We start from the raw sequence: 57,671 nt of genomic DNA, 5'->3' as shown, positions 1-57,671 counted from the left end.
GCGCCATTAAGTTTGTCAGCCAGTTGTTCAACCAGATGAAACTGTTCAGCACTTTGTAGACCCCGACCACCCGACACAACGACTTTCGCAGCACTGAGCTCTGGTCGTTCACTTTCAGTGATCTGTTCACTTACAAACGACGACAAGTCATTCACGGCCAATGCTGCAATATCCTCTCTCACTCGCACCACAGTGACGGGATTACTGCCATCAGTTAGCGGCAAAGCAAATGCAGCACTACGGATAGTAATGACCTTAATAGCATCATGGCTACGCACTTTGGCGATGGCATTTCCCGCATACATTGGGCGAATAAATGTATCCTCGGATTCAATCGCGATCACATCAGACGTCATACCAACATCGAGCATAGCCGCTACCCGCGGTAATAGGTCTTTAGCAAACGTACTGCTGCCAGCCACTACAGCTTGATAATCCACAGCCAGTGCCGCGATCACCGGCGCCAAAGATTCTGCTAAACCATGTTCGACCGCGGCACTCTCCAATAGGTGGATCTGTCCGAGCGGATAGCCCTGTAACTGGTCGACGATATGGGCGCTAGACGCTCCCCACAACAACAGCTCAACGTTCTCGGAGAGCTGCTGCGCTGCAGTCACCGCACGGCAGGTTTGCTCACTGAGTCGCTGACCAGCAGCTCCATCACTTTGTATCTCTGCTATCACTAACACGGCCATCAGATCACCCCCGCTTCATTGCGTAACTTATCGACCAGCTCATCGACACTGCTGACTTTGACCCCGGCTTTTCGGGGCGCGGGCGGCTTCAGTTCTAGGATCTCTATATGTTGAGACAGGGCCGATAGATGCTCATCAACCGACTCCGATTCCAGCGGTTTCTGACGCGCTTTCATGATGTTGGGCAGAGATGCAAAACGTGGAGTATTCAAGCGCAGATCGGTAGTGATTACAGCAGGTAACGTCAGGCATAATGTTTGTAATCCTGAATCCAGCTCTCGCGTCACATTGACCTTATTCCCGTCAATCTCGACTTTTGATGCAAACGTACCCTGTGACCAGTTCAATAGCCCGGCAAGCATCTGGCCAGTTTGATTATTGTCGCCATCAATCGACTGCTTACCCAGCAGCACCAATCCAGGTGACTCACGGTCAATCACCCCTTTAAGCAGTTTGGCGACATTTAGCGGTTCCAGTTCACTATCTGTTTGCAAGTGAACCGCACGATCGGCGCCCAATGCTAAGCTAGTGCGCAACTGCTCCTGACTTGCCCCGTCACCAATTGATACGGTAACCACTTCACTTGCGAGACCAGCCTCTTTCAGCTGCACGGCTTGCTCTACTGCTATCTCACAAAATGGATTAACGGCCATTTTAACCCCTGCGGTCTCAATCCCAGTGCCATCAGCCTTTACCCGCACCTTAACGCTGGGATCGATCACTCGCTTAATCGCTACTAAAACCTTCATTTCTACCCCATTGATTCAACCAGACTAGGCTAAATGCCAGTGCCATTAGCACGCCAGAGCGCTGCTGTAAGAATGGCTTTCCAATCTGTCATGTTTTGATTATCTTAGTTTTCGTTGACGTTAACGTAAACCTGTATCAAGGTGACAACTATCAGGTTTTGTGTAAAGGGAACTGAACAAGATGCAACGGGAACAGATGAGTTTCGATCTGCTGATCGTGGGCGCAGGGCCAGCGGGGCTTTCAGCAGCGATCCGAGCGAAGCAACTGCAGCCAGAAATGAATATCTGTGTGTTGGAAAAAGGCCCGGAGGTCGGTGCACATATCCTTTCTGGTGCCGTATTCGACCCGATAGCACTGCAAGAGTTGTTTCCCGGCGAACTCTGGCGGCAAGCTCCATTAGGCCTTAGCGTCAATCAAGATCAGTTACTTCGCCTCTCCCAAACAGCCAGCAAGTTGATGCCTGAATGGACTGTACCCAAAGCCTTACACAATGACGGTTGCAAGATCCTGAGCCTTGGCAAACTCTGCCGCTGGCTAGCGGAACAAGCACAAGCATTAGGCGTCGATATCTTTCCCGGCTTCAGTGCGCATCAACTTAAATATGAAGGTGAACAAGTCGTTGGCGTGATCACAGGTGACATGGGGCGTGATAAGCAGGGAGAGCTTAAGCCCGGTGGCATGTTAGGGATGGAGATCCTTGCCCCTTATACCCTGCTGGCAGAAGGCTGCCGAGGTCACTTAGGCAAACAGGTCGTAAATAGGTTTGCGCTGGATGCAGGCAAAGATCCGCAGCATTACGCCCTTGGCTTTAAAGAAGTATGGCGCGTCAGTAAAGACAAGCATCAACCAGGGCTAACCCAACACACCTTCGGCTGGCCACTGACTGAGGGCAGTGGCCACAAAGCGAACGGCGGCGGCTTTATCTATCACGGCGAGAACCAGCAGGTATATCTCGGGTTAATCGTCGACCTTAACTATCAGAATCCGCACCTGGATCCATTTGAAGAGTTTCAACAGTTTAAGCGCCACCCGATGTTCAATCATCTGCTCGCAGAGGGCGAACGTCTGAGCTACGGCGCCCGCACCATTGCAAAAGGCGGTTGGCATTCATTGCCGAAAATGAGCTTCCCTGGCGGTATGTTGATCGGCTGCGATGCGGGCACATTAGATGCTGCACGTATTAAAGGCTCCCATACTGCGATGAAGTCCGGCATGTTAGCCGCCGAAGCTATCGCAGCTGCCGCAACTAAAGGGGCTGCAGAGGCAACAGCGAACACAGCGACAGACCATCCAATCACAGATTTCGACAGTCGGGTCGAAAACTCGTGGTTAGGCAGATCACTTTATTGCCATCGCAACAGTGTCGCTAACCTACATCGTTTTGGGCTACTGGCAGGCGGGGCGCTAAATTGGTTAGAACAAAATCTGCTGAACGGACACCTTTTTTGGCATAGCCGCGACCAAAGCCATGATCATGAACATATGCTAACCGCGGCTGATGCGCCGCCTATCAATTATCCAAAGCCCGATAAAACCATCACCTTCAGTCGTACGGCATCACTGTTTTTGTCCAATCTAAATCACGACCATGACCAGCCAAATCATCTGCAACTCACAGACGACAGTATCCCGATCAACGTAAACCTAAGCCGTTACAACGAACCAGCACAACGCTACTGCCCCGCTGGCGTATATGAAGTACAACAGATCGACGGCAAAACCAACTTTGTTATCAATAGCCAAAACTGCCTGCACTGTAAGTGCTGTGATATTAAAGACCCTTCCCAGAATATTCAGTGGGTCACCCCGGAGGGTGGATCAGGACCGCAATATACGGATATGTGACCAAAACAAGCGTATTAATCAGTTGAGTAATTTGTTGTTCTGCAACGTGCAAAATCAACTATTGTTAGAGATTAAGTAAGATCCCAACAGGATTAATGACGAGCCGATGCAGTTAGTTAATTTTAGCCCGTACAAACTAGCGCTGCTGTTGACATTCCTCGCCAGTGGGATCGCTGAATCAGCCGCCGGATCAAAGCTTAAATCTCCCGTTCAGCAAGGGATTATCCAGTTAGGCGTGCAAGACTTCCCATTCTACGCGCCATACTCGCTCTGGGAGAAAGATAGTTATCAGGGGTTTAATCGCGAGTTATTTGATCTTTTTGCGAGCTATTTAAATAAACAGATCCGCTACCAACCTTACTCAGTAAAGCGACGAACGTTGACACTGATAAGCGGCGAATCTGCGCTTATCTATCCTGATAACCCCCAATGGGCTCCAGAAGCAAAAAAGAGCAACAAAATATACTACAGTCAGCCAGTTACCAGCTATATCGACGGTGTTATGGTTACGCCATCTCAGCAGGCTATGACGCTGCCTTCACTAAAAAGATTGGGCATTCTCCTCGGATTTACTCCGGTACCGTATCAGGCGATGATCGACCGCGGTGATATTGAAATACATACCGATGCAAACATCGGTGTGTTAATAAACATGGTGATCAGTGGCGCGTTGGACGGGGTGTATTTAAATACCGCAGTGACTAAGCAATACCTGCAACAAATCATAGCTAAACCTAACGCTTTGGTGGTCGCCGAGCAGTTGCCGTTGATTCGCAGTTCACGCCATTTAAGCACAGCACACTACCCTGGGCTTATCGCAAGCTTTGACAAGTTCCTGAAAACTCATCAGCAAAGTGTGAACGCACTGAAACAGAAATATGGCTTGCCGCACAACAACTGAGTATGGTCGATTACAGCACAATTCTTGGTTATCAATAGACATAGGCGTCAAGCCGAATAAAATACCCTGCATTAGACTCATCTTACGTGTACCCCCATGCTTCGTTACTTTGTCCCGCTTATCATCCTCTTCTGCTACGCAAAATTGGTGTGGGCTGATGAGCAATCACAACCCCTTCCAGAAGAGTTAGTCGCTGATAACACTCTAAGCGCAGAACAGATCAGCAGCAGAGTGACGCTGATCGAAAGCTATTTAACGGCTGGACACTATGACCAACAGCCCCACGTTAGATTGGAAGCGATAGACAAGTTGGTACAGTTGCTTCGTACCACTGGGCGACTGAAACAAGCGGAACAATATAACTTGCAACTGCTTGGTGACTCCGTTGAGCAGAGGCAGCCCTTGTACCAGATCCGCGCCGAAAATAACCTAGGTAATATTGCGTATACCCGAAGCAACTATTTAAAAGCGATCGCGCACTTCAAGACGGCACTGTCACTGGCTGAGCAAACAGACAGCCGTCGCGCCGTCGCCCGTGCCAACCTGAATGTGGCGCGCGGGTTACGAGCGATATCCCGCTTGTCGGAAGTGCAGCCTTATGCCCAAAAAGGGCTCACATTGAGCCAGCAAGTGGGTTACCTCGATGGCGTTCTCTCTGCGAACACCCTGCTATCTCAACTGTTCGAAAAACGTGGTCAGTATGATCTTGCGTTGAGCTATATGCAGAAAAATTTAGCATTAGAAACCGAACTAAACGATGAGAGAGGGATAGCAAGTACGCTATACAATATTGGCTCACTGTACATTGACACTGGGGATTTCAAGCGAGCAGAAAGCTACTTTAACCAAGCACTTAACATTGACAAGAAATACGACAATGCCAGTGACATTGGCCACGACTACATGAAATTAGGAATACTCGCAGGCGAACGTAAACAGTGGGAACAAAGCACGCGGCTCCTTCTTCAAGCCCTTGAAAAATTCAAAAGTATCGACGCCAACAGAAACCAAGGTTGGGCACTCATCAATCTTGGCCGCAGTTACACCAGGCAAGGCCAGTATCTGCTCGCTGAAGGGGTTTTAAAACAGGGAATAGATAAAGCGACGACTGCCGAAGATAAACACTTAGTGGCACTTGGACAAAGATTTGAGGCCGAACTTGCCGGTAAATTAAAACAGTTCGACCGCGCCCATGCCTTGGTGGATCGCGCACTGGTAAAAGCCATCGAAGAAGAAAACCTCGATGGCTTAGCCAAGCTGTATTTGTTACGCAGCGAGCTGTTCGAATTAGAAAATATGCCGTTTGAAGCATTAAAGGCCTATAAAGAGAGCGCCCTGGTAGAAAAGAAGCTTTTTGGCCAAGGAAAAAACCTGACCATAGGTCACTTGCAGGCGAGCGTAGAATCACTTAACAAAGAGCATAAAATCAGCCTGTTAGAAAAGGATCGAGCCTTACAGCAAGCCGTTGCCAAACAGCACAAGCTGGAACGAAACAGACTAATTACAGTTCAAGTATTTAGCATCCTAATTTTGATCGGGTTGATCCTCTACCTCTACAGCAAACGGCGGGTCGCGCAGTTAAAGAACCAGGTCATGGAAGAAGCTATCGCCCGAAAGAATAATCTGCTGGCAGAAGTTTCTCATGAACTCCGTACGCCGCTTGCTGTGCTTAAGCTACAACTTGAAGGGCTGGAATATGATCTAGTCGACGACCGCCAAGGAGCTTATCGCAAACTGCACGGAAAGATTGCTGAGCTTAACCAACTGATCCACGATATCTATCAGTTGGCTCGCGCGGATAGCGGACTACTGGAGTTGAACTTTCAAACACTTCCCGCCCTTGAGCTGTTAGAAGAAGCGGGAGACGAATTTCAGGAGCTCGGCGAAGATGCAGGATTTGATATTGAAGTTCGCTTAAACATCGATGCGCAACTGCATATTGATGTTGATGCTGTGCGCTTTAAACAAGTGCTGGTTAACCTATTGCGAAACAGTATACGTTACACCGACACACCGGGTTGTATTCGCCTCTTAGCAAGACAGCAAGCCCATGAACTGCATATCCGCGTGGAAGATTCTGCACCAGGCGTGATGAACGAGGACTTGCCAAGGCTATTTGAACGACTATTTAGAGCCGAAGGATCGCGCAGCAGGGATACCGGCGGCTCGGGTCTCGGCTTGTCCATCTGTAAAAGCTTAGTGGAGGCGCATTCTGGCACTATTGCTGCGGCAAGAAGCAAACGCGGCGGCTTACGAATAGACATACGCCTTCCAATCAGTACAGCAATGGGCTGATTGGATGCCGCCATCAAACCTTGAGATTTAAGATAGAAACCAGCATTGAGTATACGCCTCACCAGCGATACCTTGTTTATTCAATACACGACTTAACACTATTAACAACTTGAATAGGCGCGCTTTTTGCTGAACCAACCCAGTTGCCGAATCGGCCAGAGTAGATCTCTCTTGCAAGGTAGTTAATTACCGCTTTATCTTGCAACCTGTCACTTGAGGTGAATGTGTCATGAACACTTGCGACATCAGTGGGATAAAGAGTCACCAAGCCTAACTCTTCCGCTGATGGAACCAAAAGTCCTCCATCCACCGTCGATTCACTATTGCTCAAGGTGATCTCTGGCACTTCGTAAAATATCCCCAGTACGTCACTGGTTTTGGTAATAACAGTGAGGTTGCTTTTACCTACATTCTGCAGGTGAAGATAGATCTGATATTGGTAACGCCCCCTGTCATCTAGCCCTGTGCAGACCACCTGCCCCTGTTTCACGATCAAATCATTCGCCCATAACGATGACGATAATGCGCATAAAACCGTTACCAAAACTAACCCGGCACATCTGCAAAAGGTCATAAACTCACCAGTAAAGTAATTGTATTCAGCAGGTTATAGCACTTAGACTAATGAATTCTCAACGCCATATAGAGATATATTTAGGCTGCCATGATCTACAGCGGCAAATGCAGGAGTTAAGCAACATAAAGCGCTCGCTAAAAAAAGCTGACATAGCGTCTAATGCCCTATAGAGAGTCCTATCACCTGCAAGCTTGCGGGCTGTGCACCGGCGATGAAATCGGTGGGAATGACAGGCGTTTGGGATGGCTCATCGAGTGACAGCCTATTTATCATGCTTCGTCCTAACTTACAGGCGCCAAGCACTTCCCGCGCAAGTTTTATCTCTCGCCAGTGATCACTATGACGTAGCGTATTGATGGCCAGCCGATCCGAATCAGGCAAATGATCTGACGGGTGCAGGTCATGGCTCATCTTGGCGGCTTCCAAGCGCCATAAAAGTTCCAGATTAGCATCACGCATATAGTTAACTAGAAACTGACGACTGCTATCAGCGTCCTCAACAGCCATTAGCTGGTCTCGTCGTTGGCTAACGCCATATAGGCGGCTCAACTTTTGGCGAAGACCTTGTGCGGCTGCTGATATTTGATCCGACCTTTTCAATGGCAGATGTTGCGGCAGCAACTTGATCTCCCCTCCTTCGCCGAAAACAACATCAAAACCACTGCCAGCTCCCTTTAACATCTCCGCTAACTGATTGGCCACGGCTTCGCTGGCTTCTCCTCTGCCTAAATCCAGCCATGGCTCGCTATCTTGCGGCAAAGACAAAGGCGTAAAAACAATGAGGTCAGCGTTGTTAGACCCGATTTCGTCACTTGACGGAAGCAGGTTTACCTTAACAAACAGCGCCAGCAACCATATTGAAATTAAGCTAAACAAGATCGGAATAGCGCACTTATTGATCCATAAGTGCGCTTTTATAACTGTGCAATGCAGCTTGCCAACGATTTGCTGCTGATAGCTTGTAGCCATATTTGCTTACCGTCCCTGGTTTGCTCGTTTACTCGATTAGTGCCAATGTCTCTTCTGCTTGGCGCCGTATTCCCGAATGCAATGTGTCATCGGACGCCATCATGTTCAGTAACATTATCAGCTCTTTAGCGTGGTCTATGGTGACCCCGGGGGCTTGCTCTACGGCAAGCTTCAAGAATGGTGATTGTTCGATAAATCTTGATGTCTCAGAACATTTACTAAAATGCTGGCTGACGTTGTGGTTTGCAACACACATGAAAAACTCCACTGAATCGATTGAAAGCGCATAACTGGTAAGCGCTTTGCTTTAGCTCAGGAGAAGTATCAAACAGAAATGTGCAGCGATTGTGGAGATTGTGCAGGTCAGAGGTGTAACCAGGGATAATTCAGTAAATACCCAGCTCATGGCCACGCACCCTGCTTTTTTGCATTGTACGCTTCGACTAGCTTACCGCCGGTTCGTACTTATAGCCCACTGAATAAACGGAGCAGACTGGCTCAGCTGGCATATTAAGACATTTAAGCTTCTTGCGCAGGTTTCGGATATGGCTGTCTACCGTGCGATCAGATATCACGCGATAGTCTTTGTATACCAGATCCATGATCTGTTGCCGTGAATAGATACGGCCGGGCTGACTGTGTAATAAGGCCAACAGGTTAAACTCTACCGCAGTAAGCTGCTCACTGACGTCACCATAACTGACCGTAAATCGCTCATGATCTAAAAGAAGCTGCTTTGCTGGCGCAGACTTTGGTTGAATACGTCGAAAAATCGCCTTTATTCTCATCACCAGTTCAGGTGCGCTAAACGGCTTACATACGTAGTCATCCGCACCGATCTCAAGCCCAATCAAACGGTCAACCTCTTCCGTTTTGGCCGTTACCATGATGATAGGCACTTCTGAAAAAGCTCTGATCTCTTTACAGCAGGTTAAACCATCTTTGCCTGGCAACATCAGATCCAGTAACACCAAATCGGGACGATGCTGTTGCACAAACTCCGCAACCCCAACCCCTGTAGAAAAGTGGGTAACATTAAAGCCTGCCGCCTGAATAAATTTCACCACCATTTCAGCAATGTCGGCTTCATCTTCAACAAGTAAAATTGAGGGTTCCAAAGAGATATCCGTCTACCTAGCTTAGCCATATTTGTAAGGGCTGAACGAAACCATCAGCCCCACGCGAATGCTTTATCATCACAGCGCCGTATGCTATTGCCCGCGAACCAAGGTTGCAATCTCAACTTCATCGCCATTGAGTAAACTCAGCTGATGTTTTGTCACGGTGAAATACTTGCTTTGAGACAGCATAGTCAACATCGCAGATTCCACCTCCATGATGCGCTGACACATCTTTCGTGTACCAGCAATGGGCCCAAAAGAGAGTGTGGGTCTACCCTCTCCTTCCGTACTGATCACGTAGTCGCCACGAAAATGATTACACCCTGAGAAACCTGATGCCGAACCACTGGTCATCAAGGTCAATTTCAGATTTGATTCTTCAGCTGTTTTAGCCAACACATCACCGTTAAGAGATAACAACGTCCAATCCCCGATGACGGCACTGATATCGACAGCTGACGCTGCAGGAGACTCGGCGGGTTCATCCACAGCAACCTCTGGCGCATCTACCGCTGCGCGTTTGCCACCCACCTTTTCAAGCAACATGTCAATCCGTGGCACGCCAAATGGCTGATACGCTTGTGTGGTTGTAAACAGCAGCTGGTCAGCCATGTATATCTGCCCACGCAAGCTATATCGTGCTTTCGGCTTTAACTTGGCCTGCTCATAACTTAATTCGAATTCGTAAGGCGGCGCCGTCGTCAAAGTTTGCCTTAAGCTCGCAACAGTTTCGCTCGCGGCATCCGCTTTCGACACATCTTCAAGCGATATAACCAACTCAGCACCAGGCGGCAAAGCTATCCTTTCACGGTAGCTAGCGCTCCCCACTAACTTAGCTGCCATTGTCTCTTCCTGTTGTGCTTGCTCAGTTGGAACCGTCTGGTTCTGGCTGTCACAGCCAGTGACAATACCTGCACTCATGCCAGCAAGCATCAAGGTAGCGCCTAATCGGCAAAGGTGAAGTGTACGCATCTCATAACTCCTATCGTTCCCATATCATCAGTATGGGAGCATAAACTTTGTTAACCATTACATTGGCATTCACGATAAACGCTAGCCTAAAAACCAAGTAAACGACCATTAACAACCAGTGAGGCACGAATTAAGCGAGCCAACCTAAATGCCTCCCCAAATAGCACCAACCAGCGCCACTGTGCCTGCGACGCCACAAAGCCACATTAAGATAGGGCGAAACCGGCCACCGTCAATATAGCCACGGCTGCGCGTTCCCAGCATCAGCCCCAATACTGATATTGGTACAAAGCTAAGGCTTTGCCATAACAGCTCACTATTTAAGATCCCACCGACACTATAGCCAGCCAAACTCAACAGACAGGAACACATAAAGTACAACGACAAATTGGCGCGGATCCGGTATGGCTCACCATGTTGCATCACCAAGGCTAACGGTGGGCCACCGACCGCAGTGGTCGAACCCATCACCCCCGAAACAAGCCCCGCCCAAGCTAATCGTCCTCGGGTGACTTCAAATTTACGCCCCCAAAACGAAATAACCACAGCCATCAGCACCGCTGTCGCCACGGATATCTGTAGCCATTGCACGTTGAGTGTCATCAATAGCCAAACGCCGATAACCGTACCCGGCACCCTGGCGACAATAGGCACGGCCATCATCCTCAGTTGAATATGGTGCCGTAACTGCCAAACATTCATGGCGCTCAGGGGCAGCGCCACCACAGTGAGCATCACGGGCACCCATTCCGGCTTGATCAACACGATAATCGGCGCCGCGACAATCGCCAGACCAAAACCCAGCGCCGATTGCAACCAGCAACCCGCCAACACCATTAAGGCCGAAATCGACCAAATTAACAGTTCACTCACAACAATCTCTAATATCCAGTTTCATGCCCGTTTGGCCTGTCTGATAAAAGCGATAAAACACACTGAACGATATCGCCCTGGAAGGTACCCGAAATGCTACGCCCATCGGCCGCGTGTGACTACGTCAACGTATTAAAAGTCATTGAATGCGAATGCTTTCTTGATCACACCCAGCAAACAAGCGTTGGCTATACTGAACGATAGCCAAGGAGGTCATGATCAAGAAACTCATTCTCCCATTAATCTTAGTGCTATTAAGCTACGGCTTTTGGGCCATGCCACAGCTAAAGGAGATCTTAGCCGGCGTCGCTATTTTCCTGTTTGGTATGTTAGCGCTAGAGGACGGCTTTAAATCTTTCACTGGCGGCGTTCTAGAGCGCCTACTCAAGCGCACCACCAATAAACTCTGGAAAAGCCTGTCATTTGGTGTACTCACAACGACCCTGATGCAGTCCAGCTCACTGGTCACCATTATTACCATCTCCTTTCTCAGTGCCGGATTACTCCCCCTCATGCAAGGCGTCGGTATTATTTTTGGCGCAAACCTGGGAACAACCACGGGCGCCTGGCTGGTCGCCGCTTTTGGCCTAAAAGTAAAAATTTCCGCTTACGCCATGCCGTTGTTAGTGTTTGGCGTGATCCTGGTGTTCCAAAAACTAAAAACCTTAAAAGGAGTGGGTTACCTGCTCGCCGGTATCGGTTTCCTGTTCCTTGGCATTCACTATATGAAAGAGGGATTCGAAACCTTTCAATCCAGTATTGTACTCTCAGATTATATGGCGGATGGCATCGCTGGCCTGCTTATTTTTACCTTATTAGGAATGGCCGCGACCGTGGTCATGCAGTCTAGCCATGCCACCCTGGTATTGATCATTACCGCACTAGCCGCCGGACAAATCACCTATTACAACGCCTTAGCGCTGGCGATCGGAGCCAACGTTGGCACCACCATCACTGCCATCATTGGCGCGTTGGGGGCGAACATCGAAGGTAAACGCCTTGCTGCGGCGCATCTGGTGTTTAACTTGGTCACGGGTATCACCGCATTGGTACTGATTGTACCGCTAGCTAACTTGGTGGATGGCATTGCCGAAACCGTCGGCATCGGCGAACAGAACTACACCCTAAAACTCGCGCTTTTCCATACGCTATTTAACGCCTTAGGTATCGCGCTGATGTTGCCATTTATCAAAGCGCTGTGTCGCGGATTGGAGCACTACCTGCGCACCGATGAACGTCGAGAAAGCGTGTCTTTGCCTCTGTCCAGCCCCGATAGAAGGCGTGAACAGGTGAAGCCGCTCTATCTTAAAAAAGCCGTACTAAATAACCCTGATACGGCACTGAAATCGATGATCATGGAAACCCATCATCTATTCGATAACGTCTACGGCGTTATTGCCCGCGGCCTCATGTTGGATCGTTCCGTGGTTGAATCAGATAAAGACCTTAATTCACAGCTTGAATCTCCGGTTTCTAAAGATGCATTCTGTGATATCGATGAGCTGTACCAGCGTTACATTCAACCAGTCTATAGCGAGTTGTTTACGTTCGCAGCCACGGCACAGCCGGAAATGAACAGCGCACAAAGCAAAGAACTATTTGCGATAAAAGCCACCGCGCGCGATCTAGTCAACGCAGTCAAAGATATTAAACACCTGCAAAAAAACCTGCGCCAATATCTGGTGTCAGATAATGTGCATATTCGTCAGCAATATGGCGAAATCCGCAGCCAAATTGCGTTCTTACTGCGACGACTCTACTTTATCCGCCACGATTCCCTCGCGCAGGAAGACAACGACGCCGAACTGGTGATCAGCCAATTACGCATGACACTAGAAAAAAATGACGTCATCTCCAATGACGCACTCGACGAACTTATCCGTCACCGTGAGCTAACCCCCAGAATGACAAGCTCATTAATGAACGACAGCCATTACTGTCGGTCTATATCTAAGAACCTGATAGATACCGTTGAAGTATTGATGACAGCAGGATCTGGCGGCGAAGGCGTACTCAGCAGAGAGCTCGCCCTGGCCCCCGATGAAGTTGAAGCCCTACTGGCATCAGAGCAGTCTGAAACAGAAGCAGGAGATAATGGGTGAACAGGTCGATCGAACGTCTTGCCAGCTGGTTTAATCGGTTCCTCACCGAGGACGCCGAGCACAACAAAGAGCAGCTGGAACGAGTAAAAAAGAAGTTGAATAAGCTGAAGCGTAAATCCCATATGCTGCAACAACTGATCGACGAAACTAACAATGAACAGGAAAAAGAGACACTACAAAGCGAACTAAAGATCGCCAAAGCGATCCGCATTAAAGCCCAACAAAAGTACAAAGCCTTAAAAACTGAAATGCAGAATAAAAAGAGCAGCAAAGAGTAAAGGCATATTCAGCGGGAGTGAGCTATCGGCCTTCCTATTTTGAAGTCAATGACGCAGCTGATTAATGGTTTTTTCCTTTGATCTATGTCTAAAACCAAGAGCGGCATTGAAACAGAAAAGCGGGGGTTGGAAGACCTTGGTTCCGCTAAACACACAACTAACACCGCTCAATTTAACTGCCACTGTCGCTACCCAAGTTGGCGACAAAACCCTCTACCGGAAGCTGCAGAAATATCGGTTCTAATGCTTCAATAAGATCTTCGCCGAATCCCCCTGCCAACAATTCTATTTCGAATCTATTCGCCTCTTGGTGCCAGTTTTCAGCATACAACTGCTCGCTATCAAACTCTTCAAAAAACTCATCCAGTAAATCACCCGCATCCGCTTTCAGGTCGTCGAATAAGTCTTGTAATTTTGCGCCGCTGCCACCTTCGGCAAGCAGTGTACAGATAGATGACCACAAGCTGACTTGATTGGGTTTTACTACAAACTGAAGTTTTACAATATCACTCATCACTTACTCTATTTTTATCAAGTTCAGCTGTTAACGGAAATACTGCCAACTGGATAAATCAGAGACAGGTAACTGACTAACAATATCAATGAGACTGACTTCCAGCGCGTCAAGATCTTCTACTTGTTTGGGGAAGATATATAAGAGCATGATAGAACCATTACTATTATTTCGACGATCGAACTGCACCCTCGCTTGATGGTTTGCAAAGGCATTGTCCCAAGCTGCTTCAAGTAACGGGTTGCATTGCTTAAGGACTCTTCGCAACTTCGTGTCTAGCGCTTTTGCAGAGCACCAACATTCATGCTCGTCATTTTCACCAACCAACGTGGGACGTTTGTCATTTAGAATCAGGCTGCGCCACCCTGTTAACTGGTCATCACTCAGAGTAAAGGTGATTTTAATCTCCCTTTCAAAATCCACACCATGCTTATCTATGTGCTGCCATAGTGTATCAAATGCAGGTTTGTGGTCAGCTATCTCACGGAAGCGAGCGAGCAGCTTATCACGTATCTGATTCATCTCTTTTATATGGGTAGGTAGCTTATTTGCAGCACTTTTTATCGGGCCAGCCAGCAGTCGCCATAGCCCCTCCTGAAATAGCTCTTCGTCACCATCATATCCCTCATATTGCGCAGTTGAAAAAGACGTATCATGAATCAGATAAAGTGCTGATAAAGCAAAATCAGAGCGCTCCAACCAAAGTGGTGTAGCTTGATGTTTCTCTGCACAGAGCATCCACGAAGAAACGCTTGATAAAAAGTGCCGCAAGACAGCCACTGCAGTTATTTGCATCGGCAGAGAAGAACCTCCGACTAAACAGGGAACCCGTCTATTCAGGTCAAACTTGTCACCCCAAAACCAGTCAAAAATCGCTAACCGCTGCGCTTTTGACTGATCTGCAAACCTGCCGTAGCGTATATCAGGTTCCGTTTTCAACAATGCATAGAAAAATGTTGCCGCTTTAACGCTCTGATCGAACTTTTTAACTTCGTCATCCTCAAGCTGCCCCAGAATAAACTCGAACGCTTCTCGACTTTGTATCGGAAAGTGATCGAAGTAGAGCCGGATTCGTTGCCCTGCTGAAAACTTAGCCAGCCCTTTGCGATTGATTTCTCCGCGCATAAAGAGCTGTTTAACCGCTTTTACGGTCGTACGAGGCCAGCATTCAGCATAAGCGTCCTGATGCTCTTCATCCCAATTTGCCTGACGCTGTTGTTGCCACGTAGGGTCATCAATAATTTTCATCTGCAACGCCAATGCGCTGGTTTCATTCAACGTTTCGCTCATTCGTCCTCCTAGGTTTATTGGGCATCCATTCCTCATCAAGTAAAAAAACTCCTAAAGCGATCCGTATTAAAGCCCAACAAAAGTACAAAGCCTTAAAAACTGAAATGCAGGATAAAAAGAGCAGCAAAGAGTAAAGGCATATTCAGCGGGAGTGAGCTATCGGCCTTCCTATTTTGAAGTCAATGACGCAGCTGATTAATGGTTTTTTCCTTTGATCTATGTCTAAACCAAGAGCAGCATTGAAACAGAAAAGCGGGGATTGGAAGACCTTGGTTCCGCTAAACACACAACTAACACCGCTCAATTTAACTGCCACTGTCGCTACCCAAGCTGGCGACAAAACCCTCGACCGGAAGCTGCAGAAATATCGGTTCTAATGCTTCAATAAGATCTTCGCCGAATCCCCCTGCCGGCTTTGCTGGACACCCATCTCGCACCGATTTAACAAACGTATCTGAAATTCTGATCGAGCTCACTTTTAACATCAGAAAATCATCAACATTTAGCTACCGCGTCGGGGGTGTCCTGCTAACCGTCGTTTTTAACTACCAGTTTTGTCCGGGCATCCTTTGAGATACGCCGCATAAAATGCATCACCTGCTTTCTTAGCCTTATCCTTCATCACTACCGTTTTATCCCATATCTCAAGTTTTTCCACACACTTGGCTTTGTGCTCAATCAACGCACTAAAGATAGAGATCTGGGCGGATTGGTCGTTTCCATCAGCAAAGAATACAGACCATACGAGTGGTGAACGGCCTAGCTCATCAGTAAATGCCTCCGGATCGGCACCATTAGACAGAAGCAGTGATACAACTTCCGCATGACCTTTCTTAACCGACCGGTTGAGCGCTGTCATCTCACCAGCGTCTCCTAAATTGGGATTGGCTTTGTGCTTAAGAAGCAAGCGCACAACCTCAACATGGCCGTTACGACTAGCGGCGATAAGTGCCGTTCTATCCCATCCTGAATACTGATCGACGAAATTAATGTTTGCGCCAGCATCTAATAACGCTTTGACTTCATTCAGATCGCCATCACTTGCTGCAGTAACCAGCTCATCGCTTGCATTCACTGTGAGCGGCAAACTAATAACCGCAAATATGACTAACTTACGTATGTGGCAGATAAAGCGAGAACAGTTCATTGGTGTGTCCATTATTAACTCGAATTAGCGTCAATTCTAAATCAACATCCAGTGAGCGCAAAGCACGCTGAATAAACGTAACTAAAAGCTCAGCGAATGAAGGATCTTCTGGCACCATCCCTCATCAAGTAGCCAATGCACCTAAAAACCTAATAGTGCATACCTTGCACAAAAGAAATAATCACGACTTAACGATCTCATGGGGGCTGGGTGATGTAAGCTCCTTGAGCGAATTCATCACTCACAGCGATGGCGAATAAAACATCTCAGAAAAATTACGTTACGAGGGGTCGTCCCGCATCCCAAAATAACTGCACCAACGGTACTTACTCGCTCTGAACCACTAGATTTTCAGCTACTGCCTTTATGTAAAGGCCAAATAGCGAGAGCGCTGTGAACACAGCGATTCCAAGGCCGACGATATCAAAGTGATAGTAAGTGACACCTGTTTGCAAGCTCATGACTGGAATGAGCATAGCGGCCAGATTCAGCTTCCATGCCACCGCACTTATCGGCGTGGTTTTGGTGACAAAATACAGCCAAATCGTCGTAATAACGATAACCGGTGTTGTAATGATCAGGTGAATGAGCAATTGCATGCCACCCGGGTCGTGAGCCACTAGCCAGCCGTGCAGTGACAGATAGATAACAGCAGCATAAACAAGATTACAGATTGAGACGGCAATGGCTGCGGTTAGATTTAGCATATGTCCCTTTTCTATTGTAGAAGGGAAATCTCCTCCTTGGCCGGAGTGAATTTTCCCTGCCATCACTCATGAATCAAACCACTCTACCAGCTATTTAACTGCTAAAACAACCAGTTACAACACACTTTAGTCTGTTCTCATCGCTAAAAATGGATAACTTTGTAGCTATGTTGATATCCATTCGCAATCACCCTAGTAGCGACGGAAAAATACGGGTTTGGTTCATGGGTTCAAATCAACATACGAATAGCAACCATTCTAACCTAGATTATCAAACAGGTTATTTTTCAATTGTTTAATGGCAGTTCTCTGCAGCCCTAGCTACTTTTATAACTGGCTATCAATTCCTACTAATTTCCGGAGGCTCAATGCGCGGCGACACAGATATCATCAGCTGTTTAAATCAGGTTTTAACCACTGAACTGACCTCAATTAATCAGTACTTTCTCCATGCTCGGATGTTTAAGAACTGGGGGCTGTCAGCGCTGAATGAGAAGGCTTATAAGAAGTCGATTAAGGATATGAAGCAAGCCGATGCGCTGATTGAACGCGTACTGTTTTTGGAGGGGTTACCTAACTTGCAGAAGCTGGCACATCTAAGGATCGGTGAGCACACCGAAGAGATGATCAGCTGCGACATGGAGCTGGAGCATGACCAACTGATCCAGCTACGCTCTGCTATCTCTTTGTGTGAAACAAAGAAGGATTATGTCAGCCGTCAGTTGCTTGAAGAGATCCTTGAGGATGAAGAGGAGTATCTTGATTGGCTAGAAACCCAGCAGCACTTGATAAAAGAGATCGGTCTCGAAAACTACCAACAAGCCCAGCTTTAGCAGCGGATAAGGAGAACAAAGATGAAAGGTAATGCAAAAGTCATCGGCGCACTAAATACCCTACTCGCGGCTGAACTAACCGCAATGGATCAGTATTTTATTCACTCTCGCATGTATCAGGACTGGGGCTTGGAAAAACTGTACGAACGCATCGCCCATGAGTTTGAAGATGAGAAAGGCCATGCTTCGTTGCTGATTGAACGCATTTTGTTTTTGGAAGGTGTGCCCTGCATGACCAAGCGTGACGGCCTGCGCATTGGCAGCAACGTAGAAGAGATGCTGCAAAACGACCTGCAACTTGAGTACGATGTCGCCACCAGTCTAAAAGCAGCGATCGCGCTGTCTGAAGCAGAGCAGGATTATCAAAGTCGTGAGATCCTGGAAAAGCTGTTAGAAGACACCGAAGAAGATCACGCTTACTGGCTGGAGCAACAGCTGGGATTGATCAAGCGAATTGGCTTACAGAACTATCAGCAATCGCAAATGGCGTAATTTTAGTCGCAAAATAGCGGCTGCAAAGAAAAAAACAGGCTTAACCGCCTGTTTTTTTGGGTAAAAACCGGCGGACTCATCGCTCTTATAAAACACAATATGCTTATCTAACGTAAAAAAGCCCCGACCAAGGTCGAGGCTAATATTTGATAAGACAAACCTCAGAGCTAAGCGGAATGTCTCTTTCTTGCAAAAGCAAACCCTGCGACGGCTAAACCTAGCAAAGCGATACTAGCAGGCGCAGGAACTGTGGCAGAGTTCCACTGAATATTATCTACACCGTATGGGTTAAATCCGCTACCGAAGCCCATCCAGCGCACTTCATCCACCGCTGTCGAAAGCGCTAGCGTTGACCATGAATTTACCGCACCAAAAGTAATATCCAAGGTTTGTACTAATGCACCGTCCAACCAACCTTCGACGGTAAACGTGTCGCCATCGTTGGAACCGCTGGAACGTGATGCATCAAGAGAAAAACCTGTGACGTCTGATGAGAACAACATGGTAAGCCCATCACTCGCACCGTTAAAGCCTGAAAAAATACTGCCGTTAGTCCCTTCTAAGTCCCAATTACCAGGGTCTCCATTGGCTAGTCCGCCCCAGGTACTGCCGTCATCTGTGGCGACAAAAGTCACGCCAAGATAGTCATACCTTGCTGATGCAAGCGGCCCATTAGCATTATCTGCAGCAAACTCGTCAAACGTGATAACCCCAGCATTCGCAGTCCCAGCGAGTAACAGCGAGAGTATAAAAACAGCCTTGTTCATGTTTAGCCCTCCAAGTTTAATTAGGTCAAAAAACACGCAAAACCTGAACCAATCTCACAACCTATTGTTTAGTGGCGCTTTTACAATATGGCTACACGATCATCTGATGAGAATGTAAAAAGGTTCGACACTATTTTTAACCGATTGGCACGACAAGAGAGGGACAGATTCTCTACCCCCAACCTGAGGCCCTGCAATCCGTAAGAACTAAAGTGCTGTGATAGACAATCGCTCGCCACTTAGTTCTACCTAGCGCTATAACCGGCTAGCCAGTTAGTCAATGAAAGATAATGCGTCAAAAATATACCCACCATTACCCTTTGCTTTATAAGACAAAAACATTTTTAGTCAATTTTTTGACGCAAACACAACCTTTCGGCATACTCAGTAATCTGACCACTTCAGCATTGTAGTTTCTGTGGGTTGTATTCCGGATTTGCTGTCGTGATCGACTGACGAAAAGTCGTCCACCTTGGTCCTTTACGAAGGGCTCAGCCAATAATAGGAACATAATAATGAATAACGGGATACTAAAGGCACTGTGCCTTTTAAGCCTGCTGATTGGTCAATTTGCGTACGCCGCTCAAAATAACGGGATCGACCTATCCGCAGGCCCTGCTCCTTACGAAAACTTATTCGCCCGCAGCCATTCAATGGTGGTTGCTGCAGTAGATCCTGATGAATGTGACACTACAGCAGAGTGTCGCGCCCAGTATGGCGATGAAGCCTATGACTGCGTTAACTCCTACTCAAACGAAAGCTATTGTCAATGCAATGACGGTGTATGCAGTGAGTTGAGTGAGCCAGACGCGCCAGCGCAAGAGCAACCACAGTTAGGTGATGAGTGCGACACCACGGCACAGTGCAAAAATATATATGGCGACACCGCTTACGATTGTGTCAACTCACAATCAGACCAAAGCTATTGCCAATGTGATGATGGCGTATGTAGTGAACTAAATGAGCCGGATGAACCACCAGTAGAAGAAGAACCCGATTATGGGGATGAGTGCGACACCACAGCACAGTGTAAAAACATTTACGGCCAGAGCGCCAATGACTGTGTTAATTCGCGCTCCGATCAAAGCTACTGCCAATGCGGCAATGAAGTGTGTCGTGATATGGATGGCGACACGGATCCTGAACCAGATCCTGATCCAACCCCTGACGGTGAGGAAGAGGTAACCGGTGAGATGCGCCAGTGGCACAAAGTGACAATCACCTTTGACGGCCCGAATAGCAGCGAGACAGCGTCTACCAACCCATTTACCGACTACCGTATGGATGTCACTTTCAGCAACGGCGACAACTATTTTGTCGTGCCCGGTTACTACGCCGCCGATGGTAAAGCAGCTAACAGCGGCGCTTCTTCTGGTAACAAGTGGCGCGTCCATTTTTCCCCGAATGTAACGGGTACCTGGGATTACTCAGTCTCTTTCCGCAAAGGTAAAAATGTTGTCTTTGAAAATGATCGATATGCTGGTCAGTCTGGCGGTGATATCGACGGTGTAGAAGGCAGCTTTGATATTGCTAAGAGCAATAAAACAGGCCGAGACTTCCGCGGTAAAGGCCTTTTGGCATATGTAGATGGCCGCTACCTCCGCTTCGCTGGCACCGGCGAATACTTCCTCAAGCAAGGGGCTGACTCACCAGAGAACCTGCTGGCTTACGCAGACTTTGATGGCGGTTTTAAATCTGACGGTAAAAAAGACCACCTGATTAAACAGTGGACACCGCACGTTGCTGATTGGAAGAACGGTGATCCCACCTGGAAGAATGGTAAAGGTAAAGGCCTGATTGGTGCGGTGAACTATATCGCCAGCGAAGGCCTGAATGCGATGTCGTTCCTAACCATGAATATCAATGGTGATGACCAAAACGTATTCCCTTACACCAGCTACGGTGAGCGTTACCGTATGGACGTTTCTCGCCTGGATCAGTGGGAGATCGTTTTTGCTCACATGCAAAGTAAAGGGATCTTTCTCCACTTTAAGACTCAGGAAACTGAAAATGATCAGCTACTAGATGGTGGCAATTTAGGTAACCAACGTAAACTCTACTATCGAGAGCTGATTGCACGATTTGGTCACAACCTGGCACTGAACTGGAATTTAGGCGAAGAAACGACCCAGACCACGGCTCAGTTGAAATCGATGGCCAAGTTCTTTGCCGATAATGACCCATACCAGCACCCGGTGGTATTGCACACCTACCCTGGTGAGAAAGAAAAGCGCTATGCGCCACTGTTAGGCAACGCATCTAAGCTGCATGGTCTTTCAATGCAGATGAGCAAAGCTAACTTTAGTGATGTGCATAGCCAGGTGGTTGAATGGGTGCGCCGATCTAATGAAAGTGGCAGAGACTGGGTTGTTTCTGTCGATGAGCCTGGTGATGCTTCCCATGCCATGCGTCCAGACAATGATGCCGGTAACAGCCATGTTGATGGTCGTAAGAATGGCCTCTGGGGCACATTTATGGGCGGTGGCACAGGTAACGAATGGTACTTCGGTTATAGCCATGCCCACTCAGATTTAAGCCTGCAGGACTTCCGCAGCCGTGACAAATGGTGGGATGTAGCACGTTATGCATTGGAATTTTTCAATAACAACGATATTCCATTCTGGAATATGAAAAATGACAACAATATCAGCACCAACGCTAATGACTATGGATTCTATAAGCATAACGACACGTACGTTGTGTACCTCAAACAGGGCGGCACAACAGAGCTGAACCTGAACGGCACGCAAGGTAGCTTCAACGTCTACTGGTATAACCCTCGCAGCGGCGGCGCTTTGCAGCAAGGCTCGGTGAAAAGTGTCTCTGCCGGTGGTTATCGTGCGTTGGGGAATGCTCCGTCTAGCAGTAACTCGGACTGGGTGATCTTAGTACGTAAAGGTGATGACTCTGCACCGGTTGAGCCTGATAACGGCCTATTCATTGAGAAAGATGGTCTTGTTATCATGGAAACAGAAAGCACTAAATCAAACCTTGGTAAGTGGCAGAAAAAGCAGTCTGTTTCTGGCTTTACCGGCAGCGGCCATATCGAGTTTACGGGCAATGGCTCAAACGGTGGCCCAGCCACTTCCCCGCTGACTTATACCTTTAAGGTATCTAAAGCAGGTGATTACCAGCTGTATATCCGAGCGCACAAACGCTTAGATGGCCAGCCTAGTGATAAAAACAACGACGGCTATGTGCGCATGGTGGGTGACTTTAGCGCAGGTGCCGGCGGTGCAGACCTGGCTGTTCTGAAGAAGGACACCAAGCTTTATGGCGGTAACGCGTCAGGCTGGGGTTGGGCACGTAAACTAAACCCGTCCCATGACGAACACCTGAACCCAGTTTATAAGTTGAAGGCTAATACCGAGTATTCACTGATTGTCAGCGGTCGCTCTATCAAATGGAACATCGACCGACTGGTGCTTAGACACAACAGTGTGAGTGAATCAGAAGCGTTAAACACTTCTTTACCTGAAACTAAGTAACCCCCCCTTTGCAAAGCACTAGCAAATATTTTGCTAGTGCTTTTATTTATACCGCTAAACAACAACGATTTTTGATGCGTTAAGACAAGGGTTCAATACCACCTCGTCTTACGCGCCCCCATATAAACAACCCCATCATGCGACGAACAGCCTTACTCCTTCAGAGAGTGACCGTAGCCATCGGCATGCGGCACTAGACTAATCAGTTTCTGGAAATGTGAATAGGTCTTGAACGCTGTGTTCTATTTGGTTCAGCGGCAAAAGGCGACGCTTCTGGATCGGCTTCTAACTCGGTTGCTGCAGCATGTTCTGGTGATTTCTGCCACAAATCACCGATAGGATCTTGGTCCAGCTGCACCTCATCGATATCTTCTGCTTCAGGCTCTAATTCCCAGGAATACTTCTTCTCTTCTGGCTTGGGATCCCAGCGCCAGAACAGCAGCGCTGATACGAGGCCGCCAATGCCACCAAACAGGTGATATTCAAAACTAATACCCGGCTCGCGGGGGAATACAGTCAACAACATGCCACCAAACATAAAGAAGGCGATCATCATCAAAGCGATAGAGCGTTTATCACGACGAAACAGGCTGACAAAAAACAGGTAGAAGAACAGCCCATGGGTAAGGCCACTGGCACCAAAGTGATAGCTTTCCCTGCCCCACAGCCAGACTCCTAACCCGGACACGATCCAGACGATGCCAAGCACCCACCAGCGGGATCGAGGGTAGCCATAAAGCAGCGCAGATCCCAGCACCATCAAACCAACGCTGTTGGCAGAGATGTGAGCAATAGAGCCATGAATAAGCGGGCCGGTGAATACACCAATAAAACCACTAGCGGTGCTGGGGTAAACGCCCAAGTTGTGTAGGTTCCAGCCAAGCAGTAACTCCCCCAGTTTTAATAACCAGAGAAAGCCAACAAAAATGGCGGTGACGGTAATGGCGTGACCTAAGGAATCGCTTCTCTTCATAACTATAACGTGGGGGCATTTATCTGTAGAAAAAGCCCCCGGCCAAAAATCAGTGATACTGACTAGACCTGTTACGAACCTATTTTCTGACAGAATTTAGTCAGTCGCCCGCAACAACGCTAACCGCCCCATGCACCATCTAGCCCCGATTCAGCAGCCGGCACAGCACAACATGGGCGATCATGGCAGTTAATATCGCATTTAACGGCACGATACTGAATATCCCCTCTGCTGGCGAAATCACTGAGGCGCCAATGGCCAAGCCCCATGCGATCATCGCGCCCCAGTTGACTGAACGAAAATCATGGCTGGCAGGAGATGGATATTGCCCACGGCAGCGCAAGTAAAAGTCAGCAATGATGATGCCGCCAATGGGAGGCAATGACACACTTAAAAACACCAGCCAATCGACAAAATTGTTGTACAGCCACTCCGCCAATAACGTACCAATAACCCCTGCGGCGATCACCAGGTGCACACGCTTAAGGCCTGTGAGGTTGGTCAAACCTAACCCCGCTGCATACAAGGCGTTATCATTTGTGGTCCAGATATTCAGTACCAATAGAAAGATCCCCGCCCCCAATAATCCTTGCAGAGCCAACACTTCGGCAATGTCTGCCACACCTGTGGCCATGGCGCCAACGGCACCGAAGATAAACATCAAACTATTACCAAAAGTGAAGCCGATGATAGTCGCGGCAACGCCGATTTTTCGAGTTTTGGCATAGCGCACAAAATCTGGCGTGAGTGTCGCGCCACTGATAAAAGAGCCGACTGCAAGGGCAATACCCACGGCAAAAGTTAGGCTAGCCGTAGGCTCAACGTCCATCAGCGCCTGCAAACCACCCGGCGTATCAGAAATAGCCGTGCCAACGGAGGTCAAACCCAACAACAAGATGGCTGGTACCGCGACGACACTCAGCCACTCGATCGCTTTAAAGCCGACCACAACGGTATAGGTCATCACGATACCGCCGCCGACAATCAATGGCAGGTTAGGCACATCGATAAACTTGTTGATCGGGTAAGCGAACATCGCCACCCCCACGCCAAACCAACCAATTTGGGTGAACGCGAGCATAAATGAAGGTAACTTTGAGCCATTAACGCCAAAGGCATAGCGGGAGAGTACGTGGGTCGAGAGGTTGGTTTTTGCGGCGGCATACCCAAGCAAAGCGCCGTAGACGCCAAGGATCAAGTTTCCCAACAAGATCACTACGATCAGATCCGGCCACAACTTAAAGCCCTGCCCCAATTTGCCACCGGTCCACATACTGGCAGCAAAGAAGGTAAAACCAAGCATAACGGCTGACATCGCCAGTAACCCACGACGCGCATTTTCCGGCACCGGTTGTTGGGCAAAATCCTCATGACTTGTAGCAAAGTCGTGTTCACTGTCATTAGGCGTTGGCGCTTGAGTGCTGTTGGACATTTAAGTAACTCCTATGGCATTCAAATTGGGATGGATAAGTTACGGCCGCAAAGCCACTACCTGCGTTCGGCTACCCAGACTAAAAAAGCCCTTTACTAAAATTCACCTCGGTTTGGCTATCACCCAGTGTTAACTGTGGCTGAACCGGTGCCGTCTGCGATATCACCCGACCGCGACGCACCACAAACAAACGCGCCGGACGGAGCTGGATCGCTTCGATGGCGCTATTAGCCTGTAAAATGACCAAGTCAGCGTGACAACCGGGCTCCAAGCCGTAATCCCGTAATCCCATAGTTTTGGCACCGCTCACTGTGACCGCATCAAAGGCATGCTGCATGCCTTGTAAACTGGTCATCTGACCAATATGCATTCCCATATGTGCCACATCCAGCATGTCGTGGGTGCCCATGCTGTACCAAGGATCCATTACGCAATCATGGCCAAACGCAACATTCACGCCAGCGGCAATAAGCTCAGGAACTCGGGTCATACCTCGACGTTTCGGATAGCTGTCGTGCCGTCCCTGCAAGGTAATATTAATTAACGGGTTAGCGACTACATGCACTTCCGCTTCGCGGATCAGTGGTATCAGTTTACTCACGTAGTAATTATCCATGGAGTGCATGGAGGTGAGGTGTGAGCCTGTTACCCTGCCCTGTAAGCCAAGGCGCTGAGTTTCACACGCTAGGGTTTCAATATGCCGAGACATCGGATCGTCACTTTCATCGCAATGCATGTCGACCATTAAACCGCGCTCTACGGCGAGTGCGCACAGTTGCTTGATTGACTCTGCGCCGTCTGCCATGGTGCGCTCAAAATGGGGGATGCCACCTATCACATCGACGCCTCGGTCCAGCGCACGTTTTAGATTTTCAGCGGAGCGGGGGTAGCGCAGATAACCGTCTTGTGGAAAAGCCACCAATTGCAGGTCGATGTAAGATTTCATCTCTTCACGCACTTCAAGTAACGCATCGACGGCCAGCAAGCTGTCATCACAGATGTCGACATGACTTCGGATAGCCAACGTGCCACGAGCAATCGACCATTGACACATTGCCAACGCCCTTTGTTTGATCGCATCAAACGTGAGTTGCGGTTTTAGCTCACCCCATAGGGCGATCCCTTCCAGCAGAGTGCCGCTCTGATTGAGGCGCGGCTGGCCAAGGCTCAACGCTGAATCCATATGAAAGTGGCTGTCAACGAATGGCGGGCAAGCAAAGGCACCGTTACCATCGATCTCGTTTACCGCTGACGCTGCAATATCCTTTCTAACCTCAACAATCTTGCCATCAGCAATCGCGATATCAACGCCCTGCTGGCCATCGGGCAGATTGACTCTGCGAATGAGTAGATCAAACATAGCGGTTTCCTGTCGGTACTTTTCGCTGCAAAACAATCGGTTGTACTTTACTCTCCCCAGTGTTGATGCTCTTACGTTTCATATCCAGAAAAAGCTGGATGAAATCAAAAAAAGTTAGGTTCTATGGCTCGGCGTGGCACTAACTGCGGCCTTAACCACAAAATTAGAGTGGGTTAATTGCTATAAAACGCTGCTAAAAAGCAGTAGAAGGCCCACACATGATAAATACATTTGTCCATTCGCAGCCTAATCACGAAGGCTTTTTCGGTGACTTCGGCGGTAGCTTTATTCCCGAACGACTCCAAGCCATCATCGACGAGATCACTCAGGCGTATCAGGCCATTCGCCAAGATCCTGAATTTTTAGCTGAGCTGGCGCGGCTATATAAACACTTTGTTGGACGCCCAAGCCCGATTTTTCATGCGCAAAATTTATCAATGAAATATGGCGCAGACATCTACCTTAAACGTGAAGATCTGAACCACACGGGTGCCCACAAAATTAATCATTGTCTGGGCGAAGCCCTGCTAGCAAAAAAGATGGGTAAGGCCAAATTGATCGCTGAAACCGGCGCTGGACAACACGGTGTTGCACTGGCAACAGCGGCCGCTCTGGTTGGCCTGAAATGCGATATATATATGGGCGAAGTTGATATTGCCAAAGAGTATCCCAACGTGGTGCGCATGCGGATCTTAGGTGCCAAGGTAATACCCGCAACTCACGGTCGTAAAACCCTGAAAGAAGCCGTAGATGCCGCATTTGACGCCTATATGACAGATCCTGTCAGTCAGTTTTATGCCATCGGCTCGGTTGTTGGCCCCCACCCTTTCCCTATGATGGTTAGAGATTTCCAATCTATTATCGGTAATGAAGCAAGAGAGCAGTTTCTGCAGATGGAAGGCTGCTTACCAGACAACTTGGTTGCCTGTGTTGGCGGAGGCTCCAACGCTGTCGGTTTGTTTACTGCGTTTTTAAAGGATGAGGCAGTGGCGATGCACGGCATCGAACCAGGCGGCCGCACCCTCAACGAACCGGGCGAACATGCCGCGACATTAACCTTGGGAACCCCTGGGGTGATGCATGGTTTTAAATCGTATATGTTGCAAGATGATGAAGGCGAGCCTGGGCAAGTTTACTCAGTGGCCAGTGGTTTGGACTACCCATCGGTAGGACCACAACATGCCTATCTAAAAGAGCTGGGGCGGGTGAACTACGACACCATCAGCGATGACGAAGCGATTGAGGCTTTCTTTGAGCTATCTCGACTGGAAGGCATTATCCCAGCAATAGAATCGGCTCACGCCGTAGCTTATGCGATTAAACTCGCCAAGCATGGCGAAGATGGTAGCATACTGCTTAACCTGTCTGGCCGTGGCGACAAAGATATCGATTTCGTGGTGGCAAATTACGGTGAAAAATTTGGTATTGAGGAGATAACTTAAACCGCAACGGCGTATAGAATATACCGTCAGCGGTTTGATTAAAAAAACAGTAAAAAACGGCGCTAAAAAGCGCCGTTTTTTATTGTTTTAGTGCCACGCTATAGAGCAGAGGTACTAAACAAACTACACCAACTTACGGCGAGCTGCTCCCATCCCTACCAAGGCTGCAACCAGCAACAGTAAGGTTGCTGGCGCTGGAACAGAGGCAAGCGATTGCACATTGATGTTGTCAATGTTGACGCTCGACCGTATCAACAAAACATATATAAAAACACCATAAAAGATGATTAATACAGGCAAGCTCTCAGCTATTTACCGATAAAGGCGTGTTACTCATTAAGAAGGTCATTTGCAGCACCTAACCAATCAACCAGTCGTTCTCCAACTTCTGGTCGACTTAACAGCGCCAAATGGTTCATCGAGTAAAATGTATGGTGGTGACAATCTTCAAACGGCTGCGCTTTTTCAGCTAAATCATGATATCCCAAGGCACTGTTAAGCGGCACCAAGCCATCACCGACCAAGCGCTTAGCCAACGTACTGGCTTTTGATGCCGTTGTGGCTGCAACATTCAGACAGTTGACGCCTGTAGGCAATGCCACTGCCCGACAAGCATCTGAACGATGATGAAAGCGGTCTTCGCCATGCCACTCCTCTTCGAGCACTGTGCCATAACGCAGATCAGTTATCCCTGCACTTCGCAGTTTTGCCAGCCGGCTAAAAGGCGCAGTAAACGGCGTATGTAGCAAGCTTCGGTGCAACCAACTACCAATCAGCTCTAGCGGCGCGCCGTGGTGAGGAGTACCTAAGAAAATAATATGCTTGAGACACCGCTGCCACTTCATACCGCATTGCTCCGCATGGTAACAAGCACTTCTGATCACCAAGCCGCCCATGCTATGGGCTAGCACAGTTAAATCAGCAATTGACTCCGGCCAATGTGCATGAAGTCGCTCAAGCATCTCTGCCAGTTGCCGACCATTTTCATAAATGGGTAATCCGCTGTTATATCGCAGATAGATAGGTTGATAACCACAAGCTTGGCTGACTGTTTCACCATGATTAACGAGCCGCCCTTCATGCTGTTGTTGCCAATGGAGATCGTTTCGACACAAACCATGAACCATAAGTAGGATTTTGCCACCAGTAGAACTAAGCCCTGAGAACAATGCCTCGGTGCCCTCGGCATGTGAAAGGTCAATAAGTTCGCCATTCAACCGAAGCGTCATTGGTGTCGCAAACGGATTATCGGTTTGCTGCAACTGATCACCAATCACGCCGTTAAGCACGGCCATTAAATTCGCCCGTTTCGGTGACTCCTCTCCTTCAGCCACTGTTTGCAGAGGTAACGCATTGAGCAGTGATACTGCACCTTTACTTAAAACGGCCGTTGTACCGCGAATAGATTTGTACACTAAGCCTGTGATCCCACCTGTTGTATGCGGCGCTTTACCCCCTTTCACACCAAAGCTACTCCAAATAGCTTGATGCACCCCCTCAGCAATATGCGAAACCTGGGTAACGGCCAACGCTGACAGTTGGGTAGCCCCAATAAGATCTTTCACCTTTAAAGGCGACTTACCTGATTTTACATCCCCGTTTTTCATCTAGTTAACCTACTTATAGCAACCTATGACAAAGCGCCAGCAGTCAGTTTTGGGTTATCACTGTTATCGCCTAATTTAGAGCAATAACTCGGCTCACTCTATTGAGCATAGCAAGCCTTACAACTTAGCCGCGGAGAAGTTGGAATATAAAAAGAGAAAGCTGCACAACTGATGACTTAAAACAGATATAACAACGACACCCATGTTAGTGAGAGGGTCTAGTTACCTAGCATGAACATAAACCTTTACGCATAGCACACAGCCACAAATGCACCCTTGCAGTGCAAAAACATCAGAAAGCTACGATTTGCACCAATTTAGAACTCCATAAATACAAAGCAATCCTCTATCGCACCATATTGGTGCCAGTGTGATGCGGGTAGACTTAGCTAATCAGTTAACAAAGATCCGAACCGAGACTAAAACAATATATATATCAATCAGTTAAAAAATAATCTTCATCCCTGCAATATCAGTTCAAATTATGGTTCAAAAATTGCGTTACATCAGCAAACTGCGTCGTACGCGAAAACAGATCAAATGCAAAATCTTTAAATTATCCGGGGAATCAAATGAGCGGAAATCAAGCAAGGTTAATGGCTATCAGCAACATCACGAATGGTTCGGCGATGGATGTTTGCACACCGAAATTAATGAAAGACCTATGGGCATGTGACGTATTTGACTTCGCCAAAATGGAACAGTCGCTGTCTAAGAACGCCTTTAAAGCGATGAAGAAGACAGTCCAAACTGGCGCACCTCTTGAGCCAGCAACTGCCGACGTTGTTGCCGCAGCTATGAAAGACTGGGCCCACTCTAAAGGTGCCAAGTTCTTCTCTCACATCTTCTATCCAATGACCAACGCCACCGCAGAAAAACATGATGGCTTTATCATTACTAACTCTGATGGCCATGCAATTTCTGAATTCACAGGTAGCCTGCTGATCAAGGGCGAACCAGACGGCTCTTCATTCCCTAACGGTAGCCTGCGTATGACCAACGCTGCCCGTGGTTATACAGCATGGGATCCAACCAGCCCTGCTTACATCATGCACACGCCAAACGGCGCCACCCTGATGATCCCAAGCGTGTTCATGTCGTGGACTGGTGAAGCTCTGGATAAGAAGATCCCTCTGCTACGTTCAAACTCAGCCATGAACAAAGCGGCGCAAAAAGTGCTTTCACTGATGGGTGAAACTGAAATCGCCACATTGAACTCAAGCTGCGGTGCTGAGCAGGAATACTTCCTGGTCGATGAGAATTTCGCTGCCGCCCGTCCAGATCTGTTGTTAGCAGGTCGTACCCTGTTCGGCGCAGCCCCGGCGAAAGGTCAGCAGTTTGATGACCACTACTTCGGTGCTATCCCTGAGCGTGTTCAGGTGTATATGCAAGACGTAGAAAACACTCTGTATCGTCTCGGTATCCCAGCTAAAACACACCACAACGAAGTGGCCCCTGGCCAGTTTGAGATTGCCCCTTACTACGAAGCGGCTAACGTAGCTGCCGATCATCAGCAGTTGCTGATGACTGTGCTAAAAATCACGGCGAAGAAGCATGGCTTCCTGTGCTTGTTACACGAAAAACCATTTGCTGGTGTTAATGGCTCAGGTAAGCACGTTAACTGGTCTGTCGGTAACTCAACCCAGGGTAACTTGTTAGATCCAGGCTGTACGCCTGAGAAAAACCTCAACTTCCTGTTGTTCTGTGGTGCGGTTATTCGCGGCGTCCACAAATACGGTCCTTTACTGCGCGCAGTGATCGCATCTGCAGCTAACGACCACCGTTTGGGTGCCAACGAAGCACCTCCAGCGATCCTCTCTGTTTACCTCGGTGAGCAGTTAGAGAAAGTCTTTATGGATATTAAAGACGGCAACCTTAAACCAACAGTCAATGGCGGCCTGATGGACCTCGGTCTATCACAGATCCTGCATTTTGAACGTGATCCTGGTGACCGTAACCGTACTTCACCGTTCGCCTTCACCGGTAACCGTTTTGAATTCCGCGCAGTCGGCTCATCACAGTCGGTTTCCGGTCCATTGGTTGCAATGAACACCATGCTGGCCGATTCTCTCGATTGGATCGCTGAGAAGCTAGATGCAGAGCTAAGCAGCGGTGCAGACCAGACCACAGGCGTGATCAACGTACTGAAAGCCTTGATGGAAGAGCACGGTAACGCCGTGTTTGGTGGCGACGGTTATGCGACTGAATGGCACGAGAAAGCCGTTTCTGAGCGTGGTCTGAAGAACATCCCGACGACCGCCGATGCCCTACCTGCATTCCTTGATGAGTCAGTCAAAGATCTGTTCTCTAGTACCGGCGTATTAACACCGGTTGAACTGGAAAGCCGTTACGAAGTTTACTCGGAACAGTACATCCTCTCTATCGAAGTGGAAGCGAATTTGGTTGTAGATATCGCCACCACCTCTATCTACCCTGCAGCCATGAGCTACTTGTCAGAACTGACTGGTAGCATTGCAGGAGCATCAAGCATTGGCATTGAACTGGATACATCAGTTGCCAAGAAAGTGGCCTCCGACGCTAACGCCATGATGGCTGCCGTTAATAAACTTTCAGCTGCGTTGGAAAGCCACGACTTCCCATCTGTTGAAGCACACATGCAATATTGTGCCAATGACATTCGCTCACTGATGGACGAAGTACGTCTGTATGCAGACACGCTGGAGACGCAAGTTTCTGACGAGTTGTGGCCGCTGCCTAAGTACGCTGAAATGTTGTTCATCAAGTAATCGTAAACAACTATCGAAAACTAAAAAGCCGCAGTAATGCGGCTTTTTTATCGCTTATTTTTGCTGAAAATATTCATTAAAAAATCACCATACGTTTCGAACCACCGCAATCACACTCAACGTTCTATTACCGATAACTCTCAACTCGTGTCTGTTTTTAATGCTTCACCAAGGCAGCCAAATAGAACGCAAGAAAAATAATTTTCGTAAATAACCTTGAATCAAAAATTTTCCGCCCCTATCTCTTTAAGCACTGGTGAGAGGGCGAATATCGCGCTCACCGGTACCGACAACAATGTCATGTATTGCTTCTAATGGAGAATATAACTATGAACACTATCGATTTATCACCACTTTACCGTAACAGTATCGGCTTCGATCAATTTGCATCACTGCTGGATCGTGCGCTAAAAAGCGACAACAACAGTGCTGGTTACCCGCCATACAACATCGAGGTACTGGATGAAAACCAGTATGGTATCCAATTAGCTGTCGCCGGCTTCACGCTCGCTGAGCTGGATATCACGGTGGAGAAAAATGTACTAACGATCCGTGGTAACAAAGGTAAAGAAGAGGGTAAGAAATACCTCTACCAAGGCATTGCTCGCCGTGGATTTGAACGTAAATTCAACCTCGCTGACCACGTTGAAGTACGTGGTGCGGATCTGGAAAATGGCCTATTGATGGTACATCTGGTCAAAGAGATCCCAGAAGCGATGAAACCACGCAGTATCGCCATTAATTATAAAGACGCAGCAACATCGCAGCCGCGTTTGAACGAAGCGGAAGAGCAGCAGACCGTCACCATCGACGCCGCCTAATCAGTAAAGCAGCCGTCAATTATACGGCTGGTTATCTCTTCCTAATCAAGGGCTGCCTCTGCAGCCCTTTTTGCTATTGGTCTATTCTTGTAGCTGATATACAGGCGTGATAGTAAATATGAAACAAATGGTTCACTGCCCTCTCCACTTCTCAATCGGTTGTAGAAACAAAGCATGAAAAAAGGCCTAACGAAAACGTTTTCAAGTGAATATTTTCACCATATCTTGCGCAAAAACCGACGCTATTGGCTTATTACGCTTGTCTCATTGTTCTCAGGTTGTGCTGTTTACACCGGCCTGCATTACGACCAGCTTTACGGCTTTGCCGAGCCACAACCACGCTTGGTCAGCAAGCAAGATCCTGCAGCGCAACACTATTTAGATACCGTTCGCCCGATCATCGAAAAGCGCTGTGTTGCGTGTCATGCCTGTTACGATGCCCCTTGTCAGCTCAAACTATCCTCGGCGGAAGGGATCGACAGAGGCGCAAGTAAAGACCAAGTCTACGATGGCACACGTTTACTGGCCGATAAGCTCACCCGTATGTTTGTCGATGCGCAAACCACCGCCGAGTGGCGTGACAAGGCCTTTTATCCCGTCCTCAATGAGCGCGCACAAACAAAAGAAGCAAACCTAGAAGCCGGTGTGATGGCGCGTATGCTGCAGCTTAAGCAAGCACACCCGCTTCCTACAACCCCGCAATTAGACGCTGATAAATGGGACTTTGCTCTCGACCGCGATCAGCAATGCCCCGACATCGAACAGATGGCTAGCTATGAAAAAGATCATGCACTGTGGGGAATGCCCTACGGTTTACCGGCCATTCCCAAACCGGAACACGACATTTTGATCGACTGGCTGGCTAAAGGTGCCATCATGGCGACAATGCCAGAAGCCAATGCAACAGACGCGAAAAAAATTGAGCACTGGGAAGCTTTTCTTAATGGCGACGAACTGAAGCAGCAACTCACCAGTCGTTACCTCTACGAGCATCTATTCCTTTCATCACTCTATTTCGATGAGCCTGACACAACACCTCGTTATTATCGTATCGTGCGCTCAACCACACCTCCCGGCCAAGCCATTGAGCCTATCGCCACACGGCGTCCGTTTGATGATCCAAAAGTTAAACGGGTTTATTACCGCCTGATGCCGGATCGAGAAACTATCGTCGACAAAACCCACATGCCCTACCGCCTCGATGCTCAGCGACTTGAGAATTGGCAAACTTGGTTTATTGACAGTGATTATCAGGTATCTGCGCTACCCGGTTATCATCCTGACGTTGCATCCAACCCGATGCGGGCATTCCATGATCTACCCATTGATAGCCGCTACCGCTTCCTACTAGACGAAGCACAAAATACCATCATGAACTTTATTAAAGGCCCCGTTTGCCGGGGGCAGCTAGCACTCAATGTTATCAACGACCGATTCTGGGTGTTTTTTGTCGACCCGGACTTGATGAGATCAGCCAGGCTCAGTGAGTTTGTCAATGAACAGGCTGTTAACCTCGACCTTCCGGCAGAGAAAGACACCGTTGTATTACCACTCAGTAACTGGCTTAACTACAGCCACGCTGAACGCCGCTTTTTAAAAGCAAAAAGTGAGTTTATGAATAAGGTGTTTCAAGATGGAGAACATTTAACGCCAAACCTGATCTGGGATGGGGATGGGGTCAATCAAAACGCTTCGCTCACCATTATACGCCACTTCGACAGTGCCAGCGTCATGCAGGGGCTGGTGGGCAAGCCACCAAAAACAGCATGGATCATCGATTACACCCTGCTGGAAAGGATCCACTACCTGCTCACTGCTGGCTTTGACGTTTACGGTAATTTCGGCCACCAGTTACTCACCCGTATGTATATGGACTTCCTGCGAATGGAGGGCGAATCAAACTTCTTAACCTTGTTGCCCGAAGAGAGCCGCAGCAAGGCGCTTCAAAGCTGGTACCAAGGAGCAAGTAAAGAACTAAATGACTATCTGGATACAGGCGTTGGCCAATTCCATCAACCCACTGCGATCGACTACCGTACTGAAGATCCAAAAGCAGAACTATATGACTTACTGAAGCAACGCTTAGCGAAAGTACTTCCAGATAATTACGAAGTTGATAGCAGCCAATTGACCGAAACATCAAAAGCGTTATTGAAAAAACTAGAGGTAAATATCAGTGGTGATCGCGCCACCCTGTTTCCGGAGCTGACATTTATTATGATTGAGCAAACGGATCCAACCGCAGCACCTCAGCTATTCACCCTGATGCGCAACAGTGCGCATAAAAATGTCTCCAGTCTGTTTGACGAAACGGATAACCGTGACACAGCCAAAGACAACATGACCTTGATCCACGGTTTAGTCGGCAGCTACCCCAGCGCCTTTTGGCATTTGCAGGAATCCGATCTACCACAACTCGTAGACACTATCAGTGCCGTTGAATCAGAGTCAGGTTATCGGCAATTACTTGATCAATATGGAATACGGAGAACCGCTCAGGACTTTTGGAGTTTCAGCGATCGCCTTAATCAGCAGTATATACAGATGCGCCCAATTGAGGGCGGGCTGCTGGATTACAACCGTATCGAAAATCGTTAAATAGCCAGGAGGCTATTTAACGCACCAGTGAAATAGCAAACATGATCAGGCAGTTTAATCGCGGTTAGTCGTCGTGAACGATCTTACTCTTACGACGTAGACGATCACGAAAACGGCTTTTCGCTAACTGCTGCATATCTTCAGTGATATCTGTTTCATCAACAATTTCACGTCCTAACAGAGTTTCAATCACATCTTCCAGCGTCACGATACCTGCTGTTTGACCGTACTGATCCTCAACCAGAAACAGATGTTCTTTTCTGGAGATAAATAAGTCCAAGAGTTGTAAAACCGGCAGCTGCTCTGACACGCGATGAATTGGCTGAGCTAACTCCGCCAATATAGTATCCCCTTTGCCGTGTCGGGCTTGTTCCGACATCGCACGATGGTTCACTATACCAATAACATGATCGATACTCTCCTCATACACAGGAAAGCGGGTAAAGCGCTGTGTCAGCTCTTCGTTCAACGCATCAGTGACTGAACTCTGTTGGTTGAATGCATGCACGACTGTGCGTGGCGTCAGGATCTGCTGCGTAGTGCATTCCCTTAATCCAAGGATATTTTCAAGCAGCAAGCTCTCTTGTTTAGCAATAGCCCCGCCCTTATAACCCAAGGTGGTAAATGCCTGAATCTCTTCCCTACTGATACGATCCTGTTGGTCTTTACTAAACAAACCTGTGATATAGCTCGACAACCACACCAACGGAAACACCAGTTTTACCAGAAATGAAATGAGCCTGGCAGACGGATAGGCCAAGCTACGCCAGTGCGTCGCACCCAGTGTTTTTGGAATAATTTCGGAAAGATAAAGAATGGCTAAGGTCAGTAAGACGGCAATCAGGCTTTCCCATTTAGCGCCAAAAAGTTGCACAGCCTGCGCACCAACACCTGCCGCCCCCATGGTATGAGCAAAGGTGTTCAAGATGAGAATACTAGAGATGGAGTGCTCTATATTATCTTTTACTCTGGATAACGCCTTTCCCTTCGTCTGATCGGCCTGGCAAGCACTTTCAACATAACTAGGAGTAATCGATAGCAGCACCGCCTCCAAGACCGAACAGATAAACGAAACACCAATAGCTACAAATAGATAAATCAGCAGTAGAGTCATTAAAAATCTTTTAAATCCAATAAGAAACAGGTTGAAGAGCTACAACAGCAAAGGTTTCCCTCAGCGCCTGGAACGAAGTGAAGAGGCAAAGAATGCTGCTTTCCACAGGATACCAGCAAACAGAGATATACCGTTACTCTCCATTGCAGCAGGATAGATCAAAGCTGAGCAAAAATTGAATGAAATTTTTTGAAACAAACGACATAGCTGACGGCGTAAAACTTGGTAATAACCTACACAGGTTTAGGCAAGGGATACCCACTCTTGGCTATCACCATGAGACCTTCCATACCTCCAGGGCTCAAAAACATCACTTCCGTAAAACTTACTGCACAGGCAGTTTCTATAGTTTTTTGTAACAATCACCAACTATTTTCTATCTGAGCGAACAACCTAATAAAGGGTGAGCTAATGATGGGCGTGCTAATCAATACCTCCTGTTTGTTTAATTGAGATTAACATATAAAACCAATATATAATTAATCCTATTAATAAATAATAAGTTAATTAAAACCCATTGAATTACAAATACCGAAAACTAAACTGATCACGTTTAAAACGGATCGTATAGCATCAACATAAAAACTCACAAAATTAGTGAAGAAAAATATAAAAACAAAGTTAAACATTCAAAAACAAATTTAAAACAAAAATTTTTACCCAATAAAAACAAACAACTTGGGAACAAGTGCAAAATATGCTTTACAAATAAGTCACCTCACAATTCAAGTGCTCACTCATAATATTGTAAAAATCATAATCGCTCTCTAGGTTTTTATTTGGTTCTAAGACCAGAAAAACTAAAACAACACCAGAGAGAGAACAATGAAACCATCAAACAGCAGAAATAAATTATGGTTGGCGCTACCGTTCACCGTCGCCATATCTACACCAAGCTATGGCGCAGAACTCAGCGCCTTTGACGGCACATCCCAAGCACTAGAACGCCCCATTACCCTTGTTAAACAAGGACCCCAAAAACGCTACATCATCAAGTTCAAAGCAGCATCTACGCCCTCAATGCTGACGACCGCAGACGCAACTGAATCAAAAAAGAAAGTCAGGAGCAAACTGTTACGCTCTGGATTTGCGACTAACGCTAAAGTTATTCGTCAGATCGCAACCGGTGCCTTTGTTGTTGAAGGTTCGATGAAAGCGGGTGTCAGCCCACTAATCATGCAGCAGAATGCAATGGCCAGTGGAGAAATTGAGTACATTGAAGAGGACCGTTTGCTACAGCATTTTGCGGTACCGACAGATCCGAGCTATAGCCAGCAATGGCACTACTATGAAGCCACTGGTGGTATGAATTTGCCCGCTGCATGGGATGAGACCACGGGTAACGGCGCAGTCGTTGCAGTGCTTGATACTGGATATCGTCCCCACATCGATCTGGTCAACAACCTCCTGCCCGGCTATGACATGATTTCAGACGACTTCGTCGGTAACGATGGCAATGGTCGTGACGCTGATGCGCGCGATCCTGGTGATGCCGCATCACGAGGTGAGTGCGGTGGCGGTCAACCTAGCCAAGATCAATCTTCGAGCTGGCACGGCACCCATGTAGCGGGCACCGTCGCAGCAGAAACTAACAATAGTACCGGTGTCGCGGGTGTCGCATATAACGCGAAAATAGTACCAGTACGCGTACTCGGAAAATGTGGTGGCTACACATCAGATATTGCTGACGGCATGATTTGGGCTGCAGGAGGAAACGTATCAGGCGTGCCCGCTAATGCCAATCCAGCTCAGGTGCTTAACCTTAGCCTTGGTGGCGGTGGGAGCTGTGACAACACGACTCAGGCCGCGATTAATACCGCCAGAAACTTAGGTGCAACTGTGGTGGTTGCTGCTGGTAACTCTAATGCCAATGCGGCCAATTATAGCCCAGCCAGTTGTAGCGGCGTGATCACTGTGGCAGCAACCAATCGCAATGGTGGTCGTGCATATTACTCTAACTACGGCAGTGTAGTGGAAGTCGCTGCGCCTGGTGGCGATGTTCGCAGCTCAGCGAGTAACGGTATACTGTCCACGTTAAACAGTGGTGCAAACGGTCCAAGTAATGATAATTATGCGTGGTATCAAGGCACATCGATGGCCTCCCCCCACGTCGCCGGTCTGGCTGCGCTGTTATATGCCGCCGATCCTAATATTACGCCCAATCAAGTCGCCACAGCCATTCAACAAACGGCCCGCCCCTTCCCTGCATCATGCTCAAGTTGTGGTGCAGGTATTGCCGATGCAGCTGCGGCTGTTGACTATGTACTAGGTAATGACGGCGGCGGTGAACCCAGCGGAGGCTTTACTGAAACCAACCTTGCTGACACCCGTCGTGGTTGGCAGTATTTCACCGTCGAAGTGCCCGCAGGGATTAGCAAGCTAGACGTTACTATGAGTGGTGGATCAGGGGACGCTGATCTCTATGTGCGTTACGGCGCAAAGCCAAGCACCCGCAACTGGGACTATCGCCCTTACCTAAATGGTAACAACGAATCGGTCAGTGTAAGCAACCCCAATTCTGGCGTTTGGCATATAGGTGTTAGAGCCTATAGCACCTACAGTGGCGTCACGCTCCAGGTAAGCTACTAAGCGCACAGAGCTGACCGCAGAAGAAAGGACTTAGTTGAGATTATTGCCGCTCACTGCAGGAGAGCGGCAATATTTAGGGCCCGTTTTGATGACTTTTAAATCAGCGATGATAAGCCTTCAAAAGCATGCAAATAAAGATGACGCACCAACAGTTTACTCCGCTGTCACCACCTCTTTTTTGATAGCAAGTACAGCGATATAAACAAGCGCCACAGGTGGCATCAACGACATCGCCATACCAATAACTTTAATTAATATAGAGTTTTACGCTTGCCTAGGTAATACCTAAACTCGGCGAACAGCAACACCGAGAAAAAAGAACATAACCAGCTAACGTGAGATTTGTGCTCATTTCAATTAAACTTTTCACGCCCTCTTACGAGGAGAGGCTGCCAGCGTTCGGCTCTCACTTTTAAGTCTACTGCGATGCAGGCGATTTATGGAGCGAGGTTGGGACAACCCCGACACTTTTGACACGGCTTCTCACCGCTTCAATCGGCCTCTCAATCCATACAGCTACGCCCCAAGCCACCAGCAGAATAATCGGTGTAGCAACTACAAATAACAGTAAATCAGGTCGCTTAACATTTACTCCGCTCGCATTCATGACAAACATAGTCACCATCGCCACCTGCAAATGAAGCAAGTAGATTGGGTAGCTAAGCTCTCCACAGAACTTGTCGAAACGCTTGCTAATAAAAGGTAGATCACGGGTATTACAAAGCACCATAATCATGAGTAGACAAAGTAAAAAATTTGAGTAAAAGGCTACGGTTTCTGAAGTCTTGGTAAGATAGCCTATTAACCAGTTGATACTGATCGCTGCAAACAATAAAAATGGCAGCCCCAGCTTTATAGCAGAATGAAGAAGCTCTATCTTCTCACCTATTTCCTTCTTGTAGTGAAACACTAACGCACCAGCAGAAAAAGGCAGGGATGCGGCGTATATAGTGAAGTAGCGCGCTTCCCAACCAGCGTTAGATACAATAGAAAACAAATGATAAGCAACACTCGAGACAAACCATATCCATGTAACAGAACGACATCGAGACAATCCCAAGCCTATCAAAATATAAAAGAAAATCTCAACGGTTAACGCCCATGCAGGAGGGGTTAATCGTACCGGATCCATGTAATCAAGAAATAGAAATAGGTTCTTTAATATTTGGATTAAGTCCGATGGCATCCCAATATATTTTTGGTATGTGCTCGTATAATCTGAACCGAGCAAAAATATCAGCAGAAGAGAAAAAGAAATTGAGAGAATGTATAATGGATAGATCCGCAATACTCTGTTGAGCGCGTACTTGCCAATCCCATTTGCTGAGTAACTATAGTTTCGGTGCATAATGAATGTCATTAAGTACCCAGACAACGCAAAGAAGCCAAAAACGGCATAGGCGCCTACTTTTGGTATCCCACCAATATGCACGGCAACAACCATTAAAGCTAAAATAGTGCGATAAGTGCCAAACATATAAAATTCCCTTTACTGACTACTATAATAAAATTCACTAAAAAAAAGATCCCTTAGCTACCAACAAGTTACCTGTGCTGCCTACCTGAACGAAGTTCAATCATATCAGCGTCGCGCCTATTTGTGACTCAAAAAACCAACCATACGTATATTTACCCCCCGTTTGGTTTGATTTCCCCCTACTCACAGCGCTGATATGACAAGGTATGCAACGCAGCGCGCTGCGCCAACATATGCTGCTGTTTGATGCTGCGTTTATGCTTTTTTAATTCCGTCCACAATGGCTGCCAAGCCGCTAGCTCTGCCCCATCCAGATACTTCGCTGCTTGATGCTGTTTATTGAAATCATCGCTACTTCCTACAGCGATTAAGTCATCAGTAAAATCACAGATCAGCAGGCTATTTACTTTAGGTGTGGTCAGGGCGATTTTTAGGCCATCGGGGTCAAGATCAGGAAATACCACAATCTGTACTGTTTCTGGCAAACGTTCGATAAGATGGCGCACGCCTTTAGCCGCACTATCGTGACCACGGTAAGTGGCCACAGCGGTTCCCAATTCGGCCGGTAAGTTCGCGCAATGCCAGTGGTCAAACACATCGAGGTTTTCCACGATCACCAACACATCAATCAGCGCTAGCGCTAAGTCGTCGATAGCGACCCGTACGCTCATTCTAGGCTGCAGTTTTTCTACACCAGCGCATGGCAGTTTGCCGGCTTGGCTTGTTAATAGAACATACTGCTGTTCGGGCGTCACTGGCGCTAACTTTTCATTCACTAGTCCACTGCGGGCGGCATCTATGCGATGACCAGTGGGGGCGTCATCTAACAACAGGTCACCGTAGCCGCTGCGCTTTGCTTGTTCGCGCAACCACGCTTTGTCTTTGAACTGGAAACGGATCAAGGAACCTTCGATCCGCTCCTGCAGTTCAAACTCATCACAGATCGCTCGCCAACTCGGATTAAGCGTCACTTCATCGCGCCAATAGCGGATCTGTCGCCTGAGAACCTCCAGCTGGCGTTTATTCATCGCAAGCCGACCGACACATCTCGGATCACCACATTGGCAAACGGTGCGCGGGTTTCAGTTTCAGGGTCTAATTCAAAGTAGGCTTTTTGCTCCTGCGGCAAGCCTTCGTAACCACCTATCACCTGATAGAGCCAGCTTTCTGCATCGTATTCCAGCTGCTGCTGTTGCAAATAATCCAAGGCGGACAAGCTGGCAGTACCGGGTTCAAAATTATCGATGACATGAACAAAATACTCGCTGACCGCTGCCTTAATCGGATGTTCATCCAGTTCGTAATCTGGATTATCCTGCAAGATCACTGAATCGCTATGCTGCGGGGCGGCCTGAGTAAATCGCGCCAGACGGTTGGCCTTAATATGCGCAACCAATTCGACTAATGTACTCTCGTGGGCGCTGTTATGAATATCAACACTGGCCGCAGCTATGGCTGGATCCGCCTGGTTAAACAGTGCTGGGATCTGTTTGTGGGACACATGGTTGCCCACCTCATAATCCGGATGCTGCTCGGTATACAGCAGCCAGCCTTTCAACAGTTTGGCACGGCCATGGATTTGCCTAAAACGCCCTAGCAGTTGCAGTAAACGCCCCTGCACCACACTCAGTTCTTGAATACATTGACTGATATTTTGCTGCAAATTCGCCACTAATAGGCGGCGAAGTTCGCGAATATCGCCAGCAATGTCCGCCAACTCTTCAAAGCTTATCATCTCCAAACCTGCCAGCAGTTCGCTGACCTGAGATTGCGCTAATTCATTTTCGCGGATCTTGGCATTAATGGAGCTAACGTAACCGAACTCATTGTTGATGCGACTCCACATCACGCGGATCGAGTGCTGTAAGCCTTCGCTGAAGGCATACACATGCTCAGAGAGATCACGATAGTGAGCATCAGCGACGGCAATATCGCCCTGATGGCGGGCTTCAGTATAGTGCTGAGCCAAAGTTTTAAACGCGGCGATCGCCGATCCGGCGTTGGCATCGATCTGGCGATTACGCTCATCCTTTAACGCCTCTTCCAGCAAACTACGTACAGCGTGTCGTAGATGCAGATCAGCCCCCGGCTCTGGTCGATATAACACGCCAGCTTTAACCAGTTTGTCTTGTACCTTGGCCTCGACCTGATGATCGCCTAAAGAACCTGAGATATAAGCATCCATAATGGCATCGCCATGGCGAGCCAATAGGCGTAAAAACTTAGTGCCCGCTTGATGCAGATTATTACTCATACTCTGCTCCTATCACAGCAAGCTACCCTGGGCGGTGGCGGCTTCAGCATGCGCCTCTAGATCCAGCGCCTCAGTTTCATTGATAAAGCGGATCACCTCGTACAGGTAATCAATTTTTCCGGTGGCAATATAGTATTGCTTCTCCGGGTTCGGGCGCAGTAAGTACCCCAGCTCAACCAAGCGCTTGAAGATCTGTTTAATCTGGCCATCCACTTGCGTGCTTTGTGAGCCAAACAAGCGGAACTTGCTTAGCTTATCCAGCTGCTCACGAAACGCGGGCGTATCTTCAATGGTACTTTGCAGTTCAGTTAACCTTACTGGCGAGCCTTCACTGAGCGGCGCGTCTTTACCCTCAGCCTCCTGCACTAACATCAACCACTGAGTAAGCGGTATCAAGCCGTTAACGATATCTTTAAACTGCTGTGCAACCACTTTGCGTTCGTCATCACCGAGTTGGCGATAACCACAAAAAAACACTTCCGAGTCACTGCCGGCACCACACTCACTGAGGGTACGGTTAAGCACATTCAGGTGTTGCTCGACCTGCTCGCGGCGCGCCGGATCTTTCAGCAGGCGCCAGCCCTCTTCATCACTGGTGCGACAGATAAATGCCCCCTGCAGCAGGCGCTCAATCACATGTCCCATGTTGGATAACATCTACACTACCTCCTGCTGCATCTGCGCGGCTTTTTGCTTCAACTTTTCAGCAATGGGATCTATTTTCGGTTTAACCACTTGCAGTTGTCGGCTTTGTTTGTTGATGATGTAGCGGTTGCTGAACAGGCTCAACACCTCTGCGTCTGGATTTGGGAAAGCCCCCAGCACACGGATCTGATTGTTACCGCAGGCATCAAAGATCTTCTTAATATTGTTGTGGGCCAACGTACCCAGCTCATCGATTGGCCAATGGATCACGGTTTGCGATCTCCCACGCAACAAACGGGTAAAAGCCAGCAAGAACTTACACAAAATCAGGTAAGCCATACCGTGGCTGGAGGATTCGTTTAGTTGGCGGTCGGTACGGATCACCAAATCCGAGTTCCCCTCCCGCAAACGCAGTTCGATACCAAGCAAGCTGGCAACCCCGCCACTGAGCGCCGAACGGCCAATAATCTCTAGGGCGCGGCGCATGCTGCTGGTGTACTCTTCGCTGGGTAGCGTATTGAAATCTTCCGCCTGCCAGTTCTTGTATGCCTGCACAAACTCTTGCAACTGTGGCCAGAACTCCAGTTCCGCCACACGCGAGCGGATCTTCACCGCCGATTCAGACACACCATCAAGAAACAGTTCCTCATCCACTTCGCGGGTGATGCGGGCGCTCTGTGAGGCAATACGATTATCAATGCTGTGCAGGACATCGTAGTAGTTGTTCAGATCACGGCCATAGGTACGTCCAAGCTGTTTAACAGCAGTGATCTTTTGAGGCACCAGCTCGTTAATCAACCGTGCCAGTTCAGGCACTAGCTTGCGATAGTCCAAACTACGCACGCCGCTCTCACCAATCAGCATGCACTCTTCGCGAGAGCGCTCCCATGTTTCCGCCAATGACGAACCATACTGGTTAGCGATCTCGCGATCGAAGCGGTCCACGCCATCTTTCACGGCCGTCAGCAGCTGTTCACGGCTATGCAGTAAAGACTCACCAAGGTTCAGCCGCTCGTTCAGCGAACCTGCCACTTCAACAGCGTCCCGCGGCAGTTGCAGTTCATTTAAGCGACGTAACAGGGTTTTCAGTTTTTCTAGGAGCTCTTCTGACTCCAGACGGATAGCCTTAGCCTGCTGCAGCTGACTTTCCAATGTTTGCCGCTGCTGTTTAAACTGGCTGTTAGCAGCGGCCAGTTGTTGCTGTAGCTCTGCTTGTTGATTCTGCAACTCGCTAAACTGGCTTTGCAGCTTCGGCTTCCGCTGAGTCCACTGCACCTTGTACCAGACCAAGTAGTTCGCCACTTCGTCGCGCATCCGCTCGGTGTCCTGGATCTGCCGTTCCAGCGCTTCAATTTCCCGTTTTAATTTACCGATCTCACTGTCATCAACACCACGAGATTTCAATTCACGCTTGTACCAATCACTGCAGGCCTTTAACTCCTGTTTAGCTTTGGCCTGACGCTCCGCCATCTCGTCTCGCAGTTGTTGCAATTGACTATCAATAGCGCCAACGACCTCATCCCAATAGGCCCGCTTTTCCATACTAGCTTCACGTTCCAGCGACTTCTGTAGCTCCAGCCACTCAGCTTGCTCGTTAACCAACTGCCCAAGTTGATGCGCAATTTGCTCTAACTGCTGACGCGCCGCCAGCTTCCGCTCAGCCAGCGCAGCATCGATGCGAGTCTGCTCGTTGCGCTTCTCTTCTTGCAGACGCTTAACGTCAGCACGGGCGTTCTTCAGCTCGGTACCGGCAAAGACAAGTTCGCGCCGCACGTCGTCCAATACTTGCGATGCCTGTACCAAGGCCTGCTCAGCCTGCTCCTGCTGATTGCGGGTTTCCACCTGACGCTCTTCGGCTTGTGCTAACTGCAGTTTCAGCTCCTGCTCTGAGCGGGCATATTCTGGGGTCTCTAACGCAGAAAGATCCAACCACACGCGATAGAGCGCTTCTGCGCCATCGGCGGTTAGACTGGGCTTTAGATCCGAGCGTTGCAGCAGTTCCGGATGGATCACCTTACCCAGGGTTCCTTCCCATTGTGGATGTTCTTTACGCAGAAACTCCAACAGCGAGTGGTGGCCTGGATACAACAGTTCATTAAGTGCACGGGTTTGGCTCTCGCATTCGTTGAGGCGGCGAGTCGTCTGGCGTAACGCCTCGTCAGCCGTTTCCTGCTGACGCTTGGCGATCTTTTCCTCTTTGTGCAGACGCTCCTGCTTCTCCTCTACCGCTTCGCGACTCTCATCAGCAAGCAGGATCCGCTCGTCGAAGATCATCAATGCTTGCTTCTCTTCGTCGATATAAGTGACACCGTCTAACTTGGCTTGCTGCTCCGCTTTCGCTAATTTCAGTTCATACTCGCGCTCTTTAAAACGTGCCTGTCCAGACTGACGACGTTCACTGAATAGTTTCTCTTGCGCCGCTAAGTCATCATGCTGCTGCTCACGCTTGTTATCACGTTCCTCTTGCAAGGTATCTTTCTGCTCATTGAGCTCACTGAGTACTCGATTAAGCTGACGGTCGATCTTACTGCGACGTTCGTTATAAGCGGATTCAATGTCCTGATGGGCTTCGGTGAGCAAACGGAAGCGAGCTTCCAGATTTGCAAGATCATCTCGCCATGCCGTCATCCGCTCTAAGTTGGCACGCGCCTGTTCAATATCTTTGTCCTGATAGCTTTGATACTGGTCTTCAATATTCTGCAGCTCGCTGTCAAAGCTCTCTAACTCCCCCTTAACCACAGACAACTGCTGATTAAGGGTGTCGCGCTGATCTTTCCAACCGCTTTCCAGTTGCTTATGCTCATTGCCTAATAGCTCTATTTCGGCTTTGGCGTCGCTTTGCCGCGTTAGCTGCAGCGACTCGTCGGCTTGATAGCCCCGCTTTAGTCCCGCCAAGCGCAACTCGCATGACAGCAGCTCGTTGTACTGCTGCTCCAGCCGTTCAAACTCCGGCCTTATTGCTGCGAACCCTTGGATTAATTGGCTTTCACGGATCCACCCTTCAACCTTTTGCGGATTAAGGCTTGAAGCGGGCGGTGTCACACCATCCTCTTCCAGAATGGCGGCGATCATCGACTTGATCGTCTCCATCTTGCCCTCTTTCGAGTGGACAGCGCGCGCCAGCTTTTCGATATGTCGCAGGGTGTGTTCGCTATCACACAACGAGAACTGCCGCGCCAACGTACGGAGTTCAGCTTTGCTACTGCCACTGCTCAGCGCCACACGATCATTCTGAATAATGCCGCGGAACTCACGGGTATTAAGCTGGCGAGTCACTGCCAAGCCTTTACTTTTCATCACCCGACCAAACTCTTCCATGGTCAGAAACGTCAACGTTTCACCATCCCGCTGCTTGAGGTAATCCTCCAGATCAAACCCTTTACCTAGCAGGCGATAACGTACCCCATTGCGATCACTAGCCGCCGCCATCACCGCTTGGCAAAATTCACCGTCCATCCGCTGATATTCATAGACGATATAGCTGTCCTCTCGCGGCAAATACCACTTTTCAAAACTGTCACGGGTCGACGGCACGACACGGCTGGGGTATTCACCATAAAACACCGGCACCAGACGCTGCAGCGTGGTCTTTCCCGATGCGTTAGTACCGCAGATATTGGTGTGGCCATCTAGCGCCAATTCCACTACACCGGGTAAGTGGGTGTTAATCAAAATAATGCGATTTAAAGCTGACATAGTTGTTCTTACTGTCTGTGTTGTTCAAATAATGGCCGAGACGCCTGTTGCGTTACCCTGAGTGACATCTACTCAGTGTTAACGCGATCCCTCAGTAGCATCTCTTGCTCCATAAATTTTCGGGTTTTCGCAAATGCTTTTTCCAGCGTGACAAAGCCCAATTCGTATGCCAGCTTGCGTCCACGCATGTAGCTTTTATCCGATTTTGGCTGACACTTAAACAGTGGCAGCCAAGCACTATAATCAAGGGGTTGTAAATAGCTGACCTGGGTCGAAACGCCCTCTTGCTGCTCCCGATTACGGCGCATCTGTTTGTTTAATGCCGCATACATCTCAAGCCCTGCGGTATCGTAGTCAAATGCGCAGATCACTTCGGCATAGCGCTGGTACCAATGAACTCGCTGTGGGGACAACCCCTGAGAACCACTGGCCAGAGCCACATCCGTGTTAGCCAGCGTCATAGTCTGCCCCCACATGTCACTGGCAACATCAAGCATCAGCTCGGGGTGAAAGAAATTCTCTTCGTTTTCCACCAGCAATAACTGCTTTTTCGCCGCAAAGCCCTGCACCGCACCCTCGGGCTTCAGAAGCACCACATCAGGACGCGCATCAGGTAAGCCCATACGATATACCAGCAGGTAGCTGCACGTGGTTGTCGCCAGATGGGAATCGCCTTGAGCACTGGCTTGGATGCGGTTGGCTGGCTTTTCGGCAGCGGCAAGCAGCTGCTCGTAACGAATAGGATCTATCACCGTCACTTGCCACTGCTTTGCACCACGTTTAGTGACAGTGAATATATCACGCCAATCGTCTTCATAGCCCAGCGGTAACAAGCCGTGAAACTTGTCCCAATTAATCTGTTTACCTGCGCGGATCTGTTCGAGATAACGCTTAAGTGACATAACCGAAGAAAATCAGTCCCTGATTGGCCTGACAGTGAATTCAGCAAGCCCAAAAATAAGGGCTAATAATAAAACTGTCAGAGAATATTAACCATGGAAAAACGCAGATAATGTGGGCTTAATTGGATTAACTGCTGAGTTGTTGAGCCTCTGCCGGTTGATACTCATCATCGGCTGTCCGATTGCGCTGAAGTTCTCGAGACACAGTCGATGGTGAAACACTAATTGTTCTGGCGATAACTGCTTGTGAGCAACCTTGCGCCAAGAGGGCTGAAATCTGGTATCGTTTGCCCTCAGTCAACTGCTGATAGTTCATGGTACAACTTTTTTGATTTTGGCGATGAGAAGCGTACCACCGTTAGCAGTTGGCTACCTCTCGCCGTTCAACCATAAACGTTGCACTTATTATCTGAAATCGCGACTTCTTTAGGTTGGTTTTCGGTTAATGTTTCCTCAGACGTAATTGTCATCACCGAGTTCGAAATATCCTCACCGCAACCGAATAAAACTCCGCCCGCAGCAATGGATAGAAAGATATGTTTTAAAACCATCATCAAATCTCTTGCTCAGAAGAGCTCTGCCGCGGTCTGGACGCTATTTCGGCCTTGGTTTTCTTGATCCAAACTCGATGTTGCCGAATGTAATGCTTACCCGCATATAACGCTTTCTTCATGATCTCCTGTAAAATAAGATTCGCTTCATCTATTCGCCCTAGCTGTCGTAAAAATACCGCTAAACGATAACTAGCCTCCGGCCCCGGATAATAACCATGGAGTACTTGATATTCTTCTAGTGCACCCTGTTCCCCTAACGCTTCTAATGTCCTCGCATACAAAAGGTGAGCATCGGCATTTTTGAAATCTGGGTTCTTCTGAATCAGTTCATCTAACAGCGACTTCACCGCTTGGAATTTATTCTGACCAAACAACGCCTGTGCTAAACCATGCATCAGATAGGGATCATCTTCATGTACGCCTTTAAGGCAGTTCTCATAGAGTTTGCCAGCCTCAACAAACATGCCTTTACCCAACATCTCCTGAGCCAGTTGAGCCGAATTTTGCACCGTGTCCGCAATAGCATAATTCTGTGCCGCGGCTTTCAGCGACTTGTTTGGATTAAGCTTCTGTTGAATGATTCGTGTTGCGGCGCGGCCTCCATGGCTGCCAAACATATCAGGGAGCACTTCGACGATAAGATACGCCAGAGCACCGGCTAATGGCAGCATAACGACAATCCATATCCACGTAGTATTTCGTCCGGTTTTGACGATATGAACGACCAGGCAAACCTGCATCAGAATAGATATGATAAAAAATGGCATAGTTAGCATCCTTACTAAAAACTTATCTTTATTATTTAGCGCTACAAGAACAAATTAGCGAAAGGGTTCAAGCCTATAGAACGAAAAGCACTGCGAGTTGTACGCGTGTTTGACGTAAAAATTAAAACTACAAAGCAGCAGTATTTTGCTAACAAACATGAGGGATTAGCAATAACTAACACTTAAAAGCAGGAGATTGAGCGCATAATTGCTTTACTTTCGGTTTAATACCTATTCAGCTTGTACAGTCCTAGAAATCACATGCAGATTATGTGGTAAGTTTGTTCAGAATGGCTAATGCGTCATCTGCTCTATCTACGGGCACAAACACATGGTCATGATAGTAAGCGGCGATGACGTTGGCGCTGATCCCCTGCTCAGCAAGTTTACTTGATACAACGGCAGTTAAACCGACAGCTTCTAGGCTTGAATGCACATCAAGAGTGATACACCGGAACACTCCCTGATACCCCATCTCGGCAACGTCGGCTTCTGTTTTGGTAATAACTAAGGTAAGCCCCTCTTTTTCTCGAAAGGTCGCAACAGGAAACAGATCGGCATAGTCACCATAAGCGGCATCACCGACATGGCAAAACACATATTCGACACCGCTCAGTGAAGGAGACAGGGCTTTTAGTAAAGTATCTAGATCAGAGATCGCAGACATAAGAGCATTCCTTTCCATGAGGTATGAAACTAGTAAAGTTAGCTTAGCTCAGTTCACCACCCCATATAAAAGAAACGCCTCTATATCTATAGAGGCGTTTCCGAATAAATGCAGGAGTTCAAGCTTGCAACACTTTAACTTACTAAATCTCGCTTGTTGTCCCAATACTGTGCAGCTAGCTTTTGCATGTTTGTCGCCAACTCTCCCACTTCGCTACAAGCGGAACTGCTTTCCTCTGCTTCGGTCAGCACCTCATCGGCAATCGACTTCATATTGCTAATATTTCTACTGACTTCCTGCGCCACCGAACTTTGCTCTTCAACGGCCGTGGCAATTTGCAGATTCATGTCATTAATTTGGGTCACCGCAATGCTCACCGCTTCCATGTTTTCTTCTGCGAGATGTGCAGATTCCACACTGCTGTTGGCACGGGCCTGCGCCGCCATCATCGCTTCTGCAGAGCTTTTCGCTTCACTCTGCAGGCGAGTGATCATCTGCATAATCTCTTCAGTAGAGTTATGAGTACGATTCGCTAAGGTACGCACTTCATCAGCAACAACCGCAAACCCCCGCCCTTGTTCACCAGCACGGGCAGCCTCAATCGCGGCGTTAAGCGCCAACAAGTTGGTTTGTTCAGCAATAGCTCGGATAACATCAACCACAGAGCCGATATTTTCACTCTCTTTCGCTAAGGCATCGACCAAACCAGCGGTATTCTCGATCTCGCCAGAGAGGGTCTGAATACTGGATACAGTATCGGATACGAGCGCAGCCCCCTCTTTCACTTTGGTATCAGCTTCCTGAGCCGAAGACGCGGTTGATTGCGCATTACTCGCGACTTCATGGATGCTGGCGCTCATCTGTTCTACCGCTGTTGCAACTTGATCGGTTTCACTATGTTGGCCCTGAATATCAGTGATGGTTGCACCTAAGCTCTCTTCCATTTTACGGGAAGCTCGCATCAGGCTAATGGAATAATCATTCAGACTGCCCGCCATCGCGACAGGTTCAGATTGCAGCGTTTTCAACATCAGTTGGATCTGTCCGACCTCATCCTGGCGACCGGTATAAACATACCTGGCCAATGGGTCATTGGCATACTCCTTCCCCTGTTTCGCCAGCTGAAATAGAGAGCCGTGTGACCAATGATAAAGTAAAGAGGAGATCACCAAGCCAATACCAGCAATTCCCCAAGCCGCACCGGCTTCAGTCAATTGGCTGCCAATACCACCGGCAATCGCTGCGGCAACAACGAGAGAAAGTTGAAATTTGGTCGCAATAGAAAAGCCAGCGTTTAACTCTTTCGGTGTTTCGTCACCACCACGTAGCTTGGCATACAATGACTCGGCACGAGCCACCCAGCTTGCTTTAGGCTTGACTCTAACAGACTGGTATTCTTCGGTTTTTCCATCGCGCTTAATAGGTGTTGCGTAAGCGTCAACCCAATAGTGATCACCATTCTTACGGCGGTTCTTAACCAAACCCATCCATGATTCACCGGATTTCAGCCGTTGCCACATTTCAGCAAAAGCTTGGGACGGCATATCTGGGTGGCGGATCATGTTGTGCGGTTGGCCCAACAGTTCTCGCTTATCAAAACCACTGGTTTCAATAAAATCTGCGTTAACGTATTTAATCGTTGAGTCTAAATGGGTAGTGGAAAGGATATTGGCGCTATCAGGGTAATTAAACTCTTTTTGAGTGACAGGGTTGTTCAAACGCACGGCAAAACCTTCTCTGAATTAGTATCGAAACAAGCACGATCCCTTAATTTTCTTGGACATCCAGTCACTGCTCTTAATCACAATCTAACACACTCAATGAAAGGTTATATTTCATGGTGAAAAATGTGAGAACTGTGAGCATGTTTTACCGTCAGGATTAAAACCTAGCTCACAAATAGCATCTGCAAATTGTAGCTATTGTTTAATTAAAAGCCACGAATGCTGGCGCTATCTCATCCTGGTCAGAAGATAGTCGAGCATCTGGCCCAGCTCTAGCACCTGGCGATAGTCAGCTTCAGGGATAGTGATCCCGGTGCGTAGATTCACCGCAGCAACTAAGCGCATAAAATCCATCGAATCTAGATCCAATGCATCCCTTAAATCTTCATCATCGGGCACATCATCGGGTTCAACATCTGGGGCTATATTCACTAGCTCTTCAATCACCATCTCCCTTAGTTTTATGCGTTCCATAACGCCTCCGGTTTCTGCAAACGTTTATTAAGCTCGGTTAAAAACCGACTACCGTAATGGCCATCTGTCACTCTATGGTCTGCCGACAGTGTTACTGTCATCACTCGTCGGATCACGACCTTCCCCTGTTCAACAACAACGACCCCTCTGGGACAACCCAAACCAACAATCGCCACTTGCGGCGGGTAAATAACGCCCCACATCGCTTCGACACCACGATCACCAATATTAGACACAGTAAAACTAGGAGCATCGAGATCAGAGAATTTCAGCGTGCCCTGCTTCGCACGCTCTACCAAAGCTTGTAGCTGCTGCATCAGTCCGTCGACACTTAAGTGGTCAACATCACGAAGCACAGGCATCACTAAACCTCCACCTCGCAGGTTGACCGCATTGGCGATATCGATAGTTTCGGACGGAGCAAAGCGCTGCAAATAATGCCCATTTAACTGCGGATACTTCACCAGGCTTCGCGCAATGACACGCAACAGCGGCGCAATCAACAAGATGCGTTGCAACGGTTCACGCTCGCCGTTCAGCAGAGAAAGGTGTTTCTCCAATAGGGTTATATCCAGTGTGTGGCTTAAATAGTAGTGAGGGATCTGTTGTTTTGATCGCGTTACAGTCGCAGCAATGGCGTCACGCATCTGTTGCGGATCAAAACCACTACGAGAAGGATTCTGAGCCGGCTTCGGTTTCTCCACGAGAGCCGCTTGAACATCCACCAACCGGATCGCTCCATCTGGGCCTGAACCAGCCACTGCGGATAATGGCATATTATGCTGCTGAGCCAGCTCTCTGGCAGCAGGAGAAGCAGGGTAAAAGACAGACGTTTTATCACCTGAAGGGCTTTGCGAAGCAGCTTGTTTCCCTTTATTCGCGACAGATGAACCAGGCAAATCGTTTAACTCTGTTGCACTTCTTTGAGCCGGTATCACAGCGAGATCCGCTTCATCATTTAACTGTGACAGCTGCGCGATTGGTTGGCCAACGGGCGTTTTCTGGCCAACCTTAATTAGCAGTTCAGAGATACACCCCTCATCGTATGCATCCAGCTCTATCGCTCCCTTGTGGGTCTCAATCACAGCGATAGGATCGCCTCTTTTCACCGTATCACCGACTTTAACCAGCCATTCGGTCAATACGCCCTGCTCCATATCTGAGCCAAATGAAGGCATGGTGATCTCTTTCATCAGATCATCCCTCCATCACGCTACTAGTTGCCGAGCCGCAGCAACGATAGCGCTAACCTGAGGTAACGCCGCCATTTCGAGATGCGCCGGATAAGGAATAGGCACCTCCGCACTACAAACTCTGGTAATGGGCGCATCCAGCGACCAAAAGCCCTGTTCGCCAATCAATGCTGATATCTCCGCCGCCATGCCTCCGCTTTTCCATGATTCGTCGACGATCAGTACCTTGTGCGTCTTGGTCACTGCAGCAAGCAATGCATCAACATCTAGCGGACGCAAGCAGCGAAGATCCAACACCAGTGTGTCAATACCGACGTCAGCCAACTGCTCGGCGGCATCCATGCTCTTCGCTAAATTTGCGCCCCATGTAATGATCGTCAGATCATGCCCATCGCGGCGCACCACTGCCTGCTCCATCGGTGCAATCGTATCGCTTTCACAGAGGGTTTCTTCTTGGTTATAAAGCATCACATGTTCAAACATGATCACAGGATCAGGATCGGCAATTGCCATCTGCAACATGTATCGGGCATCGGCAACTGTACCGGGATAGATCACCTTCAAACCGGGAATATGGGCATACCACCCCTCAAAGCTGTGAGAGTGCTGTGCGGCCAGCTGCTTCCCCGCACCACAGGCCATACGAATAACAATGGGGACACTGATCTGCCCCCCCGACATATGCCTCAATGTCGCCGCGTTATTAACTATCTGATCCAAGGCTAGCAAGCTGAAATTCACCGTCATCACTTCAACAATAGGCCGCATTCCGCCAATAGCAGCGCCGATCCCTGCACCTACAAAACCCGACTCAGCCAGCGGCGTATCGATCACCCGTTCCGCACCAAATTGGTCGAACATCCCTTTTGAAACGGCATAACACCCGCCATAACGCCCGACATCTTCGCCCATCAAAAAAACGCGAGGATCAGCAAGCATCGCCTCAACCATGGCATCATGAATTGCGCTGCGAAAACTTAACGTTGCCATTAGCGCTACCTCCCCTCTGGTTTAGACGTAACGCGAGGTGTATAAACATGGCGCATTAGATCTGTTTCTGGCTCCCAATCTGCCGCCTCTGCAGCTTCTACCGCCCGTTCAATCTCTTTATCTACCGCTTGCTCCAACTCACTGACTTGCGCTTGCTCAATCAGATGATTCGCCATCAACCATTCTCGTAACTGCACGATAGGGCCTTTGGCGCGCCACTCAGCAACCTCATCACTATCACGATATAACTGAGTATCGAACATCGAGTGGCCTTTAAAACGGTAGGTTTGACACTCAATAAACTGCGGCAAACCGGTATTCCGGATCGCATTGCAAGCCACCTTGGCAGCGGCTTCCACATCCACCACGTTCATGCCATCAACCACCTGAGCCGTTAAACCATAGCTGGCCGCTTTGTGATAGATATTCGGTTCCGACTCCTCAATGGCCAGCGGCGTCCCCATGGCATAGCGATTGTTCTCGCAAATAAACAGCACAGGCAGGTCCCACAAGGTCGCCAGGTTCAAGCTTTCATGGAATTCACCTTCCGCCACCGCGCCCTCGCCAAAAAAGCACGCGGTTATCTGATTTCTACCGCAAAGCTTATCTGCTAACGCCAAGCCAACGGCAATGGGCAAACCACCTGCTACGATGGCATTACCACCATAAAAACGATTTTTAACGTCGAATAGGTGCATTGAACCACCGCGGCCGCCACTGCAGCCTGTTACCTTGCCGTACATCTCTGCCATCACCGAATTCATCTCCACACCACGGGCCAGAGCATGACCATGCTCCCGGTAGGTAGCCACCACTGCATCGGCGGGCATTAGCGCTTGCATTACGCCCACAGCGATCGCCTCTTCACCATCATAAAGATGAAGAAAGCCGCGGATTTTTTGTTGCTGATAAAGTACCGAACAGCGCTCTTCAAAACGCCGAATGCGGATCATTTGCTGCAACAAAAACAACAAATGTGGCGTGCTGATATGTAGCTTGCCATTGCTCATGATTCGTCACTCTCTAAGGTTGAAATATCACCCTCAGGTAATCCCAGCTCCCGGGCTTTAAGTAAGCGCCGCATTATCTTGCCGCTACGTGTTTTGGGAAGGTTCTGACGAAACAGTATTTCACGGGGTGCAACGGCTGCGCCCAAGCGTTTTCGGGCATGCGCCATCAAGGCTTGTTTCAAATCATTGTCGGGTTCATTGCCTGGCTTCAATGCCACGTAGGCTTTTACCAGCGCCCCTGCCGTTTCATCGGGCACGCCTATGACGCCCACCTCTGCAACCGCAGGGTGCTCCATCAACACACTCTCCACCTCAAAGGGGCCAATCAGATGGCCGGAAGATTTGATCACGTCATCAGCGCGACCGACAAACCAGTAATAGCCATCGTCATCACGCATCGCTAGATCACCGGACAAATACCAATCATCAACAAAGCACTTCTCATAACGCGCCTGCTCATTAAGGTAGCCACGGAACATCGATGGCCAGCCGGGTTTCAGGGCTAATTCTCCTACCTGATTATTGGCAAAAATGGGCGTAATGTGACCATCATCTTGCCGGGCAACAATAGCAGCCGTGATCCCCGGCATCGGCTGCCCCATGGATCCTGGGCGCACTGGCTCAGAAGCGAAATTAGCGATCATGATGCCGCCAGTTTCACTCTGCCACCAATTGTCGTGGAATGGCATACCAAACACCTGCTGACTCCAGCGTACCGCTTCAGGATTAAGCGGCTCACCTACTGAGGCCATAAAGCGCAACGCAGATAGATCTTGATGTTTAATCAGTTCGACACCGGCCTTCATCAACATGCGAATGGCCGTTGGCGCGGTGTACCAGATGCTCACGTTCTGCTCAGCCAACACTTGATACCAGTGTTCAGGATCAAACTCCTGTTCATCAACAATCAAGGTGGTGCGATTACAAAGGGGAGAAATAATGCCGTACGACGTACCGGTTACCCAGCCGGGATCGGCGGTACACCAGAAGACATCGTCAGCTCGTAAGTCGAGGGCAAAATAGCCGGATATTTTATGGTAAGCGACGGCACCGTGAACATGCATCACCCCTTTCGGTTTACCTGTGGTGCCAGAGGTGAAATGCAGTAAAGCCAGCTGTTCATGGTCGCAAACTCTCACCGGAAAGTCGGGATCAGCCTCAACCATAGCACTATCAAGATCAATACAGTTCTCAGGCAGTTCGCCTTTAATCCCGTACAGCAACACATGCCTCAGTCCCGGCATTTGCTCTCGCCAAGGCAGCACCTTTTTCTTATACAGAGCATGGCTGGTCACCAACACCCGAGCTTTACCGATCTCCATACGAGCACGAACAGGCTCAGGGCCAAAGGCAGAAAACAGCGGTGAAAAGACAGCCCCTAACCTGAGCGAACCTAGCACAGCAAAATAGAGTTGCGGTACCCGACCACAAAGACCAAATACAGTATCGCCCACTACGATATTTAACCGATCTAGCACGCTAGCAAAACGAGCGGCTTGCTCTGTTAACTGCTGGTAACTGATATCCCTTTTTTGTCCGGATTTACTTAACCAACGGATTGCCGTTTGCAGGCCAAATCCTTCGTCGACATGGCGATCTGCAGCCTCATAGGCGATGTTAATGCCGCCGGGCAGTCCCTTAAGCATCTGTTCTGCTTGTTGCCAGGAAAACTGCGCATAACGGGCACCATAGTCGTTCAGGTTATATTGTCCCTTGCGATGACCTGACTTACTTATCTGTTCAATATCCATCACATCCTCCACTCATGGAGATCCATCAGGTCATGACACAGAAGTAGTACGAGTTAATTGCATGAATGGTAAAGCGCTTTGGATTGGGCTACCCATGGCAAGGAGCTGTAGCCAACGACCCATTCACATCGTCTGGTGGCACGACCAGTCTTTACTTATCTCTAGCCTAGTTCACGAGCAGAGAGTTTTCTTGCCTACAAATTGACCTGCTTCAAGCAAGCTATCAACAATAGTTAAAACCGGACAGACACTGACCAAGGCAACAACT

General features: G+C 48.5%; 47 protein-coding genes and 1 pseudogene (1 of these 48 cut by a window edge). 13 read left to right on the top strand and 35 right to left on the bottom strand.

Going from position 1 to position 57,671, the window contains the following annotated elements; genetic code table 11:
- On the bottom strand, positions 1-695 hold the 5' portion of the coding sequence (locus EXY25_RS01210) for an electron transfer flavoprotein subunit alpha/FixB family protein (RefSeq protein WP_130565436.1). The gene continues 265 nt to the left of window position 1, outside the view; only the first 695 of its 960 coding nucleotides appear in the window; its start codon is at positions 693-695; the stop codon falls past the left edge of the window.
- On the bottom strand, positions 695-1,444 hold the full coding sequence (locus EXY25_RS01205) for an electron transfer flavoprotein subunit beta/FixA family protein (RefSeq protein WP_130565435.1): 750 nt from the start codon (positions 1,442-1,444) through the stop codon (positions 695-697). Before EXY25_RS01205 ends, EXY25_RS01210 begins: the two co-directional genes overlap by 1 nt.
- 181 nt (positions 1,445-1,625) lie before the next feature.
- Here EXY25_RS01205 and EXY25_RS01200 point away from each other — a divergent pair, with 181 nt between their 5' ends.
- The 3 genes from EXY25_RS01200 (at position 1,626) to EXY25_RS01190 (ending at position 6,486) form a co-directional block, all read left to right on the top strand.
- On the top strand, positions 1,626-3,290 hold the full coding sequence (locus EXY25_RS01200) for an electron transfer flavoprotein-ubiquinone oxidoreductase (protein ID WP_130565434.1): 1,665 nt from the start codon (positions 1,626-1,628) through the stop codon (positions 3,288-3,290).
- A 106-nt stretch (positions 3,291-3,396) separates the two neighbouring features.
- On the top strand, positions 3,397-4,191 hold the full coding sequence (locus EXY25_RS01195; protein ID WP_130565433.1) for a substrate-binding periplasmic protein: 795 nt from the start codon (positions 3,397-3,399) through the stop codon (positions 4,189-4,191).
- Between the two features lie 96 nt (positions 4,192-4,287).
- The gene (locus tag EXY25_RS01190; protein WP_130565432.1) at positions 4,288-6,486 is read left to right on the top strand and encodes a tetratricopeptide repeat protein; all 2,199 of its coding nucleotides are present in this window, start codon (positions 4,288-4,290) and stop codon (positions 6,484-6,486) included.
- Positions 6,487-6,562: 76 nt separating this feature from the next.
- Here EXY25_RS01190 and EXY25_RS01185 read toward each other — a convergent pair whose 3' ends face one another.
- The 6 genes from EXY25_RS01185 to EXY25_RS01160 all read right to left on the bottom strand — a co-directional run bounded on the left by EXY25_RS01185 (position 6,563) and on the right by EXY25_RS01160 (position 10,998).
- Positions 6,563-6,982 carry a hypothetical protein gene (locus tag EXY25_RS01185; RefSeq protein WP_130565431.1) on the bottom strand — a complete coding sequence of 140 codons (420 nt, stop codon included), beginning with the start codon at positions 6,980-6,982 and terminating at the stop codon, positions 6,563-6,565.
- Positions 6,983-7,219: 237 nt separating this feature from the next.
- Entirely contained in the window at positions 7,220-8,032 is an 813-nt protein-coding gene (locus EXY25_RS01180) for a hypothetical protein (RefSeq protein ID WP_130565430.1), read from the bottom strand.
- Positions 8,033-8,060: 28 nt separating this feature from the next.
- Positions 8,061-8,288, bottom strand: coding sequence for a hypothetical protein (locus EXY25_RS01175; RefSeq protein WP_114338589.1), 228 nt, complete (start codon positions 8,286-8,288; stop codon positions 8,061-8,063).
- A gap of 187 nt (positions 8,289-8,475) precedes the next feature.
- Complete coding sequence (locus tag EXY25_RS01170) at positions 8,476-9,150, bottom strand: response regulator (protein ID WP_207232084.1); 675 nt, start codon at positions 9,148-9,150, stop codon at positions 8,476-8,478.
- A gap of 93 nt (positions 9,151-9,243) precedes the next feature.
- Complete coding sequence (locus tag EXY25_RS01165; RefSeq protein ID WP_130565428.1) at positions 9,244-10,125, bottom strand: YbaY family lipoprotein; 882 nt, start codon at positions 10,123-10,125, stop codon at positions 9,244-9,246.
- A 144-nt stretch (positions 10,126-10,269) separates the two neighbouring features.
- On the bottom strand, positions 10,270-10,998 hold the full coding sequence (locus tag EXY25_RS01160; protein ID WP_207232083.1) for a sulfite exporter TauE/SafE family protein: 729 nt from the start codon (positions 10,996-10,998) through the stop codon (positions 10,270-10,272).
- A gap of 215 nt (positions 10,999-11,213) precedes the next feature.
- Here EXY25_RS01160 and EXY25_RS01155 point away from each other — a divergent pair, with 215 nt between their 5' ends.
- Positions 11,214-13,100 carry a Na/Pi cotransporter family protein gene (locus EXY25_RS01155; RefSeq protein WP_130565427.1) on the top strand — a complete coding sequence of 629 codons (1,887 nt, stop codon included), beginning with the start codon at positions 11,214-11,216 and terminating at the stop codon, positions 13,098-13,100.
- On the top strand, positions 13,097-13,378 hold the full coding sequence (locus EXY25_RS01150) for a hypothetical protein (RefSeq protein ID WP_130565426.1): 282 nt from the start codon (positions 13,097-13,099) through the stop codon (positions 13,376-13,378). The genes EXY25_RS01155 and EXY25_RS01150 overlap by 4 nt, the downstream gene beginning before the upstream one ends.
- 172 nt (positions 13,379-13,550) lie before the next feature.
- Here EXY25_RS01150 and EXY25_RS01145 read toward each other — a convergent pair whose 3' ends face one another.
- The 5 genes from EXY25_RS01145 to EXY25_RS01125 form a co-directional block, all read right to left on the bottom strand.
- Positions 13,551-13,892: a hypothetical protein gene (locus EXY25_RS01145; protein WP_130565425.1), complete on the bottom strand. Its 342-nt coding sequence runs from the start codon at positions 13,890-13,892 to the stop codon at positions 13,551-13,553.
- Positions 13,893-13,922: 30 nt separating this feature from the next.
- Positions 13,923-15,182, bottom strand: coding sequence for a hypothetical protein (locus EXY25_RS01140; RefSeq protein ID WP_130565424.1), 1,260 nt, complete (start codon positions 15,180-15,182; stop codon positions 13,923-13,925).
- A 305-nt stretch (positions 15,183-15,487) separates the two neighbouring features.
- Positions 15,488-15,667 carry a hypothetical protein gene (locus EXY25_RS01135; protein ID WP_114338580.1) on the bottom strand — a complete coding sequence of 60 codons (180 nt, stop codon included), beginning with the start codon at positions 15,665-15,667 and terminating at the stop codon, positions 15,488-15,490.
- A gap of 56 nt (positions 15,668-15,723) precedes the next feature.
- Positions 15,724-16,329: an ankyrin repeat domain-containing protein gene (locus tag EXY25_RS01130; protein WP_158538043.1), complete on the bottom strand. Its 606-nt coding sequence runs from the start codon at positions 16,327-16,329 to the stop codon at positions 15,724-15,726.
- 326 nt (positions 16,330-16,655) lie between these two features.
- Positions 16,656-17,099 carry a hypothetical protein gene (locus EXY25_RS01125; protein WP_130565423.1) on the bottom strand — a complete coding sequence of 148 codons (444 nt, stop codon included), beginning with the start codon at positions 17,097-17,099 and terminating at the stop codon, positions 16,656-16,658.
- A gap of 305 nt (positions 17,100-17,404) precedes the next feature.
- Here EXY25_RS01125 and bfr (EXY25_RS01120) point away from each other — a divergent pair, with 305 nt between their 5' ends.
- The gene (bfr, locus tag EXY25_RS01120) at positions 17,405-17,869 is read left to right on the top strand and encodes a bacterioferritin (RefSeq protein ID WP_114338577.1); all 465 of its coding nucleotides are present in this window, start codon (positions 17,405-17,407) and stop codon (positions 17,867-17,869) included.
- Positions 17,870-17,890: 21 nt separating this feature from the next.
- Positions 17,891-18,361, top strand: a complete 471-nt coding sequence (gene bfr, locus EXY25_RS01115) for a bacterioferritin (RefSeq protein ID WP_114338576.1) — start codon at positions 17,891-17,893, stop codon at positions 18,359-18,361.
- Positions 18,362-18,528: 167 nt separating this feature from the next.
- On the opposite strand, the gene EXY25_RS01110 is transcribed toward bfr (EXY25_RS01115), so the two are convergent.
- A complete protein-coding gene (locus EXY25_RS01110; protein WP_114338575.1) occupies positions 18,529-19,128 on the bottom strand; it encodes a PEP-CTERM sorting domain-containing protein in 600 nt (199 codons plus the stop codon).
- 515 nt (positions 19,129-19,643) lie between these two features.
- On the opposite strand from EXY25_RS01110, the gene EXY25_RS01105 reads away from it, so the two are divergent.
- The gene (locus EXY25_RS01105) at positions 19,644-22,616 is read left to right on the top strand and encodes a DUF5060 domain-containing protein (protein ID WP_207232082.1); all 2,973 of its coding nucleotides are present in this window, start codon (positions 19,644-19,646) and stop codon (positions 22,614-22,616) included.
- A 202-nt stretch (positions 22,617-22,818) separates the two neighbouring features.
- On the opposite strand, the gene EXY25_RS01100 is transcribed toward EXY25_RS01105, so the two are convergent.
- The 3 genes from EXY25_RS01100 to EXY25_RS01090 form a co-directional block, all read right to left on the bottom strand.
- Complete coding sequence (locus EXY25_RS01100) at positions 22,819-23,589, bottom strand: rhomboid family intramembrane serine protease (RefSeq protein ID WP_130565422.1); 771 nt, start codon at positions 23,587-23,589, stop codon at positions 22,819-22,821.
- Between the two features lie 139 nt (positions 23,590-23,728).
- Positions 23,729-25,021, bottom strand: coding sequence for a cytosine permease (codB, locus tag EXY25_RS01095; RefSeq protein WP_130565421.1), 1,293 nt, complete (start codon positions 25,019-25,021; stop codon positions 23,729-23,731).
- 79 nt (positions 25,022-25,100) lie between these two features.
- A complete protein-coding gene (locus EXY25_RS01090; RefSeq protein WP_130565420.1) occupies positions 25,101-26,381 on the bottom strand; it encodes an amidohydrolase family protein in 1,281 nt (426 codons plus the stop codon).
- A 218-nt stretch (positions 26,382-26,599) separates the two neighbouring features.
- Here EXY25_RS01090 and trpB point away from each other — a divergent pair, with 218 nt between their 5' ends.
- Positions 26,600-27,823, top strand: a complete 1,224-nt coding sequence (gene trpB / locus EXY25_RS01085; protein ID WP_130565419.1) for a tryptophan synthase subunit beta — start codon at positions 26,600-26,602, stop codon at positions 27,821-27,823.
- A 123-nt stretch (positions 27,824-27,946) separates the two neighbouring features.
- Here trpB and EXY25_RS18990 read toward each other — a convergent pair whose 3' ends face one another.
- Together EXY25_RS18990 and EXY25_RS01075 are read right to left on the bottom strand one after the other, a co-directional pair.
- Positions 27,947-28,042 carry a PEP-CTERM sorting domain-containing protein gene (locus tag EXY25_RS18990; protein WP_425455746.1) on the bottom strand — a complete coding sequence of 32 codons (96 nt, stop codon included), beginning with the start codon at positions 28,040-28,042 and terminating at the stop codon, positions 27,947-27,949.
- 110 nt (positions 28,043-28,152) lie between these two features.
- Positions 28,153-29,430, bottom strand: a complete 1,278-nt coding sequence (locus EXY25_RS01075) for an esterase/lipase family protein (RefSeq protein ID WP_130565418.1) — start codon at positions 29,428-29,430, stop codon at positions 28,153-28,155.
- A 572-nt stretch (positions 29,431-30,002) separates the two neighbouring features.
- Between EXY25_RS01075 and EXY25_RS01070 the strand changes: the two genes are divergently transcribed.
- From EXY25_RS01070 to EXY25_RS01060, 3 genes are all read left to right on the top strand, one after another.
- Positions 30,003-32,177 (top strand): glutamine synthetase III family protein, encoded by a 2,175-nt coding sequence (locus EXY25_RS01070; protein WP_130565417.1) that lies wholly within the window; start codon positions 30,003-30,005, stop codon positions 32,175-32,177.
- A 329-nt stretch (positions 32,178-32,506) separates the two neighbouring features.
- Positions 32,507-32,998, top strand: coding sequence for an Hsp20 family protein (locus EXY25_RS01065; RefSeq protein WP_114338567.1), 492 nt, complete (start codon positions 32,507-32,509; stop codon positions 32,996-32,998).
- Positions 32,999-33,172: 174 nt separating this feature from the next.
- A complete protein-coding gene (locus tag EXY25_RS01060) occupies positions 33,173-35,596 on the top strand; it encodes a fatty acid cis/trans isomerase (RefSeq protein ID WP_130565416.1) in 2,424 nt (807 codons plus the stop codon).
- Positions 35,597-35,660: 64 nt separating this feature from the next.
- On the opposite strand, the gene EXY25_RS01055 is transcribed toward EXY25_RS01060, so the two are convergent.
- Entirely contained in the window at positions 35,661-36,710 is a 1,050-nt protein-coding gene (locus EXY25_RS01055; protein ID WP_114338565.1) for a CNNM domain-containing protein, read from the bottom strand.
- An 825-nt stretch (positions 36,711-37,535) separates the two neighbouring features.
- Between EXY25_RS01055 and EXY25_RS01050 the strand changes: the two genes are divergently transcribed.
- Positions 37,536-39,299 carry a S8 family peptidase gene (locus EXY25_RS01050; RefSeq protein ID WP_130565415.1) on the top strand — a complete coding sequence of 588 codons (1,764 nt, stop codon included), beginning with the start codon at positions 37,536-37,538 and terminating at the stop codon, positions 39,297-39,299.
- Between the two features lie 418 nt (positions 39,300-39,717).
- Here EXY25_RS01050 and EXY25_RS01045 read toward each other — a convergent pair whose 3' ends face one another.
- The 15 genes and pseudogenes from EXY25_RS01045 to acsA all read right to left on the bottom strand — a co-directional run bounded on the left by EXY25_RS01045 (position 39,718) and on the right by acsA (position 57,403).
- Positions 39,718-40,776, bottom strand: a complete 1,059-nt coding sequence (locus EXY25_RS01045) for an acyltransferase family protein (RefSeq protein WP_130565414.1) — start codon at positions 40,774-40,776, stop codon at positions 39,718-39,720.
- A gap of 179 nt (positions 40,777-40,955) precedes the next feature.
- Positions 40,956-41,804 carry a DUF7281 domain-containing protein gene (locus EXY25_RS01040; protein WP_130565413.1) on the bottom strand — a complete coding sequence of 283 codons (849 nt, stop codon included), beginning with the start codon at positions 41,802-41,804 and terminating at the stop codon, positions 40,956-40,958.
- Positions 41,801-43,030, bottom strand: coding sequence for a phosphoenolpyruvate carboxylase (locus EXY25_RS01035; RefSeq protein ID WP_130565412.1), 1,230 nt, complete (start codon positions 43,028-43,030; stop codon positions 41,801-41,803). Before EXY25_RS01035 ends, EXY25_RS01040 begins: the two co-directional genes overlap by 4 nt.
- A 12-nt stretch (positions 43,031-43,042) precedes the next feature.
- Entirely contained in the window at positions 43,043-43,687 is a 645-nt protein-coding gene (locus EXY25_RS01030; RefSeq protein WP_130565411.1) for a hypothetical protein, read from the bottom strand.
- Positions 43,688-47,371: an ATP-binding protein gene (locus tag EXY25_RS01025; RefSeq protein WP_130565410.1), complete on the bottom strand. Its 3,684-nt coding sequence runs from the start codon at positions 47,369-47,371 to the stop codon at positions 43,688-43,690.
- A gap of 68 nt (positions 47,372-47,439) precedes the next feature.
- Positions 47,440-48,273 carry a hypothetical protein gene (locus tag EXY25_RS01020; protein ID WP_130565409.1) on the bottom strand — a complete coding sequence of 278 codons (834 nt, stop codon included), beginning with the start codon at positions 48,271-48,273 and terminating at the stop codon, positions 47,440-47,442.
- 175 nt (positions 48,274-48,448) lie between these two features.
- Positions 48,449-48,589 (bottom strand): annotated as a pseudogene (locus EXY25_RS01015) (helix-turn-helix domain-containing protein); the annotation flags it as partial.
- Positions 48,590-48,826: 237 nt separating this feature from the next.
- The gene (locus EXY25_RS01010; RefSeq protein WP_130565407.1) at positions 48,827-49,594 is read right to left on the bottom strand and encodes a tetratricopeptide repeat protein; all 768 of its coding nucleotides are present in this window, start codon (positions 49,592-49,594) and stop codon (positions 48,827-48,829) included.
- A 268-nt stretch (positions 49,595-49,862) separates the two neighbouring features.
- Positions 49,863-50,261: an ACT domain-containing protein gene (locus tag EXY25_RS01005; RefSeq protein WP_114338557.1), complete on the bottom strand. Its 399-nt coding sequence runs from the start codon at positions 50,259-50,261 to the stop codon at positions 49,863-49,865.
- Between the two features lie 134 nt (positions 50,262-50,395).
- On the bottom strand, positions 50,396-51,985 hold the full coding sequence (locus EXY25_RS01000) for a methyl-accepting chemotaxis protein (protein WP_130565406.1): 1,590 nt from the start codon (positions 51,983-51,985) through the stop codon (positions 50,396-50,398).
- A gap of 228 nt (positions 51,986-52,213) precedes the next feature.
- Entirely contained in the window at positions 52,214-52,459 is a 246-nt protein-coding gene (locus EXY25_RS00995; RefSeq protein WP_130565405.1) for a phosphopantetheine-binding protein, read from the bottom strand.
- Complete coding sequence (locus tag EXY25_RS00990; RefSeq protein WP_130565404.1) at positions 52,447-53,652, bottom strand: dihydrolipoamide acetyltransferase family protein; 1,206 nt, start codon at positions 53,650-53,652, stop codon at positions 52,447-52,449. The genes EXY25_RS00995 and EXY25_RS00990 overlap by 13 nt, the downstream gene beginning before the upstream one ends.
- Before the next feature lie 15 nt (positions 53,653-53,667).
- Entirely contained in the window at positions 53,668-54,642 is a 975-nt protein-coding gene (locus tag EXY25_RS00985) for an alpha-ketoacid dehydrogenase subunit beta (RefSeq protein WP_114338553.1), read from the bottom strand.
- Between the two features lie 5 nt (positions 54,643-54,647).
- Positions 54,648-55,652: a pyruvate dehydrogenase (acetyl-transferring) E1 component subunit alpha gene (gene pdhA, locus EXY25_RS00980; protein ID WP_130565403.1), complete on the bottom strand. Its 1,005-nt coding sequence runs from the start codon at positions 55,650-55,652 to the stop codon at positions 54,648-54,650.
- Positions 55,649-57,403, bottom strand: coding sequence for an acetate--CoA ligase (gene acsA / locus EXY25_RS00975; RefSeq protein WP_130565402.1), 1,755 nt, complete (start codon positions 57,401-57,403; stop codon positions 55,649-55,651). The genes pdhA and acsA overlap by 4 nt, the downstream gene beginning before the upstream one ends.
- Positions 57,404-57,671: the final 268 nt, after the last annotated feature.

It is taken from the genome of Corallincola spongiicola (genome assembly GCF_004284785.1).
Classification (GTDB): Bacteria; Pseudomonadota; Gammaproteobacteria; order Enterobacterales; family Neiellaceae; genus Corallincola; species Corallincola holothuriorum.
Note: the sequence above shows the minus strand (reverse complement) of the source record. Positions and strands in the feature narration are given on the sequence as shown.

Bases quoted from the DNA above. Each gene is read 5' to 3' on its own strand.
- EXY25_RS01205 (WP_130565435.1), bottom strand. From the start codon at position 1,444: ATGAAGGTTTTAGTAGCGATTAAGCGAGTGATCGATCCCAGCGTTAAG.
- EXY25_RS01200 (WP_130565434.1), top strand. From the start codon at position 1,626: ATGCAACGGGAACAGATGAGTTTCGATCTGCTGATCGTGGGCGCAGGG.
- EXY25_RS01195 (WP_130565433.1), top strand. From the start codon at position 3,397: ATGCAGTTAGTTAATTTTAGCCCGTACAAACTAGCGCTGCTGTTGACA.
- EXY25_RS01190 (WP_130565432.1), top strand. From the start codon at position 4,288: ATGCTTCGTTACTTTGTCCCGCTTATCATCCTCTTCTGCTACGCAAAA.
- EXY25_RS01180 (WP_130565430.1), bottom strand. From the start codon at position 8,032: ATGGCTACAAGCTATCAGCAGCAAATCGTTGGCAAGCTGCATTGCACA.
- EXY25_RS01175 (WP_114338589.1), bottom strand. From the start codon at position 8,288: ATGTGTGTTGCAAACCACAACGTCAGCCAGCATTTTAGTAAATGTTCT.
- EXY25_RS01165 (WP_130565428.1), bottom strand. From the start codon at position 10,125: ATGCGTACACTTCACCTTTGCCGATTAGGCGCTACCTTGATGCTTGCT.
- EXY25_RS01155 (WP_130565427.1), top strand. From the start codon at position 11,214: ATGATCAAGAAACTCATTCTCCCATTAATCTTAGTGCTATTAAGCTAC.
- EXY25_RS01145 (WP_130565425.1), bottom strand. From the start codon at position 13,892: ATGAGTGATATTGTAAAACTTCAGTTTGTAGTAAAACCCAATCAAGTC.
- EXY25_RS01140 (WP_130565424.1), bottom strand. From the start codon at position 15,182: ATGAGCGAAACGTTGAATGAAACCAGCGCATTGGCGTTGCAGATGAAA.
- EXY25_RS01135 (WP_114338580.1), bottom strand. From the start codon at position 15,667: ATGTTAAAAGTGAGCTCGATCAGAATTTCAGATACGTTTGTTAAATCG.
- EXY25_RS01130 (WP_158538043.1), bottom strand. From the start codon at position 16,329: ATGAACTGTTCTCGCTTTATCTGCCACATACGTAAGTTAGTCATATTT.
- EXY25_RS01125 (WP_130565423.1), bottom strand. From the start codon at position 17,099: ATGGCAGGGAAAATTCACTCCGGCCAAGGAGGAGATTTCCCTTCTACA.
- bfr (WP_114338577.1), top strand. From the start codon at position 17,405: ATGCGCGGCGACACAGATATCATCAGCTGTTTAAATCAGGTTTTAACC.
- bfr (WP_114338576.1), top strand. From the start codon at position 17,891: ATGAAAGGTAATGCAAAAGTCATCGGCGCACTAAATACCCTACTCGCG.
- EXY25_RS01110 (WP_114338575.1), bottom strand. From the start codon at position 19,128: ATGAACAAGGCTGTTTTTATACTCTCGCTGTTACTCGCTGGGACTGCG.
- EXY25_RS01105 (WP_207232082.1), top strand. From the start codon at position 19,644: ATGAATAACGGGATACTAAAGGCACTGTGCCTTTTAAGCCTGCTGATT.
- EXY25_RS01100 (WP_130565422.1), bottom strand. From the start codon at position 23,589: ATGAAGAGAAGCGATTCCTTAGGTCACGCCATTACCGTCACCGCCATT.
- codB (WP_130565421.1), bottom strand. From the start codon at position 25,021: ATGTCCAACAGCACTCAAGCGCCAACGCCTAATGACAGTGAACACGAC.
- EXY25_RS01090 (WP_130565420.1), bottom strand. From the start codon at position 26,381: ATGTTTGATCTACTCATTCGCAGAGTCAATCTGCCCGATGGCCAGCAG.
- trpB (WP_130565419.1), top strand. From the start codon at position 26,600: ATGATAAATACATTTGTCCATTCGCAGCCTAATCACGAAGGCTTTTTC.
- EXY25_RS01075 (WP_130565418.1), bottom strand. From the start codon at position 29,430: ATGAAAAACGGGGATGTAAAATCAGGTAAGTCGCCTTTAAAGGTGAAA.
- EXY25_RS01070 (WP_130565417.1), top strand. From the start codon at position 30,003: ATGAGCGGAAATCAAGCAAGGTTAATGGCTATCAGCAACATCACGAAT.
- EXY25_RS01065 (WP_114338567.1), top strand. From the start codon at position 32,507: ATGAACACTATCGATTTATCACCACTTTACCGTAACAGTATCGGCTTC.
- EXY25_RS01060 (WP_130565416.1), top strand. From the start codon at position 33,173: ATGAAAAAAGGCCTAACGAAAACGTTTTCAAGTGAATATTTTCACCAT.
- EXY25_RS01055 (WP_114338565.1), bottom strand. From the start codon at position 36,710: ATGACTCTACTGCTGATTTATCTATTTGTAGCTATTGGTGTTTCGTTT.
- EXY25_RS01050 (WP_130565415.1), top strand. From the start codon at position 37,536: ATGAAACCATCAAACAGCAGAAATAAATTATGGTTGGCGCTACCGTTC.
- EXY25_RS01045 (WP_130565414.1), bottom strand. From the start codon at position 40,776: ATGTTTGGCACTTATCGCACTATTTTAGCTTTAATGGTTGTTGCCGTG.
- EXY25_RS01040 (WP_130565413.1), bottom strand. From the start codon at position 41,804: ATGAATAAACGCCAGCTGGAGGTTCTCAGGCGACAGATCCGCTATTGG.
- EXY25_RS01035 (WP_130565412.1), bottom strand. From the start codon at position 43,030: ATGAGTAATAATCTGCATCAAGCGGGCACTAAGTTTTTACGCCTATTG.
- EXY25_RS01030 (WP_130565411.1), bottom strand. From the start codon at position 43,687: ATGTTATCCAACATGGGACATGTGATTGAGCGCCTGCTGCAGGGGGCA.
- EXY25_RS01025 (WP_130565410.1), bottom strand. From the start codon at position 47,371: ATGTCAGCTTTAAATCGCATTATTTTGATTAACACCCACTTACCCGGT.
- EXY25_RS01020 (WP_130565409.1), bottom strand. From the start codon at position 48,273: ATGTCACTTAAGCGTTATCTCGAACAGATCCGCGCAGGTAAACAGATT.
- EXY25_RS01010 (WP_130565407.1), bottom strand. From the start codon at position 49,594: ATGCCATTTTTTATCATATCTATTCTGATGCAGGTTTGCCTGGTCGTT.
- EXY25_RS01005 (WP_114338557.1), bottom strand. From the start codon at position 50,261: ATGTCTGCGATCTCTGATCTAGATACTTTACTAAAAGCCCTGTCTCCT.
- EXY25_RS00995 (WP_130565405.1), bottom strand. From the start codon at position 52,459: ATGGAACGCATAAAACTAAGGGAGATGGTGATTGAAGAGCTAGTGAAT.
- EXY25_RS00990 (WP_130565404.1), bottom strand. From the start codon at position 53,652: ATGAAAGAGATCACCATGCCTTCATTTGGCTCAGATATGGAGCAGGGC.
- EXY25_RS00985 (WP_114338553.1), bottom strand. From the start codon at position 54,642: ATGGCAACGTTAAGTTTTCGCAGCGCAATTCATGATGCCATGGTTGAG.
- pdhA (WP_130565403.1), bottom strand. From the start codon at position 55,652: ATGAGCAATGGCAAGCTACATATCAGCACGCCACATTTGTTGTTTTTG.
- acsA (WP_130565402.1), bottom strand. From the start codon at position 57,403: ATGGATATTGAACAGATAAGTAAGTCAGGTCATCGCAAGGGACAATAT.